At 51.0% G+C, this 57,671-nt stretch carries 54 protein-coding genes and 1 tRNA gene (1 of these 55 running past the window's edge); 30 read left to right on the top strand and 25 right to left on the bottom strand.

Annotated elements, in window-relative coordinates:
- From JNJ77_13835 to JNJ77_13820, 4 genes are all read left to right on the top strand, one after another.
- Positions 1-779, top strand: the end of a protein-coding gene (locus tag JNJ77_13835) for a serine/threonine protein kinase (protein MBL8823665.1). It extends 2,422 nt beyond the left edge of the window; the window shows 779 of its 3,201 coding nt (coding positions 2,423-3,201); the start codon falls outside the window, past its left edge; its stop codon occupies positions 777-779.
- Between the two features lie 138 nt (positions 780-917).
- Positions 918-1,397, top strand: a complete 480-nt coding sequence (locus tag JNJ77_13830) for a hypothetical protein (protein MBL8823664.1) — start codon at positions 918-920, stop codon at positions 1,395-1,397.
- A 67-nt stretch (positions 1,398-1,464) separates the two neighbouring features.
- A complete protein-coding gene (locus tag JNJ77_13825) occupies positions 1,465-1,647 on the top strand; it encodes a hypothetical protein (GenBank protein ID MBL8823663.1) in 183 nt (60 codons plus the stop codon).
- Positions 1,648-1,694: 47 nt separating this feature from the next.
- Positions 1,695-1,925 (top strand): hypothetical protein, encoded by a 231-nt coding sequence (locus JNJ77_13820; GenBank protein ID MBL8823662.1) that lies wholly within the window; start codon positions 1,695-1,697, stop codon positions 1,923-1,925.
- Between the two features lie 2 nt (positions 1,926-1,927).
- On the opposite strand, the gene JNJ77_13815 is transcribed toward JNJ77_13820, so the two are convergent.
- Positions 1,928-2,473, bottom strand: coding sequence for a hypothetical protein (locus tag JNJ77_13815; GenBank protein MBL8823661.1), 546 nt, complete (start codon positions 2,471-2,473; stop codon positions 1,928-1,930).
- A 281-nt stretch (positions 2,474-2,754) separates the two neighbouring features.
- On the opposite strand from JNJ77_13815, the gene JNJ77_13810 reads away from it, so the two are divergent.
- From JNJ77_13810 to JNJ77_13795, 4 genes are all read left to right on the top strand, one after another.
- A complete protein-coding gene (locus tag JNJ77_13810; GenBank protein ID MBL8823660.1) occupies positions 2,755-3,027 on the top strand; it encodes a DUF485 domain-containing protein in 273 nt (90 codons plus the stop codon).
- Positions 3,028-3,029: 2 nt separating this feature from the next.
- The gene (locus JNJ77_13805) at positions 3,030-4,772 is read left to right on the top strand and encodes a cation acetate symporter (protein ID MBL8823659.1); all 1,743 of its coding nucleotides are present in this window, start codon (positions 3,030-3,032) and stop codon (positions 4,770-4,772) included.
- A gap of 338 nt (positions 4,773-5,110) precedes the next feature.
- Positions 5,111-5,509: a hypothetical protein gene (locus JNJ77_13800; GenBank protein ID MBL8823658.1), complete on the top strand. Its 399-nt coding sequence runs from the start codon at positions 5,111-5,113 to the stop codon at positions 5,507-5,509.
- Positions 5,510-5,644: 135 nt separating this feature from the next.
- Complete coding sequence (locus tag JNJ77_13795; protein MBL8823657.1) at positions 5,645-5,845, top strand: hypothetical protein; 201 nt, start codon at positions 5,645-5,647, stop codon at positions 5,843-5,845.
- Positions 5,846-6,165: 320 nt separating this feature from the next.
- Here the strand turns inward: JNJ77_13795 and JNJ77_13790 are convergent, their stop codons facing one another.
- From JNJ77_13790 to pdxH, 5 genes are all read right to left on the bottom strand, one after another.
- A complete protein-coding gene (locus tag JNJ77_13790) occupies positions 6,166-6,783 on the bottom strand; it encodes a hypothetical protein (GenBank protein ID MBL8823656.1) in 618 nt (205 codons plus the stop codon).
- 9 nt (positions 6,784-6,792) lie between these two features.
- The gene (locus JNJ77_13785; GenBank protein ID MBL8823655.1) at positions 6,793-8,271 is read right to left on the bottom strand and encodes a hypothetical protein; all 1,479 of its coding nucleotides are present in this window, start codon (positions 8,269-8,271) and stop codon (positions 6,793-6,795) included.
- Positions 8,272-8,336: 65 nt separating this feature from the next.
- Complete coding sequence (gene hisC / locus JNJ77_13780) at positions 8,337-9,353, bottom strand: histidinol-phosphate transaminase (GenBank protein MBL8823654.1); 1,017 nt, start codon at positions 9,351-9,353, stop codon at positions 8,337-8,339.
- 53 nt (positions 9,354-9,406) lie between these two features.
- The gene (locus tag JNJ77_13775; GenBank protein MBL8823653.1) at positions 9,407-9,922 is read right to left on the bottom strand and encodes a zinc-ribbon domain-containing protein; all 516 of its coding nucleotides are present in this window, start codon (positions 9,920-9,922) and stop codon (positions 9,407-9,409) included.
- Positions 9,923-9,962: 40 nt separating this feature from the next.
- Complete coding sequence (gene pdxH / locus JNJ77_13770; GenBank protein MBL8823652.1) at positions 9,963-10,601, bottom strand: pyridoxamine 5'-phosphate oxidase; 639 nt, start codon at positions 10,599-10,601, stop codon at positions 9,963-9,965.
- Positions 10,602-10,690: 89 nt separating this feature from the next.
- On the opposite strand from pdxH, the gene JNJ77_13765 reads away from it, so the two are divergent.
- On the top strand, positions 10,691-11,716 hold the full coding sequence (locus JNJ77_13765; protein ID MBL8823651.1) for a threonylcarbamoyl-AMP synthase: 1,026 nt from the start codon (positions 10,691-10,693) through the stop codon (positions 11,714-11,716).
- Between the two features lie 365 nt (positions 11,717-12,081).
- On the opposite strand, the gene JNJ77_13760 is transcribed toward JNJ77_13765, so the two are convergent.
- The 4 genes from JNJ77_13760 to JNJ77_13745 form a co-directional block, all read right to left on the bottom strand.
- Complete coding sequence (locus JNJ77_13760; GenBank protein MBL8823650.1) at positions 12,082-12,666, bottom strand: hypothetical protein; 585 nt, start codon at positions 12,664-12,666, stop codon at positions 12,082-12,084.
- A 35-nt stretch (positions 12,667-12,701) separates the two neighbouring features.
- Complete coding sequence (locus JNJ77_13755) at positions 12,702-13,232, bottom strand: hypothetical protein (protein MBL8823649.1); 531 nt, start codon at positions 13,230-13,232, stop codon at positions 12,702-12,704.
- Positions 13,233-13,445: 213 nt separating this feature from the next.
- The gene (locus tag JNJ77_13750; protein ID MBL8823648.1) at positions 13,446-13,694 is read right to left on the bottom strand and encodes a hypothetical protein; all 249 of its coding nucleotides are present in this window, start codon (positions 13,692-13,694) and stop codon (positions 13,446-13,448) included.
- A 200-nt stretch (positions 13,695-13,894) separates the two neighbouring features.
- Complete coding sequence (locus JNJ77_13745; GenBank protein ID MBL8823647.1) at positions 13,895-14,356, bottom strand: tRNA (cytidine(34)-2'-O)-methyltransferase; 462 nt, start codon at positions 14,354-14,356, stop codon at positions 13,895-13,897.
- 163 nt (positions 14,357-14,519) lie between these two features.
- Between JNJ77_13745 and JNJ77_13740 the strand changes: the two genes are divergently transcribed.
- Positions 14,520-16,925, top strand: coding sequence for a DNA translocase FtsK (locus JNJ77_13740; GenBank protein MBL8823646.1), 2,406 nt, complete (start codon positions 14,520-14,522; stop codon positions 16,923-16,925).
- A gap of 56 nt (positions 16,926-16,981) precedes the next feature.
- Here the strand turns inward: JNJ77_13740 and JNJ77_13735 are convergent, their stop codons facing one another.
- Positions 16,982-17,716 (bottom strand): hypothetical protein, encoded by a 735-nt coding sequence (locus JNJ77_13735; GenBank protein MBL8823645.1) that lies wholly within the window; start codon positions 17,714-17,716, stop codon positions 16,982-16,984.
- Positions 17,717-17,885: 169 nt separating this feature from the next.
- Between JNJ77_13735 and JNJ77_13730 the strand changes: the two genes are divergently transcribed.
- Positions 17,886-20,231, top strand: a complete 2,346-nt coding sequence (locus tag JNJ77_13730) for a DEAD/DEAH box helicase (GenBank protein MBL8823644.1) — start codon at positions 17,886-17,888, stop codon at positions 20,229-20,231.
- Between the two features lie 405 nt (positions 20,232-20,636).
- On the top strand, positions 20,637-22,019 hold the full coding sequence (locus tag JNJ77_13725) for a PQQ-dependent sugar dehydrogenase (protein ID MBL8823643.1): 1,383 nt from the start codon (positions 20,637-20,639) through the stop codon (positions 22,017-22,019).
- Here JNJ77_13725 and queC read toward each other — a convergent pair.
- Positions 21,994-22,689: a 7-cyano-7-deazaguanine synthase QueC gene (gene queC, locus JNJ77_13720; GenBank protein ID MBL8823642.1), complete on the bottom strand. Its 696-nt coding sequence runs from the start codon at positions 22,687-22,689 to the stop codon at positions 21,994-21,996. The genes JNJ77_13725 and queC overlap by 26 nt on opposite strands.
- A gap of 163 nt (positions 22,690-22,852) precedes the next feature.
- Here queC and JNJ77_13715 point away from each other — a divergent pair, with 163 nt between their 5' ends.
- A complete protein-coding gene (locus tag JNJ77_13715) occupies positions 22,853-23,719 on the top strand; it encodes a site-specific DNA-methyltransferase (protein MBL8823641.1) in 867 nt (288 codons plus the stop codon).
- Between the two features lie 4 nt (positions 23,720-23,723).
- On the opposite strand, the gene JNJ77_13710 is transcribed toward JNJ77_13715, so the two are convergent.
- Positions 23,724-24,470: a polyprenol monophosphomannose synthase gene (locus tag JNJ77_13710; GenBank protein MBL8823640.1), complete on the bottom strand. Its 747-nt coding sequence runs from the start codon at positions 24,468-24,470 to the stop codon at positions 23,724-23,726.
- A 125-nt stretch (positions 24,471-24,595) separates the two neighbouring features.
- Here JNJ77_13710 and JNJ77_13705 point away from each other — a divergent pair, with 125 nt between their 5' ends.
- Positions 24,596-25,210 (top strand): hypothetical protein, encoded by a 615-nt coding sequence (locus tag JNJ77_13705; protein MBL8823639.1) that lies wholly within the window; start codon positions 24,596-24,598, stop codon positions 25,208-25,210.
- An 11-nt stretch (positions 25,211-25,221) separates the two neighbouring features.
- On the opposite strand, the gene trpE is transcribed toward JNJ77_13705, so the two are convergent.
- Positions 25,222-26,715: an anthranilate synthase component I gene (trpE, locus tag JNJ77_13700; GenBank protein ID MBL8823638.1), complete on the bottom strand. Its 1,494-nt coding sequence runs from the start codon at positions 26,713-26,715 to the stop codon at positions 25,222-25,224.
- Positions 26,716-26,830: 115 nt separating this feature from the next.
- On the opposite strand from trpE, the gene JNJ77_13695 reads away from it, so the two are divergent.
- Positions 26,831-28,201 carry a c-type cytochrome gene (locus JNJ77_13695; protein ID MBL8823637.1) on the top strand — a complete coding sequence of 457 codons (1,371 nt, stop codon included), beginning with the start codon at positions 26,831-26,833 and terminating at the stop codon, positions 28,199-28,201.
- A 3-nt stretch (positions 28,202-28,204) separates the two neighbouring features.
- Here the strand turns inward: JNJ77_13695 and JNJ77_13690 are convergent, their stop codons facing one another.
- The 4 genes from JNJ77_13690 to JNJ77_13675 form a co-directional block, all read right to left on the bottom strand.
- Positions 28,205-29,524, bottom strand: coding sequence for a BBP7 family outer membrane beta-barrel protein (locus tag JNJ77_13690; GenBank protein ID MBL8823636.1), 1,320 nt, complete (start codon positions 29,522-29,524; stop codon positions 28,205-28,207).
- 350 nt (positions 29,525-29,874) lie between these two features.
- The gene (locus JNJ77_13685; protein MBL8823635.1) at positions 29,875-31,020 is read right to left on the bottom strand and encodes a DUF1559 domain-containing protein; all 1,146 of its coding nucleotides are present in this window, start codon (positions 31,018-31,020) and stop codon (positions 29,875-29,877) included.
- A 167-nt stretch (positions 31,021-31,187) separates the two neighbouring features.
- On the bottom strand, positions 31,188-32,672 hold the full coding sequence (gene glpK, locus JNJ77_13680) for a glycerol kinase GlpK (protein ID MBL8823634.1): 1,485 nt from the start codon (positions 32,670-32,672) through the stop codon (positions 31,188-31,190).
- Between the two features lie 36 nt (positions 32,673-32,708).
- The gene (locus tag JNJ77_13675; GenBank protein MBL8823633.1) at positions 32,709-33,443 is read right to left on the bottom strand and encodes an aquaporin family protein; all 735 of its coding nucleotides are present in this window, start codon (positions 33,441-33,443) and stop codon (positions 32,709-32,711) included.
- A 139-nt stretch (positions 33,444-33,582) separates the two neighbouring features.
- Between JNJ77_13675 and JNJ77_13670 the strand changes: the two genes are divergently transcribed.
- Positions 33,583-34,428 (top strand): hypothetical protein, encoded by an 846-nt coding sequence (locus JNJ77_13670; protein ID MBL8823632.1) that lies wholly within the window; start codon positions 33,583-33,585, stop codon positions 34,426-34,428.
- Here JNJ77_13670 and JNJ77_13665 read toward each other — a convergent pair.
- Positions 34,425-35,459 (bottom strand): zinc-binding dehydrogenase, encoded by a 1,035-nt coding sequence (locus tag JNJ77_13665; GenBank protein ID MBL8823631.1) that lies wholly within the window; start codon positions 35,457-35,459, stop codon positions 34,425-34,427. The genes JNJ77_13670 and JNJ77_13665 overlap by 4 nt on opposite strands.
- A gap of 329 nt (positions 35,460-35,788) precedes the next feature.
- The gene (locus tag JNJ77_13660) at positions 35,789-36,103 is read right to left on the bottom strand and encodes a hypothetical protein (GenBank protein MBL8823630.1); all 315 of its coding nucleotides are present in this window, start codon (positions 36,101-36,103) and stop codon (positions 35,789-35,791) included.
- Positions 36,104-36,305: 202 nt separating this feature from the next.
- Here JNJ77_13660 and JNJ77_13655 point away from each other — a divergent pair.
- Positions 36,306-36,379 (top strand) — tRNA-Arg (locus JNJ77_13655).
- Positions 36,380-36,397: 18 nt separating this feature from the next.
- On the opposite strand, the gene mnmA is transcribed toward JNJ77_13655, so the two are convergent.
- Positions 36,398-37,498 (bottom strand): tRNA 2-thiouridine(34) synthase MnmA, encoded by a 1,101-nt coding sequence (mnmA, locus tag JNJ77_13650; GenBank protein MBL8823629.1) that lies wholly within the window; start codon positions 37,496-37,498, stop codon positions 36,398-36,400.
- Positions 37,499-37,558: 60 nt separating this feature from the next.
- On the opposite strand from mnmA, the gene rlmN reads away from it, so the two are divergent.
- Positions 37,559-38,647 (top strand): 23S rRNA (adenine(2503)-C(2))-methyltransferase RlmN, encoded by a 1,089-nt coding sequence (rlmN, locus tag JNJ77_13645; protein ID MBL8823628.1) that lies wholly within the window; start codon positions 37,559-37,561, stop codon positions 38,645-38,647.
- Here the strand turns inward: rlmN and JNJ77_13640 are convergent.
- Positions 38,644-39,345, bottom strand: coding sequence for a class I SAM-dependent methyltransferase (locus JNJ77_13640; protein ID MBL8823627.1), 702 nt, complete (start codon positions 39,343-39,345; stop codon positions 38,644-38,646). The two genes, rlmN and JNJ77_13640, sit on opposite strands and share 4 nt — an antisense overlap.
- Positions 39,346-39,551: 206 nt before the next feature.
- Between JNJ77_13640 and JNJ77_13635 the strand changes: the two genes are divergently transcribed.
- The 5 genes from JNJ77_13635 to JNJ77_13615 all read left to right on the top strand — a co-directional run bounded on the left by JNJ77_13635 (position 39,552) and on the right by JNJ77_13615 (position 45,650).
- Positions 39,552-42,635 carry a BamA/TamA family outer membrane protein gene (locus JNJ77_13635; protein MBL8823626.1) on the top strand — a complete coding sequence of 1,028 codons (3,084 nt, stop codon included), beginning with the start codon at positions 39,552-39,554 and terminating at the stop codon, positions 42,633-42,635.
- A 162-nt stretch (positions 42,636-42,797) separates the two neighbouring features.
- The gene (locus JNJ77_13630; GenBank protein ID MBL8823625.1) at positions 42,798-43,691 is read left to right on the top strand and encodes a hypothetical protein; all 894 of its coding nucleotides are present in this window, start codon (positions 42,798-42,800) and stop codon (positions 43,689-43,691) included.
- 30 nt (positions 43,692-43,721) lie between these two features.
- Positions 43,722-44,354: a hypothetical protein gene (locus JNJ77_13625; protein ID MBL8823624.1), complete on the top strand. Its 633-nt coding sequence runs from the start codon at positions 43,722-43,724 to the stop codon at positions 44,352-44,354.
- Positions 44,355-44,561: 207 nt separating this feature from the next.
- Entirely contained in the window at positions 44,562-45,461 is a 900-nt protein-coding gene (locus JNJ77_13620) for a hypothetical protein (protein ID MBL8823623.1), read from the top strand.
- A gap of 36 nt (positions 45,462-45,497) precedes the next feature.
- Positions 45,498-45,650 carry a hypothetical protein gene (locus JNJ77_13615; GenBank protein MBL8823622.1) on the top strand — a complete coding sequence of 51 codons (153 nt, stop codon included), beginning with the start codon at positions 45,498-45,500 and terminating at the stop codon, positions 45,648-45,650.
- A 74-nt stretch (positions 45,651-45,724) separates the two neighbouring features.
- Here the strand turns inward: JNJ77_13615 and JNJ77_13610 are convergent, their stop codons facing one another.
- Both JNJ77_13610 and JNJ77_13605 read right to left on the bottom strand, forming a co-directional pair.
- The gene (locus JNJ77_13610; GenBank protein MBL8823621.1) at positions 45,725-46,021 is read right to left on the bottom strand and encodes a hypothetical protein; all 297 of its coding nucleotides are present in this window, start codon (positions 46,019-46,021) and stop codon (positions 45,725-45,727) included.
- A 192-nt stretch (positions 46,022-46,213) separates the two neighbouring features.
- A complete protein-coding gene (locus JNJ77_13605; GenBank protein MBL8823620.1) occupies positions 46,214-47,314 on the bottom strand; it encodes a DUF1559 domain-containing protein in 1,101 nt (366 codons plus the stop codon).
- Positions 47,315-47,620: 306 nt separating this feature from the next.
- On the opposite strand from JNJ77_13605, the gene JNJ77_13600 reads away from it, so the two are divergent.
- On the top strand, positions 47,621-48,829 hold the full coding sequence (locus JNJ77_13600; GenBank protein MBL8823619.1) for a PilT/PilU family type 4a pilus ATPase: 1,209 nt from the start codon (positions 47,621-47,623) through the stop codon (positions 48,827-48,829).
- A gap of 1 nt (position 48,830) precedes the next feature.
- A complete protein-coding gene (locus JNJ77_13595) occupies positions 48,831-49,316 on the top strand; it encodes a YfcE family phosphodiesterase (protein ID MBL8823618.1) in 486 nt (161 codons plus the stop codon).
- Here the strand turns inward: JNJ77_13595 and JNJ77_13590 are convergent.
- Positions 49,279-50,877, bottom strand: coding sequence for a HAMP domain-containing protein (locus JNJ77_13590; GenBank protein MBL8823617.1), 1,599 nt, complete (start codon positions 50,875-50,877; stop codon positions 49,279-49,281). The two genes, JNJ77_13595 and JNJ77_13590, sit on opposite strands and share 38 nt — an antisense overlap.
- Before the next feature lie 134 nt (positions 50,878-51,011).
- On the opposite strand from JNJ77_13590, the gene JNJ77_13585 reads away from it, so the two are divergent.
- The 5 genes from JNJ77_13585 to JNJ77_13565 all read left to right on the top strand — a co-directional run bounded on the left by JNJ77_13585 (position 51,012) and on the right by JNJ77_13565 (position 57,530).
- The gene (locus JNJ77_13585) at positions 51,012-51,767 is read left to right on the top strand and encodes an SDR family oxidoreductase (GenBank protein MBL8823616.1); all 756 of its coding nucleotides are present in this window, start codon (positions 51,012-51,014) and stop codon (positions 51,765-51,767) included.
- Positions 51,768-51,780: 13 nt separating this feature from the next.
- Entirely contained in the window at positions 51,781-53,010 is a 1,230-nt protein-coding gene (locus JNJ77_13580; protein MBL8823615.1) for a tetratricopeptide repeat protein, read from the top strand.
- Positions 53,010-54,353 carry an MFS transporter gene (locus JNJ77_13575; GenBank protein MBL8823614.1) on the top strand — a complete coding sequence of 448 codons (1,344 nt, stop codon included), beginning with the start codon at positions 53,010-53,012 and terminating at the stop codon, positions 54,351-54,353. Before JNJ77_13580 ends, JNJ77_13575 begins: the two co-directional genes overlap by 1 nt.
- 91 nt (positions 54,354-54,444) lie before the next feature.
- Positions 54,445-56,190, top strand: a complete 1,746-nt coding sequence (locus JNJ77_13570) for a DUF1549 domain-containing protein (protein ID MBL8823613.1) — start codon at positions 54,445-54,447, stop codon at positions 56,188-56,190.
- A 29-nt stretch (positions 56,191-56,219) separates the two neighbouring features.
- The gene (locus JNJ77_13565; GenBank protein ID MBL8823612.1) at positions 56,220-57,530 is read left to right on the top strand and encodes a DUF1501 domain-containing protein; all 1,311 of its coding nucleotides are present in this window, start codon (positions 56,220-56,222) and stop codon (positions 57,528-57,530) included.
- The last annotated feature ends 141 nt before the right edge of the window (positions 57,531-57,671 follow it).

Here is a 57,671-nt window from a genome sequence, read left to right as displayed (position 1 = left end):
TGAATAACCTGGCTGTTGCATACTATGAGCAAGGCAAATTCGCGAAAGCTGAACAACTTCATCAACAGACGTTGGAACGCAAGCAGCGAGTCCTGGGCAAAGAACATCCCAGCACCCTTGTCACCATGAACATTCTGGCAACCATTGACCGAGATCAGGGCCAGTATGCGAAGGCGGAAACAGAGTTCCTCAAGGTACTCGAAATCCGCAAACGTGTTCTGGGTGAAGAGCATCCTCAAACACTCATCACCCTGAACGATTTGTCTGCGCTCTACCTGGCTCAGAATGACTTCGTCAAGAGCGAACAATATGCTCGGATGGCTCTCGACAAAGCTCGGAAACGGCATCCCGGCACATCGCAGTTAGCGGATGCAATAACTTCCATTGTCGAGTGCTTGCTCAAACAACAGAAATACGCAGAAGCCGAGCCATTATTACGCGAGTGTCTGAACATTCGGGAACAGAAACATCCCGACAACTGGAGAACATTTCATACCAGGTCAATGCTGGGTGGGAGCCTGCTCGAACAGAAGAAATACGCCGAAGCTGAACCTCTCCTGATTGCAGCATACGCGGGATTGCATGAACGTGAATCCAGAATACCAGTGCCAAACCAGGCCAAAATGCTGGCTGCACTGGAACGGATGGTGCAACTCTACGATGCAACAGGAAACAAAGAGAAGACAGAGGTCTATCGAAATAAACTGGAAATCAAGAAGAAAGAAACCGGAAACAGAATTCCGGAGCTAGAAAAGAAGCCCGTACCCAACAAAAAGTAGTCGCTGAGTTCCAACAAAAAAAGCCGGTGAGTCCCAACCACAAAGAAGGAAACTCACCAGCCCTGCACCATCCCTGCGTACAGTCTGCGCGCCGGGATAGTGTTTACATGATACCTGCAGACCATGAGGAAAGATACGATGAAACGTTTCCATTTCGCAGCCAACCTGTTGTTGGCATTGGTATCCATGACCATGCTGGGGCTTGCCAGTCCCGTTGCAGCCGGAGAGCAAGTACCTTTCAAGGGCAGCCTTGAAGGGACCGTGACCAGGAGTTTACCGCCTCCACCTATTTCCGTAAATGTCGATGCTGAAGGGCAAGCGACGCATCTAGGGAATTTCTCTCTCCAAATCCCACATCTAGTAACCCCTCCGAATGCAGTGGGAAACTATCACTTCGTGGCAGCCAACGGAGACACCGTTAACGCCGAATTTACTGGTCTCTCGACGGTAGTCGCACCAGGGTTCCTTTACATCGTGGAAACAGCGACCATCACGGGAGGCACTGGCCGGTTTGCCGGTGCTAGTGGCAGTTTTGTCACCGAGCGATTATACGACGTTGCTGCAGGAACAACCATCGGCAACTTTAAAGGAACCATCTCGCGTCCCGGCCAACACTAGCAAACCATTTCAAAAGCAGTGAAGGCTGCTGTACTGCGGCCTTCATCTGCCTGGAAGGATATGGATTATGACATTTCCATGGAGATATTTCCTGCTGGCTTGTCTAGGCATTTTGTTGTTAGCCGGTCTTTCAGCTTACTACATTCTCGGCGAGGACGAGAGCAGGAACCTGGCCAGACATCCCATTCGATTTCTCCGGTATCTGCTGGAAGATCTGACTGGCTCGAACAGTCGCGATGAATGGAAATAACCTTCAATCTGTAAATCCACAAATCATTCAATTAAAAGGGAAAATCAGTGAAAACCTCCAAAGGCTCATTCCTCAAGACAGCACTGTGCTGCTTCTTGCTTGTACTACTGATCGCCATTCCCGTCAGTGTGACCTGGGCAGCCACGCTCACCAAAGAAGAGCTATCCACGTGGAGAATGTGGATAAGGTTAGCCATCAACGGCTATGCTGAACCGCTCAAAGTCGAAAAAAGAACAACAGAAAGCTGGATGAAATATTTGCCATTTACACCCAAGTGATCTCAGTGTATCACCCGTCGCACATTACCTTCTTCGTCAATGACTGTCATGCCAGAAGATGCAAATTCTTTGCGTACCTGGTTGAGGCCAAAGGCGCAAAGTTCATAGTCTTCACTCAAGCGGCGCAAAACCGGATCGTCATGGTCTTCATCGACCTGGCTGGCGATGGCATACGAACGCTTGCCCTGAGAGCAATAATCAATGAAACTATCTATTCGAGAATGATGGCGTAGTTTTTTCAGGGCTTCAGGATACACGCCAGTCCAGAAGAGAGTGTAATCGCCAATGTGGCGGAATATTTCGCGGCGGGTGCGACCTTCGGGGGGCATTCCTTCCGCTTCAATGAGCATGTTGGCCACTTCGGTGAGTTTCTCACCGTTGGCATTATGAATGACAAAGAGCCGATCCATGTGGATGAACCGGGCAAGCATCTCGGCCAGGTATTCAGTCAATGGGGCGTCGCCGATGCCGAGATGTTCCATGAAAGCATGCTCGGTAACGCCAGCAAAGTAACGCTGGAGCAAAGTCCGACTGGGAGCAATTGACATGGGTAAGGCCCTCCTGAACTCCATGGAGTAGCAGCAACGGCCGGGAGAGGCAGGCTCGTCTGCTGCCAGACTATTCGATGGGCTTCTATTTGCCTTTAGATCGACATCTTGTCTAGAGGAATATTACCTTAATCCACGCTGGCCTGGAAAGAATTGTTGATGTGATGATAAGAGTTGATGCTACAGACCATGGCTCCGGGTGTACCCAGTTTGTCGAGATGTCTCTGTACAAGCAGCCTGTGTTGCGCTACACTTTTCACTTTAGACTCTTGAGAAGCATCATGCCTGACCTGCATGCACCGCCTGTACCGGAAGAAGTATCAGACCCCATCGTGGAACGCTACAACGCCGGGCTCGGGCTATTCCTTTTTGCGGTTTACCTGCTGGCCTATGGTGCATTTGTGATTATCAATGCATTCTGGCCAGCGCTGATGGATCGCGTGGTAGCCGCAGGCCTTAATCTTGCCGTGGTTTATGGTCTGGGATTGATCGTCGGTGCCCTGGTTCTCGCCCTGATTTATGCCGGTTTGTGCCGCACACCACGGAAGGGTTAAGCGTGATTCACGAAACCTCAACCTCGGCTATCCTGATATTTCTTGCGTTTGTCGCCTTCACTCTGGGGCTCAGTTTTTATTTTGCACGGCGCACTCGAACCTCGGCAGCGTTCTATGCTGCGGGTGGCGGCATACACTGGTTTGTCAATGGAATCGCTTTCGCAGGAGATTACCTCTCCGCAGCTTCGTTCCTGGGCATCTGCGGCATGATTGCCTTCTATGGTTACGACGGGTTTCTCTATTCCATCGGTTACCTGGCGGGCTGGATTGTTGCTTTGTTTGTGATTGCAGAACCGCTCAAACGACTGGGGAAATATACTTTTGCAGATGCACTCGATAAACAATTCGGTTCACCAGGAATCAAACTGGTAGCAGCCATCAGCACGCTGGTGGTCAGTTTGTTCTACCTCATCCCGCAAATGGTGGGGGCTGGTGTTCTGATTCAACCCCTTTTAGGATTACCGCACTGGGCAGGCGTCGTCATTGTTGGAGCCGTTGTAGTTCTCATCGTGGCAACTGCAGGCATGGCTTCCACCACCTATGTGCAATTCTTCAAGGGCTTGTTATTACTGCTTTTCAGCCTGTTTCTGACCATATTAATCCTGAACCGCGGCCTGAGTGTTGATACTTCGATTGAAGCAAACATTCCGCAGACGGTGACCATGACCATACAAGGTCAGCAACTGATCAACGGAAAACGACAGGGAAAGAACGAAGGGGAAGCTGATTTGCGGGGTGCAGGCCACATCACGCAACTTCCTGGTGGCGTTAACCATACCGGTCCACTGGGGCCATTGGAGTTCCTGGCAACCATCAGAGAAAGCGTGGTGGTTCTCTGGAAATCGAAAAAAATCAGCGATGAAAATGGCAGCATCACGACGTATACCCCGCTGCCAACTGATGGAGCGAAAATCCTTCGGCCCGGCAACAGCCCGACTTTTCAGGGAATACAGGGAGAATCGGTTGCTGCCAAGTGGAACTTCATCTCGCTGATGCTGGCGCTCTTCTGCGGTACTGCATCGTTGCCTCACATTCTGATTCGATATTACACGGTGAAAGATGCTGCTGCTGCCCGCAAGAGCACCGTAGTTGGCATCGGCGCCATTGGTGGTTTTTACGTGCTGACTCTGTTCATGGGGTTGGGTGCCATGACCGGTGGTGCACTCGATTTGACCAATAGCAACATGGCTGCACCTTTGCTGGCCAAGAGCTTTGGCCCCATACTTTTTGCCTTCATTTCCGCAGTGGCGTTTACGACTGTGCTGGGAACCGTAAGCGGCTTGATCGTAGCAGCCAGCGGCGCAGTGGTGCATGATCTGCTGGGTGGAACGATGAAATGGTCACTGAGTGACTATTCCAAAGTTCGAATCGGCAAACTTACTGCCATCGCGGTTGGCGCTGTCGCTGTCGTCCTGGGCATAATCTTTGAAAAAATGAATGTTAACTTCCTGGTGGGCTGGGCGTTCAGTGTTGCTGCATCAGCCAACTTGCCTGCTCTTGTCATGCTGCTCTTCTGGAAAGGCACCACGCGGCAAGGCATCATCGCATCCGTCCTGGTGGGTATGATTTCGTCACTAGCCTGGATTCTGTTGAGTGGCGACACTTACAAGGATGTATACCGCTGGGATCCCGCTGACTCTATCGTGCCCTTCAGCCAGCCGGGCGTAGTGACGATACCGCTGAGTTTTCTGGTGCTGGTGTTCGTATCGGTGATGAGCAGAAATAAGAGTTCTATAGGTGCATGACTTCCAACACCAGTTGCTATTTCCTCAACCTCGCTTGCTATTTTCGCCGATGAGGGTATTATGTTAATCATGAAGCGATGCTATTACATTTACTGTTGTTCCATTAGCCAGCCCGGCTTGTCGGGAATGGGCAACGGAGGAAGTATCAGCTAAACTTCACTAACCGCTGCAAATTCTCGACAGGCCTGGGCGAACCTAACGCTCAGGCCTGTTGTCATTTACGCAACCACTTTTCAAGGAGTCTGTCATGTATTGTCTATGTTGCTGCACGAAACCGATTTGCTCAATTACCACATTCCCAGTCAGTCCATTTCACTCTAGATCGGAGAATCCATCACATGAAGACTCTTAATTCGTTTGCATTCGTTGGTCTATCCCTGGTTGCCGTCTCAGGCGTGCAAGCAGATGAACCGGTGAAACCGCAACAACAACCACAAGCTACAGCCCAGCAAGCCGAACCATGGCAATGGGTTAAAACCAGGCGACCAAGACACTGGCAACTGGTGAGAACTTCCCACCCTGCAGCATCTCCTGCCTCGAAACCATCTGAACAAGCTGCAACTGCTTCCACACCAGCGAAAACTGCTGAAAACCTGCCAGTTCTGTTAGAACCACCCCGGCGAAGTTATCGCCATCGACTGCGGTTGAAACACTCCTCCAACTCCAGCGTTCCGATTAGCCCGGCAACGGCGCCTGTCTCCAACAGCGTGACGCAGCCGTTGCCACAGGCAAAATAATCGCACGCAACTGAGCTAGCCCACAGCAGTAGCTATTCAGTGAATGGGCACGGTTAGCGTGAGTACACGCAAACCGTGGTACCCGAATAGCATTCTTTCCCTTACGTTTCTTACACCTTAACTTGAGGAGTTAACATGTCTTTCCATCGTGAAGTTGAAGTTGAAAGTCCTGCTCGTTTGAACCGTGTCCTGGCACAGGCTCGTCGAACGGAACAACGGCGACGGACACAATTGTCGTCGAAGGAACTGCTGGCAACATCGAGACTGGAACTGGGCCTCATCGGGCCTCGCGTGCTCAGCCAGTATCTGGGACGCACGGTTTCGCTGCAGCAGTAGCTTGACTGCGTGGTGAACGCTCTTGCATCTGTTGAACGCGTCATTCAATTACACTGCACAGCAGTGTTCATCACGTTGTCGTGTCGCAGGAATCTGAACCTTCATGGCGAGGGGTCGGTCTGCAAAACCGATGATAAGGGGTTCGACTCCCTCCTGTGACTTGGAGGCTGCCTGCCTGTTCTTCATGAGGACAGTCATGAAACTGGCAGGCAGTTTCTTCTTGCGTTATTTCGGGGCATTGCTCCACATGTCGGACTGTAAATCCGATGCCATTAATTGGTGTGGTGGAAGGCGAGAGGTTCGATTCCTCCAGTGCCCACTTACGATCGTGAACCAAAATAGAAAGTGACCACGCCCAGCAGCAGTGATTCCCACATTGGCCTGTTGCCGACTTTGATGCCTGCAGGATCAATAAAGCCTTTCCAGAGAGCTTCAGCCAGCATCATGAGTAGTGCAACCAGTGCTATCCATGCCAGAAAATCCTGAAAAACGGGAGATTTCCGCCAGGGCCCGTGAGCGATAAGCCAACCGAGGAAAAACCCTCCAACGGTAGCAGCAAACATGATACCCCAGGCATCCAACTCGCTTTCCTGTGGCCGCATACGCTGTACGACATCCTGGGGATCAAGCCAGCCTCGCCAAGCTACCACTCCGACAATGGCTGCCACAATGATGAATCGCAAAATACCGGCCGGTAAAAACAAAGGAGATGGGCCACCGGTTCCGATCGTTCTTCCATGACTGGCGAAAAAAAGGAAAAGGGCGAATGTCAGAAAGTGCAGATACAGCGGAACATGCGTCGCTTTGGGGTGGCAAAGATACAACAGGAATGCTCCCGCTATTCCCAATGAAAGCAACGCTCGAATGCTGCCGGCAGGCAGCCCCAGGGGATGGCGATCCATGGTAACTGGAGGAGCATTGGTGACTGCATTCGACATAACTCACTCCTAGGGTGCAGGATGATGTTTGCGGTAAGCATCAGCCATTTCTGTTGCAATTCGCTTGTAGACATCCTGAGTCATCAGGGAACCATGATCCTTGCCAGGCACGATTTCGATGACTGCATCGGAACCGAGATTAGCCAGGCTTTCCTTCAGGAGTTTCGTAGCGCCTTCGAGATAAAACGTATCCAGATCGCCCATGAAAACATGGATTTTCCCTTTGAGACGAGGCGCCAGTGAAGCCCAGTTTCGTTCCAGTTGCAGACGGATATCGTACCGTTCCCAGTATTTGGCAGTTTCGAGATCGATAGCTCCGGTGTTTCTATCCCAGAGTTGCCGTGGCTTGCCATTGCCATCCTTGGGACTGAATACTGCTTCAAAGGAATACAACTGCCCGCCTCGCCCCATGACCACTTCCATATCCGAAAATGGCTTGTAATAAAGCACTGCAGTATTACCTCGGCGGGCAATGGGCCTCGATGCTCCCGAAGCATCTACAAACATATTCGTACCCTGCCCATAAATATTGATCTGCTGGAAATCGCGGAAATCGACTGGATCAGGTGCGGTAGACCAGGTGCCGCCAAAATAATCGGGATATGTGACCTGCAGCCACAAGCTGCTCCACCCCCCGGATGAATGCCCAGTGAGGAAACGAGCTGTCGGTTTACCAACGCCACGATATCGCTTTTCAATTTCGGGAATCAATTCGGTAATTAATGCCTGCCCATACGGGCCATTGTTGGCAGAGTTTGCAAAGACATGATGTCCTGTGCTGCAATCAGGATCGAGCACCACATGAATCATGTCGATGGGGAACACCGAAGATAATCGCGTTGACTGTATAGCGCGATGATCGCCGCCAAACCCCGGTATTTCGTAAACTACTGGATACTTTTTCTGGCTGTTCTCAAAGTCCTTAGGCAACTTGACACCTGCTCGAAGGCGAACTGGTTTGCCGTGAAAATCACTCAACAGTTTACTTTGAATCTCAACCAGCTTGATCTGAGCGGTTTCCTTAAATGGTGCTTCTTTCACCACCTGATCAATGACTAGTTTCACATTAAATCCCTTTTGGGGATCGAGTGTGACTTTTTCTGCATTGCTGTAACCGTTGCCTGGGCTGCTGCCTATTCGATGGGTGTTGGCAACATCCAGATCGAGCACTGCCTGAACGGTATATTCCTTGGCTGGCAACTGGTTCAGATTGGTGGGGAAACTGATTGCTTCCTGGCCAATTTCCAATGGCGTTTCTGGAGCCCAGTCTTTGACATCGCGAGCGAAGAAAGGCATGGGCCTAAACCAGTTCGGCCCATGACGAGGTTCGCCTCCCTGCCCCAACATGACCAATACCCTGCCGCTGACAGGCGTTTCACTGATGGTTTTCGAAAAGGTTACTGTAAATCGAGGAGCGTTCTGTTTTTCCTGTGCATCAAGATGTGATGCAGTTAGGAACAGAAACAACACAGGCCAGCACTTCAGCATTCGAGAACTCCCTGGTGGCAAGGCTGTTTTATCAAACGTGGGGAACAGCGTTCAGGAATTATTATCTAAGTTGCCCCCTTAAGGATGGATGATAACTCTTCCAGCAAACGATCTATCTGTGCATCTGTCCCCACACTGATGCGTATTCCCTGTTCCCAGTTGGGATACTGGAAGTAACGAATGAGGATGCCCTTGAGCTTGAGTTGTTCATAAATGAACTTCTCGAAACGCTGTGAATGCTGACACCAGATAAAGTTCGCCTGCGATGGTAGTGTCTGAAATCCAAACTCATTCAATGCGGACTGCAATCTAGCCCGTGTCGCAAGAATCTTCGAACGAGTATGTGCCAGGTACTCCTGATCTTCGATGGCAGCAGTAGCTGCCACCTGCGATAATGCATCACAGTTATAGGAATCCTTAACCTTGTAGAGTTGCTCGGCAACGCCTTGATCTGCGACAGCGAATCCAAAGCGGATGCCCGCCAGTGAATAAGCCTTGCTGAATGTTCGACTGACAATCACATGGGGATTCTCTTTCACTAAAGCAATGCCATTGTCTTCAGCGAACTCCACATAAGCCTCATCTAATACCAAAGGCGTTGGCCAGTTCTTGAATGCCCCAGGCTGAATGAACGTACCCGTGGGTGAATTAGGATTGGGGAGAAACGTCAGATGCCCCACCCCATTGAGCTTTCGTGGATCAAGGGTCCAGTTCGGCTCAAAGGGTATGCAAGTAAACGATGCTCCCTGTATTTGTGCCAGGGTTTGATACAGGATGTAACTCGGCGTGGGGGCAACTACTACACCGCCTTCCGGAACCATGGCACGTACTGCCATCGTGAGTATTTCATCAGAACCATTGCCAATCACAATGTTCTCTGCTGCAACCCCCAGCACTTTGGCTGCTGCATGTCGGAATTTCCAGCCAAGTGGATCGGGGTACTTGCGGAGGATGTCGCCTTGTAATGCCCGCTGAATGGCTTCGATTACCCTGGGCGAAGGTGGATAAGGATTTTCATTGGTATTCAGTTTGATTACGTCGTTCTTACCCTGTGGCTGTTCTCCAGGCTGATAGCCTTGCATGGAACGAATCGCCGGACGAATAAACTCTGGAGTTGAAGACAACTGATACACCCTTATTGAGGCAACATCTTGTTAACCTGGTTGACAGAATCAAAAATCTGCTTGAAATCTCCCAGGCCACCGGCGCCACCCCGTCCTGAAATCAGAGTGTAGAGCGTCAATACCACCGAGAGCCCAAGTAGACCAATCAAAATGGCATTCACCAGAAATGCTGTTCTGGCCAAACTCAACGGCTCTGTTGCCGGAGTTAATTTGATTGCGATTCTCAATCCACGTACTGTCATCCAGATGGCTGCTGTTTCGATTGCTATGGCAAAAATCAGACTCAACACCATGCCACCCTGTTGCCCACGAAACAGCAACATTAATACCGCCAAGGCAGCGAGATACAAACTGTGCCAGGCTTGTTGCGTAGCACTTGCTGGGGCGACAGTTGATGCATCAGCCGGTACCTGTGTTGATTCAGGTATGACAAAAACGTGGCTGCACTGCCCGCACTTGGCTTTTTTGCCGACCATTTCGGCGCTGATGGAAAATCGCTCAGCGCAGTGCGGACAGGTAGCTTTCATGAAAGCTCCATCTGAGATAGAAGAGACAGCAGAATGACAATCATGGACTGAGCCTTTCCATCAACCAACGGTTGTTGACTTTTCGATATCGCAGCCGATCATGCAGTCTGCTCGGTCTTCCCTGCCAGAATTCAATCGATTCCGGGATCAGAATATAGCCGCCCCAATGTTCCGGCCTGGGAACTGGCTTGCCATCTAATTCTGCAGAGAGTTTGGTCATTCTGTCTTCCAGTACCTTGCGCGATTCAACGACCTTGCTTTGAGCAGAAATTACTGCTGCCAATTGGCTGTCGCGGGGACGTTTGGAGAAATATTCATCTGAAGTTGAGCTATCGGTCTTAACAATATGCCCTTCGACGCGAACTTGCCGTTCGAGTTGTCCCCAGAAAAATAATAAAGATGCAGCATGGTTCTGATTTAGTTCAACACCCTTTCGGCTCAGGTAATTGGTGAAAAACGTAAATCCTTCGTGTGAAACGTGGCGAAGCAGAACTACCCGGGACGAAGGCTTACTTTCCGGTGATACCGTTGACAGCACCATGGCATGGGGTTCGACCAGGTTATCAGCAACTGCTTCGTGAAACCAGTTCTGAAACTGCTCGATGGGATCTGTGTTCGCATCTGCTTCCGACAAACCAAGTTTGCCATATTCCTGTCGCAACTGAGATAGATCTACCATGTGCACGCTCCTGCTTCTGGAGCTATGATATGCATAAGAACTCTGCTGGCATTTGCTTGCACCTGCTTCCAATTCCTACAATGAACGCTATGCAGACCCAAGTCCTTGCAGTTAATCCCGATCATCCTGAACCTGAGATCATTCAGAAAGCAGTAGAAATCCTGCGCAAAGGCGGGCTGGTTGCTTTCCCCACTGAAACCGTGTATGGCATCGGTGCCAACGCCCTCGATGCTGAAGCAGCTCAAGGCATTTTCAATGCCAAAGGCAGGCCTGCCAAGAATCCACTGATCGTACACGTTTCCCATGCGGAGGCAGTTCATCAAGTGGCACAAACCTGGCCCGAAGATGCTGCCCGATTAGCTGACCGTTTCTGGCCCGGCCCCATGACGCTGGTACTTCCAAAAAAATCATGTGTGCCTGCAACAGTAACTGGCGGAGGCCCCACGGTTGCGGTTCGTGTGCCTGCACACCCTGTCGCACAAGCCCTGCTACATGCGGTTGAACTTCCCATTGCTGCCCCGAGTGCCAATCGCTCCAGCCGGTTATCTCCCACTGAAGCGAAACACGTGCTTCGTGATCTGGAGGGACGATTGCCACTGGTTCTCGATGGCGGGCCAACCACCCGTGGAATTGAATCGACAGTCATCGACCTGACAGAAGCGAAACCGCGACTTCTTCGACCAGGCTTTATTGGCGTTCAGGTAATTGAACAGATCTTAGGCAAACCAGTTGATCGTTACCAACCCCTTGTCGTTTCGCCTGAACAGCCTCAACTTTCACCAGGACTGCTTGAAAAGCATTATTCCCCCTACACACCCTTGGAACTGACAGAGAATAACGATGAAGGTAGAATTCGTGTAGAAGAATTGATCCGGGAAGGTCACCGTATCGGCTGGGTACCATTGGGTAACCGAGATGCCTTTGCACCTTCAACTAAGGTGATTGTGATGCCTTTACCCCCAGAACCGATCACTTATTCTCATAAGTTTTATGCAACCCTGCACACGCTGGACCTGCTCAGTCCACACCGCATCATTGTTACTTTGCCCCCGGACAGTGTGGAATGGATGGCAATTCGCGACAGGCTTTTACGGGCATCTCAGCAGAATCAGTAACGTCTGTTTTCACTCGCAGCATTCGCTGGAAGATTTGAACCTGCCAGATGTTTTTTCTACCTGATTTGAAGCTTTATTGCTTGCTTTTCGATTGATCTTCCTGTAACAAATAGGCGTGGCATGAAAGATCATGCTTGGCCTATTACCTGTCTGCCTCGTTACGAGGTTACTTCACCAGGAGCTTACGAAGATGGATTGGATTCAGGACAATTTTTGGATCTACATGGGAATCCTTGTACTGGTGCTGGTCGGCCTCGTAGCCGTACTGTTTGTCGTTCGCAAAAACCAGGACAACTAACTCTCATAACCGCAAATGAAACAACCCACTGGAACACCAGTGGGTTGTTGTGTTTCGGAAATGCTCGTTAGCGATTGGTGCCGCCATTGAGTGGGGAAGTCCATGAACGGTCCAGATTCGGAGTTCCACCGAAGCCAAATCCCTTGGGAACCATGCCAGTAAAGCCACCACCAGTCAGACCAACTCCGCTCCGCGCAGGATCAAAACCTCCCTGATTGTACCCAACCCCACCAGTGATGTTTTGAAATCCGCCAAAAAGATTACCCAGCACGGTACTACCATTCATGCCGATATTATTGCCCGTGTTTCCCTGGAAACCGCTGGAATTACCTTGCGATGCATTACCCCCACCCACACCAGCATTGGATGCACCGCCAGCACCGCCAGCTTGCCCCTGTGCATTGCCTTGTTCAACAGCATCACCAAGAACCTTAGGGTAACCGTTTTTCGGATAGAAATCGGTTGATTCCAATCCTATCTGGCTCGGAGCAGTTCGAACTCGCGAATTGGCTGGAGGGAAATTATTGGGTGGAGTAGAAGGTAGAAATGGTCGAGTGCCAGGCATCTGTCTTGCTGGCTGTGCCTGCGTTTGATCAGGTAGCAGCCATGCAACACCCAATGCCAGAATGATCAGATTGCGATAACGATTCATGTTACACCTCGTAAGGCTCAGCTTGTCGTGTTCTATTATGGTACCGTCACACCATGCATGGGTGCAAACCAAGATTGATTAAAATGTGCAGGTGCACCACCAAACCCAAAGCCCTTGGGAACTACCCCCGAAAATCCTCCACCAGTCAAACCACTGGGAGATAGTGTGGTATTGGTTTGGAACGAACGAAAACCAATGGCACCTCCGCCACCGCCGCCAGCTAATCCGCCACCAACACCGCCGCCTAATCCGCCGCCAGCTAATCCGCCACCACCGCCGGCAAGACCACCACCCGCTGCACCACCAGCTTGGCCCTGTGCATTGCCTTGCTCAACTGCATCTCCAAGAACCTTGGGATACCCATTCTTGGTATAGAAATCGGTAGATTCCTGACCCGTTGCACTGGGAGCTGCACGAACGCGAGAATTCGCTGGAGGAAAATTATTTGGTGGAGTGCTAGGCAAGAAGGGACGTGTACCCGGCATTTGACGTGCAGGCTGCGCCCAGGTCATTTCCGGAGTTATCATCAGTGCAACGAATGCACCCAGGATCCAGTAATACCGCATTATTAACACCCATTCAGAAGGGCTTGGTTATTACAACGGCATCCTGCCACGCTGTTCACGTAATCTATACGTGGACGAATGGATTTTTTCCACCTGATGCAATTGTGAACACCTAACCTTATCTGGTCAAGCGAACTTTATCCATCTTACCAGAAAATCAGCAACCGCTGTCGTACCAGATGTTACTCTGAGATTCATCGTAACAACTATTGTTCAGACAATAATGTTTGAAACCAGGTCGGGCATCTCGGCCAGTCTTACTATTGCAAAACGATGACCTGCCGAATCATAGAAGAGAATACGGCTTTCACGCTCAGCCCAAATTGCGTGTGAGCGCATTAGACGTGGCCCCTGCAATCGCACCACCAGGCCTACGGGCGAACTGCCTGTCCGGATCAGACTTCGCTTGACCATGGCTTGCTGTACATCCAGCTTTTCGTGGTTGCACAACGTTTCAACCATGAAACTTTCGAGTTCAGAGATCGAGGTTGTTGAAAAAACTGCGGGTGGCATGAATGGTGGTCATCGAACCAGGGTATCCCTGAAAGCTATCGTCCATTCCACGAACCTGCTCTAGCCTTCTCAACTTCACTCAAGTTTGCAGTTCCTGCAAATTACCGAGAAATACCTCAACTCTTCGTAATCATCACAACCGGAAAAATCTACCTATCTTGACGTATTTGTCGCAATGCTTCGAAGAGTACGATTCCAACACTGACTGCTACATTCAAACATCGCACTTTTCCACTGGGCATTGGTATGGTGCAACTGGGAATCGATTGTTCACCTGACAGCAGCCTCTCTGGCAAACCCTGTGATTCACTGCCAAAAACCAGACAGTCTGCAGGCTGATACTGAACATCGGTGTACCTACTGCTGGCATGAGCACTCAGTGCAAAGCAGCGAAGCGATGCATAGCGATCTCTGAATGAATCCCAATCAACATGTTGCTCCAGATCAACATGCTGCCAGTAATCCAGACCGGCTCGGCGGAGTGCCTTATCTGTTAATCTGAACCCGAGTCTGCCAATCAGGTGAAGTCTGACATCCGTAGCGGCGCAGAGTCTTGCAATGGTTCCGACATTGGGTGCAATATCCGGTTCTACCAGTGCTACATGCAGGATCGGTCTTGTCGGCTTCATCATCGAATAACTTGAACAAAAACAGGTGCCCTAGCCTCTCATTGTGCCGGGAACATGGTCGAATACAAGAGTGGGAAATTCTCGGACATTCCTGGTGGTCTGTTATTTACTCAGCACAAGTAAATGACAGGGGGAACGACCAAGCATGAAAGTTACTCGTCGCTATCTGATGGAACTGGCAGGAGCCTTGCTGCTCATCGTATGGATGGGAGCTGTGCTCTCCATTGCCAGCTTCAATCCACAAGACCCGGTCCTTCCACTCGCCATACCTGTTCATCCGACTCCACACAATCTGCTGTCCTATCCAGGAGCATGGTTCGCAGCTCAGGCTTACCATTACTTTGGATGGTCGGTATTGCCTCTGCTTGCAGCGTGGTATCTCGTTGCCATGTTCATGCTTTTGCGAAAAGTGAAGAGTTCCTGGCTGATTCGCATTACTGGCGCCCAGCTACTGATTCCGAGTACTGCGTTACTGGCACACCTGTTTCAGTGGCCATTAAGCCAGCAGTGGTATCCTCTGAGTGGTTCTGGAGGAATTCTGGGCGAGTCACTGTTCCAGATCATCCCCACTTCAACCTCCAGCAACCTTGTCTTATCTGCAACCATTGGAGTATTTGTTCTCGGAACGGCACTGATTTTCGACTGGTGCTGGCCTCTAACGTGGAGTTTCATGCGCAAATCCATTGCCTGGTTTGCGTCACGAAAACAGATTACCCCCATGAGCATCAGCACTCGTCCTATGAAGCCTGCATCACTGGCAGGCAAGGAAGCATTACCAGATACCATCCCCATCAGACACCCGGATCAGCCTCGAAAAACAGGCAAAGCCAAGGCAAACCCTGCATTGAAAATCGTGACCACTGATGAGGAAGAAACCGATGTCACTGAAACGAATGAGCAGGCAGCCCTACCAACGCTCCCACTGAAAGATATGCCCTTTATCAAGAAATTTAACTCCAGTCCGGAGACACCAGAAAACAAACCTCTTTCTGAACACGCATCCGATGAAGTCTGGAAGCAGGAAGGCGAATATCAACTGCCTCCTCTGAATGTACTGGAAGAACCCGAAGCACCACCCTATCACCAGCCGGAACATGAACAGAGACTGCGTGACCGGGCAGCCAAGCTGGAACAGGTGTTCTCTGATTTCGGTATCAACGTTCGCGTAGTAGGCATTAACACCGGCCCTGTCATTACCCAGTTTGAAATCGCATTGGAAACTGGCTTACGTCTGAGCCGAGTTACCAGCCTGGCTGATGATCTTGCACTCAAGCTCAAGGTGGCTTCCGTGCGTGTGGTAGCCCCGCTTCCCAACAAAGACACCGTTGGCATTGAAATTCCCAATGAAGTACGTTCCGTTGTCAAACTGCGTGAAGTGATCATGACAGCTGGCAACAAACTGAGCAAATACAAGATACCACTGTTCCTTGGTCGCGATACCGAAGGTCAACCGCTAGTCTACGACCTGGCTGAAATGCCTCACTTGCTGATTGCCGGCCGCACGGGTACCGGCAAAAGCGTGTGTATGAATACCATTGTGCTCAGCATGCTGATGACTCGTCGGCCTGATCAAGTCCGCATGATCATGATCGATCCGAAGATGCTTGAAATGAGCGAGTATGGCAAAGTGCCACACCTGATGCACCCGGTTGTCAACAACATGAAGAAGGCAGAAGCCATTCTTTCCTGGGCCGTTGACAAGATGGATGAACGCTACGAAATTCTGATGCGGGCCAAGGTACGCAGCATTGCCGCTTACAACGAACTGACACCCGAAGAAATCTACAAGCGTGTCAAACCGGTCGATGATGATGAGAAGGCACGCATCCCTGAACGCATGCCTTACATTGTGTTGTTCATCGATGAATTTGCTGATCTGATGATGCAGAACCGCAAGGAAGTGGAAGGGCACATCATCCGACTGGCACAAAAGTCGCGTGCCGCAGGTATTCACCTGGTAATCGCAACGCAGAAGCCGACAGTAGACGTGGTCACAGGCCTGATCAAATCGAACTTGCCTGCCCGTATCTGTTTCCAGGTAGCCAGCCGAACGGATAGCCGTGTGGTACTCGATGAAATGGGCGCTGAAAAACTGCTGGGCAAGGGGGACATGCTTTTCCTGCAGCCAGGCACCAGCACTATTGTCCGAGGCCAGGGAACCTATGCCAGCGACAGGGACATTGCCCATGTTGTCAGTTACCTTGAGACTGACCAGCCTGCTTACGCTCGTGAACTGATTCAACTCAGCACTGCAGGCAAGAAACGAATGGGCAGCGGCGAAGGTGGTTCCAGCGATCTGATGGAACAACTCCGAGAACGCGACGAACTCTATCCCGAAGCTGTTGAACTGGTGATTCGTGAACAGCGAGGCTCAGTATCGCTGTTGCAACGCGCTCTGGGCATTGGCTATGGGCGTGGTGCCAGGCTGATTGACTTCATGGCGGAAGATGGATTCGTTGGCCCCTATAACGGCTCCAATGCCCGTGAAGTTCTGGTGAAACACGAACAATGGGAAGCCATGAAATCAGGCCAGATGGCAGAAGCCTCGTAAATGCAAAACACTCCTCGCAATCGCAAGGAGTGTTCGCTTCAACTCGTTGATTCCAATTACACTGTGATCGCTGCCTTGTGTTTTCTTTGGAATCGGCGTGCCAGATAGATGCCGCAAATCAACCCGATGCCAATGACAATCGTTCCGGGTTCGGGCACATTGGCAACACCACCAGTGAGATTTTGCAGATTGATGTTTGCCAGCATGGGGCCAAGATTATCGTTCAATGTCGAAGGATCATCACTTTCGTTAGCAAAGCTGATTTCAGTTGTCGTTGGAGTAGTAACAGTAAAGTCAATTTCGTGCGTGGTGAAGTCCTGATTCCAGGGCAACTCATAGTGTTGAGAAATGCCCAGACCATCGAGCCTGACTGTCACGCCATCGCTGTTATTGGGTCCACGCCCCATGTTGCCTGCCAGATCGAACGACAGTTTGTAGTTGCCTGGAGCCAGGTTGAATGGCGTCTTGCTGGTAATCTGCCCAGATTGATTAGTGGTGCCATCCAGATCGATAAAGCTGAATGATGGGCTGAAGGGAGCGCTGGGGTTGTTGTACCATAAGCTCGGAAAAACACCGTTCACGTTTTTGAAGTCAACCGAACCGCGCGTCACATTCCAGTTCTGGAAGCTGTTGAAATTCAGCGTGCCCCAGGGATTGCCGCCTGGATTGTAATTGGTTGTTTCATGGGTGAATGAATCGGTGAAGACGATGGCAGGAATTGTATCGGCGTAAATGTGTCCCAAGGTAAAAGTGATGCCTGCAACCAACGATGCCAATGCCTTGAATCGCATGACTGACTCCTTTCAGCAGATACCCGGAACCATCCTGATTCCTGATGAAATCGCCTTGCATTGAACTCCAAGACTATTCCATGACACTATTTATGACGCAAGCCTCTAGGGCTGTCAAGCTGAGTTTCGCACGTGAACTGCTATCATAAGAAAGTTGATCTTCCCCACGGTGTGTAACTTGCTAACACGCGACGAACTGGCTTCAAAGTATCTGGAACAACTCCCCTACACGCCGTATCCGGTCCAAGAGGAAGCACTGCTGGCCTGGTTCACTGCTGAACAAGGCGTACTCGTTTGCGCACCCACCGGTACCGGCAAAACACTGATTGCCCAGGCAGCACTATTTGAAGCACTGCATGCTGGCACACGGGCTTACTACACCACGCCGCTCATTGCATTGACCGAACAGAAATTCAGCGAGATGCAGACTGCTGCCATTAAGTGGGGTTTCCAAGCCGAAGATGTCGGATTGGTTACTGGCAACAGGCAAATCAATCCCCAGGCACGCATCCTCATTGTGGTTGCGGAAATCCTGCTCAATCGATTGTTGGCCCCAGATCAATTCGAGTTCAGCCAGGTCTCTGCCGTTGTCATGGATGAATTCCACAGCTTTGCTGATCCGGAGCGAGGCATTGTCTGGGAAATCTCGCTATCGCTTCTACCAGCCCATGTCAGGCTGCTCTTACTCTCCGCAACGGTTGGCAATGCTCGGGAATTCATCAACTGGCTTGATCTGCATCATCACCGGAAAGTAGAACTGGTGGAAGGTCGAGAGCGCAAAGTCCCCCTCTCCTATCACTGGGTGCCTGATGAACTCCTCGGCGAACAACTGACACTGATGGCTGAGGGAGACACCACGCAACGCAAGATGCCTGCATTGGTTTTCTGCTTCAACCGTGATGAATGCTGGAGTGTGGCAGAGCAACTCAAGGGCCTGCCACTGGTCGATTCTGCAGTCAGACAGGAACTGCTGGCCAAATGCAATAAACTCGAGTGGAAAGAAGGCATAGGCCCCAAACTGAAACAGATGCTGGGCAGGGGAGTTGGCGTCCATCATGCGGGTCTGTTGCCCAAATACCGACGCGTTGTCGAAGATCTCTTTGTCAAGAAGCTGCTCGCTGTAGTAGTCTGCACTGAAACACTGGGCGCGGGCATCAATTTACCTGCCCGTTCAGTAGTTTTATCTTCCCTTGTCAAAGGGCCGTTTGGCAAGCAGAAGCTCATCGACCCATCCACTGCTCACCAGATTTTTGGTAGGGCTGGCCGTCCGCAGTTCGATACCGAGGGACATGTCTATGCCCTGGCCCATGAAGATGATGTCAAACTGCTGCGTTGGAAACGAAAATATGATTCCATTCCCGAAGACACCCGTGACCCTGGATTGATCAAAGCGAGGAAAGATCTGAAACGGAAGAAACCCGACAGGCGTGCCAATCAAACTTACTGGTCAGAAGCACAATTCAAGCAGTTACAGGAAGCACCGCCGGGTAAGCTCTACAGTAAAGGCCCCCTGCCCTGGCGAGTGCTGGCCTATCTGCTGAAAGCTTCGCCCGAAATCAGCCGACTGAGAACCGTCATTCGCAAACGTCTGCTCGATGAGCCTCGCATCGTCGCTGGCGAAAAAACACTGATCCGCATGTTGATCACCCTGCACCGAGGCAACTTTATCAAACTGGAGCCTCCGCCTCCTGAACCGAAACCCGAACAGAAAGAAGGCGAATCAGTACAGATCAGTGAGGCATCCATTATCGATACGAGCAGTACCTATCAGCCTGAGCTGGCTCATCCCACGGAATTGCTCGATAAACTACTAGCCTTCCGTGCCATCCATCCGCTCTACGGCGTGTACCTGATGGATTTCCTTGGCATGGCAGATCGTGCTGAACGCATTCAACTGCTCGAAAGTGTTCTGGAATTACCCCGACCCATGTTACGCTATGTCAGAGTTCCCTGGCCTGACAAGATGCCTCCCGGCCCACTGGCTCATCACGTTGATCCGCAACTGGTGGAACGGGGACTGATGGCTGCACCTAAAGCGCCCAGCGATGATGAGGAAGAAGACGACGAGGATGAAGAATTCCCGTTGAGTCTGGCGGAGAAGATGAAACTGTTGTTCGAAGTGAAATATCCAGAGATCGCTGACCTGGAAGTGCAGTCTGTCTGGGCAGCAGGCGAGTTGCTCGAGTTCAAAGGAAACTTTACTAAATATATTTCGAGTAAAGATCTGGCGAAGCAGGAAGGTATCCTGTTCCGTCATTTCCTCAGGCTGGTTCTCTTGTGTGGTGAATTCAGGCAACTTACCCCGACTGGATTCACCACTGAAGACTGGCAAAAGGAAATGGATGAAATCAGTGACCAGTTAACTGCTGCCTGCCGATCTGTCGATCCTGACAGTACAGATGATGCCATTCAGCAACTGAAACCTCAAGAAACAGTGAAATCCATCGAGAAAATAACAGATTTTGGTCAGCATGAGGTTTCCCAGGATTTTGGTTCAGGAATATTTGACGGCTAATAATCTTTACAGGATAACTGGATAATTTGCCTGTATTGCCCTTGACATGGATACTGCAGAGGTTATCTCACCAGCCACATTCGCCGGGGGGAGCGGCATCAGGCCGGGCCGGTGGATGTTCACCTTGCCTGGCCCACTGGTGTCAAGCGCTTTGCGGGAAGTGGCTTGGCAGCCTTTGCGGGCGAAGCATAGAGCGTAAACAGTGGTGGTGCTTGGGTCGGCCCTGTTTGACGCGCTTCACGGTTGGGCTTGTCTACAGTCGAAGGCCGAGTTGCTATGCAACTCGGCCTTTGCTGCTTGGTTGGACCCCTTTTTCATTTGATATGCCATCATCGCTGACATATCCTAGAAACATCAATTTGCTTTGCCAGCGCCCACCTCGTTGATTGGAAAGACGGGGACATCATGTACATATCCCGTTGCCAGCGTTTCCTGCTGGCGGCTAGCCTGTTCCTCTTCCCGTTATCGCTGCTGGCTCAATCGGTAACTGATCCGAATATCAATATTCAAACTTTCGCTACCGGTTTCTCGCAGCCTACGGGAATGGCGTTTCTCGGCAACAGCCCCAGTGACTTCTTTGTCATTGAAAAAGCGAGCGGGCTGGTTCGACGCTGGCAATCAGGAGTCACCTCCACCGTACTTACCTTGCCGGTCAACTCCAGCAGTGAGCGGGGCATCATCGGCATAACGCTTGATCCACAATTCAACAGCGGGCGGCCTTATGGCTACATCCAGTACAGCCGACAGGCTTCAGGCGATTGGAGCGAAAACCGTGTCTCCCGCTTTACCTGGAATGGAACATCTTTCACCAATGAAGTGCCGTTGATGTCATTCCCGTCTGATGGAACACAAGCGAACGGCCCGAATCACAATGGCGGCCCGATGAAGTTCGGCCAGGATGGTTTTCTCTATGGCACCACCGGCGATCTAAATCGCAGCCGTGCGGAACAAAACCGAGGCGTTGGCAATACCTCATCTCAGGCGGGTGGTATTTTTCGGTACAACACCATTCTGGTTGATAGCAGTGGCAATCTTACTGGCGATCCCTTTGCCACCAATCCTTTTCGTAACAATGCACCAGCCAACGCCAACACCGGTTTTCATCCCTGGGTAGCTTATGGTGTCCGCAACAGTTTCGGTTTGACCGTTGATCCAGCCAATGGCAGTATTTGGTTCACCGACAATGGCCCTTCACAATACGACGAAATCAACCGGCTAACTGTTGGCATGAATGGCGGATGGAACCGCATCATGGGGCCTGGCAGCCGCACCGCTTCAGAACTGCCAAACTTAATCAACCTGCGTGATCCGCCCGGGCCAGGCAACGATGTTACCAATGCTGACAATTATGTTGATCCTCAATTCTCCTGGCTGTCCCCCGTCGGGATTACCTCGCTGACTTTTCTTCATGGATCACAGTGGGGAACGCCCTACGATAACATGGTGCTGGTGGGAGACAACAACACAGGCCGAATTTATCGTTTCCGATTGGATCCTCTACGATCTGCTTTTGATCTTACTGGTTTGACAGGAGTCAGCGATCTGGTCGCTGATAACGCTACAGAAGTAAATCAATTTGTGTTCGGAACAGGTTTCAGCGTCATCACCGATATCCAGCGTGGTCCGGATGGAGCCATGTATTTCATGAACCTGGGCACCGGCACGGTTCTTCGCCTGATTGCTGTGCCCGAACCGCATGTCTGGATTATGATTGGCATTACAGTGCTGGTACTTGGTATTGTCCTCTATCGACGATGGATACCTAAGCTTGATCCCGATATCGAGTAGCATCAGGCAAGCCAGCTTCCTCAAATCCTTTGCGCCGAAGCTGGCAACTGTCACAGTGACCACATGCCAGGCCGTATTCATCGGCCTGGTAGCAACTAATAGTGACTCGGTAATCCAACTTCAGTTCAGTTCCGGTTCTGATGATGTCAGCTTTCGACATCTTGACCAGCGGTGCATGAATCTGGAATCGTCCACGATTTTCGACGCCTGCCTTGGTTGCCAGATTCGCCAGATGCTGAAAAGCATTCAGGTATTCCTGACGGCAATCGGGGTAGCCACTGTAATCGACAGCATTGACCCCAACAAAGATATCAAACGCAATAACTACTTCTGCCAGGCCAAGTGCCAGCGACAGAAAGATGGTGTTTCGTGCTGGTACATAGGTGATCGGGATAGAATGCGACATGGCTGCATCATCGCGGTCAACTGGCACTGCGATATCATCCGTTAATGCCGAGCCACCAATGGCCCGCATATTGACTTCAATGATGCGATGACTGGCCACCTTCAAAGATTGTGCAATACGGCTGGCAGCCTGCAGTTCCACACGGTGTCTTTGCCCATAATCAAAACTGATGGCATGGCATACATAACCCTGGCTTTTGGCAATCGCCAGCACCGTGGCGCTATCCAGTCCGCCACTCAATAAGACCACCGCAGGTTTTGACATGGATTTTCTGTTCCTCAGTTTACATTGGTGGTATCTTATGCAGGAGAATCAACGCATGCCGCGTTTTATAGAATGCAGAAATCACCATCGTCATGGATGAGCCTGTATGCCCGCATCAACTTTGGAATGGAACACGATTCATCAACTCGATTGCATCGAAGGCATGCAGAAATTGCAGGCCGGCAGCGTAGATCTGGTCTTCGCCGATCCACCCTTTAACATTGGTTATGATTACGATATTTACCACGATCAGCAGGAAGATGACGAGTACCTGAATTGGTCACGGCAATGGATCAGCAATGTTCATCGAGTTCTCAAGCCAACGGGAACGTTCTGGCTGGCCATTGGTGACGAGTATGCCGCTGAATTGAAAATTCTGAGCCAGAAAATCGGTTTTCATTGTCGAAGCTGGGTGATCTGGTACTACACGTTTGGCGTCAACTGTAAGAACAAATTCAGCCGCTCCCATGCACATCTGTTTCACCTGGTGAAGGATCCCAAGTCATTTACCTTTCGTGCAGACGCACTGGAAAACCGTGTACCTTCTGCCAGGCAACTGGTCTACAACGATGCCCGTGCGAATCCGCAGGGCAGATTACCCGATGATACGTGGATACTCAGGCCACAGGATTTACAGGACTGCTTTACACCTCTGGAAGATACCTGTTATTTCCCGCGAGTTGCCGGGACATTTACCGAACGTGCAGGATTTCATGGCTGCCAGATGCCTGAACAATTGCTGGGACGAATCATCCGACTCTGTTCAGAAGAGAACGAGGTAGTCCTCGATCCATTCTCAGGAAGTGCCACCACGCTGGCCGTTGCCAAAAAACTCAAGCGACGATATATCGGGTTTGAAATCTCGCCTGAGTATGTCAAACAGGGAATTAAGCGTTTATCGCTGGCTAAACCTGGAAGCCCACTCGAAGGCGCACCGGAACCCACCATGAGCGCCCCTGCTACTCCACACACTGCAAGAAAGCGTTCACCACGCAAAAGAAAAGAGTCTGCAAGTTTATGGAAGGATTGATCCGTTAACGCAACAGGTCTGGTGTCAGGTTAGCCGCTGCACTCAACTGAAAGAGTACACCCAACGAGCGTGCCATTTCTTTCACATTGGCTTTCGAAGCTCCGACTCGGCGATCTGCAAAGACGATAGGTGTCTCCTTGACTCGCCCGCCGGCATGAATGCAGCGAAACAACATCTCTTCCTGGAAGGAATAGCCTTTCGACCACATGCCATTCAAATTTATCTTTCGCAGCAAGGCTGTGCGATAGCAGCGAAATCCGCCACTGGCATCACGGGCAGGAATGCTCAACAACACCCGGGTCAGCACATTGACCGAACGGCTGATAACCCAACGCTGCATGGGCCAATTCTCTACTCCGCCGCCGGGGATGTAACGTGAACCAATCATGACATCACAACCAGCAGGCAGTGTTGTTAAAGCTGGCAGATACTTCGGATCATGACTTAAATCGGCATCCATGCTGACAAATCGTTCATAGCCATTATCAACTGCATATTGCATACCAGCCAGGATGGCTGAACCCAGGCCCAGCTTGCCAGTGCGATGTTTCACTTTCAGTCGTGATTCGGAACGAGCCAGTTTGTCCGCCAATTCACCTGTACCATCTGGTGAATGATCATCAACGATTAAGACATTTGCATGTGGAACATGGTTCCAGATTCCTGCCAGCAGCGTTTCCAGATTTTCCCGCTCGTTATACGTAGCAATACTGATCAGCAACCCGTCAGGCTTGGTATTATTCATTATCATTGAGTAGCATATTGAGGTTTAATGTGTCTGATCGATAGAATGATATTAGCTGTTGTGTCGGCTATGTTGTATCATTCATATTCCCTGTTTCACTATACCATAATTTCACCATTGCGAAGAGACACATGGCAGGAACTATCACCTTAACCTGTGGCCAATGTAAAAAAGTCATGCAGGTGCCTGAAGTCCTGGCTGGTAAACGTATCCGTTGCCGGGGCTGTGAAGCGACCCTGACGGTTAAGAAACCTGTACCGCAAACTGCACCCGTGAAATCAGCGGCAGGTTCCAACGATGAATGGGCACCGGCCCAGGCTTACGGCATTGAACGACCCGACGACCAGCTTCGGTGTGCCTTTTGCGCGGTTGATATGGAAGATGGACAGATTGTCTGCCTGAATTGCGGGTACAACATGCAGACTCGTGAACGGCACGGCACGCGAGTAGTGCATCCTCAAACTGGTGTTGATTATACCCTTTGGCACCTGCCAACTTTTTTGTGCTTTCTGGTGATTCTTGGCTGCATCGCCTGTCTGGTGATCATCTGGACTGGTCGTCCCTATATGAGTGGCTTCATGGGCGAAACTTTTCAGGATTGGCGATGGGGCAGGGTGTACGCTTCTGCATTTCTGGCATTCATCATTTTCAGTGCAGGCCGCTTTGTTTACAAACGGCTCATCCACCAGTTGCACCCGCCTGAAATCGAAAAGCACGCACACGAGGAACACAAGGTAGACGATTAAGCGAACTGGCATTAATCCTTTTTCTGTTCAGCCATCTCAATTGCCCGGAGCAGGCCCATGGCTTTGTTCATGGTCTCCTGATATTCATCGGCAGGCACACTGTCATAAACGATGCCAGCTCCTGCCTGCACATAGGCAACATCTTGATGAAGGACAATGGTTCTTAATGCGATGCAGGTATCCAGATTTCCGCTGAAATCGAGATACCCGACTGCTCCGCCGTACGGCCCTCGTTTACAAGGTTCCAGTTCATCAATAATTTCCATGGCACGCACCTTTGGCGCTCCGGAAAGTGTACCTGCAGGTAGCGCAGCCCGAAGTGCTGCCAGTGGTGTCTGGTTGCTGTCCAGTTTCCCCTGTACCGTGCTGCTCAAATGCATCACATGACTGTAACGTTCTACCGTGAGCAATTCAGGCAAGGTTACCGAGCCGAACTCAGCCACGCGGCCAACGTCATTCCGACCCAGATCAACCAGCATGACATGTTCTGCACGTTCCTTGGGATCAGACAGCAGTTCTTCAGCCAAGGCTTTATCTTCCGCATCGGTTGCTCCCCTGCGACGGGTTCCAGCCAGGGGTCGCAGCGTCACGGTCTGATCTTCCACACGAACAAGAATTTCCGGCGAACTGCCCACCAGGATTACCTCTCCACATTGCAGGTAAAACATGAACGGACTGGGATTCACAACACGCAGCGTGCGATAGATGTCAAAAGCATTGGCACGGGTTGCTGCCTGCAAACGCTGACTCAACACTACTTGAAACACATCACCCGCCTTGATGTATTCCTGGCAACGCTTTACTGCGGATTCAAAAGCACCAGGAGCGAAATTGCTCGCCCACGTTTTTCTGACGATTCCCTGGGCTGCTACATCAGCCAAAGGCAGTACCAATCCTGGCTGCTGCAACCTCTGCACCAGGGCATCTACCTTTTTGCATGCCAGCTCGTACGAAAGTTCCAGACTGATATCGGGTGAAATGTGGGCATGTGCCACTGCTGCCAGCGTCTTGTTGATGTGATCGAAAATGATCATCTGATCGTACCAGGCGAACGACAAATCAGGCAAGGCCCTGTCATCCTTCGGCATGTTGGGCAAATGTTCGGTGTAGCGAACGGTATCGTAGCCAGCATAGCCAACTGCACCGCCTGTGAATCGAGGCAAACCGGGCACTCGTGGAGCACGAAACCGCATTGAAATATCTTCCAGGTATTTCAAAGGGTCTGCATGGTCCCCTGAGAAAAGAACCTGGTTTCCTTCCTTGACTACTACCTTGTTGCCCCAAGCCTCCATCGTCATGAACGGGTCGGACCCCAGAAAACTGAAGCGGCCAATCTTTTCGCCGCCCACCACGCTTTCAAATAAAAATGAACGCTCTTCGCCTTGCATCAGGTAGAAAGCTGTCACCGGTGTGAGCGTATCACCCAGGAGTTGCCGGTAGACAGGCACCATGGTCTGACCCTGGGCCAATCGCTCAAAAGATTTTCTGTCGGGGAAATACTGCATCCGCACTATCCTGAAAACGTATAAACTGATGAAATAATTGTACCAAGCATGAGTCTACTGGCAGTTCAACAAGCTGGAAGAAGGTGATTCCTTGTTTCGCATCTATCCAAGCCGAATCCAACTGGCAGTTGCTGCATTACTACTTCTGGCAAACACGGCGTTTGCGTCCGACAAAGAGCCTGGACCAAAGGCCAAGGCTGAACCTTCCGCCAAGCGCGGCTACGAACTCCTGACAACCAAGGCTTTTGTCCCGGCTATCTGGTCACGTTCAGCCTATGACAACGCATGGAAACGTTGGAATATAACGAGCAAACCAGACCAGTACGATGATACATTTCGCCAGCGTTATGGCCTGCACACGGCACCTTATGAGAACGATGGCCTACCGATGGGTCTGCGAAGCACTTCCATGCTGGGACTGACACGGGGCATCACTGCAGATTGCATGCTGTGCCATGGTGGCAGCATCATGGGGAAGAGTTACATCGGGTTGGGCAACAGTTCCCTCGAAATTGAAGGCCTCTTTACCGAACTCGCAGGCTTGCGTTCTGACAAAAACGACTTGCGTCCCATACTGTTTCCATTTACCCAGGTACGTGGCACCGTCGAAGCCGGAGCTATGGCTGTCTATCTCTTCAGCATTCGCAATCCCGATTTAAGTTTGCGTTCCTCACCACTCAACCTGGAACTGCGTGCCGATCTCTGTGAAGATACACCGCCCTGGTGGCACATCAAAAAGAAAACCAGGCTCTATTACAATGGCAGCCACGATGTTCGCAGTGTTCGCACCCTGATGCAGTTCACCCTTAGCCCGTTCTACCTCCCTTCGATGATCAAAGCAAATGAAACAGCTTTCCGTGACATTCAAGCGTTCCTCAAAACCATTACGCCTCCGCCCTACCCTGGTAAAATTGATCCCTCTCTGGCAGCGCAGGGTAAGCGCATCTTCACCACGAACTGCTCACAATGCCACGGCACGTATGGAGACAACTGGACCTATCCGAACAAGCTCATTGAACTGGACGACATCGGCACTGATCCAACGCGAGCTCTCGGCATCAGTGATAAAGCCAAGGAACATTATGACAAAACCTGGTTCGCAGATGAATACGACACGGAAGGCCACAAGCTATCCACCAGCAACCGTCGAGGTTACGTGGCTCCGCCTCTGGATGGTATCTGGGCTACAGCACCCTATCTACACAACGGCAGTATACCCACTTTAGAGCACCTGTTGAATTCACCAACCCGTCCCAATCGTTTTACACGCAGCTACCAGACTGAAGATGCCGACTATGATCATGTTCGCGTTGGCTGGAAAATAACACTTCTTGAAAAGGAGCCTGATGCCTCAACACATCCACTGGAAAAACGTAAAGTATACGACACCACGCAGCCTGGCCGAGGCAATCAGGGGCATACCTACGGTGATAAGCTCACTGATGAAGAACGTAAAGCACTGATTGAATATCTCAAGATGCTATAGCGGCTACCAGCGCCATTCGATGCCTGCAGCAGGCCCAAAGAAAAACAGGCTCCCGTTACGATCCAACTGGCGACTGGTGAGTTCGTTGTTCCACATATATTGGCGTGATGCTGTGGAAAGATCGCTCAGGAACAGACCCTGATAACCGACCATCAAAGATACGTTGGAAGACAGCTGATAGTTGGTGTGAATGCCAAATTCAAACAGGCTGGCAAACCCAACACCACTGGCTCCGCTGCTTTCATTCAGCGGCAAAGCAGTAGCGATCATAGCACCCGAGATGTTGCTGCGCTGCGATGCGGAATTCACCATCAAGCCGCCACGGCCGCGACCCATCAGGCTCCAACCTGAAGTGAGCCGATAACGTAAATCGCCACCGACCTGCAAGCCGATCAGGTCATTCTCGGTTCGTGTGCTGTACATGCCATAAGGAGATGCGCCAGCAAGGCCTGGCAGTGGCTGCCCTGTGTTACCTGCCATGTAATCGAGGTTTTCCTGCAGCTTCATGTAACGTACGCCGGCCAATACATCGACAGGCATACGTCGCCCGGCTGATGTAGTGTAACGCAGATTCAGTTCAGCCGAATCAAACCGGCTTCGATAGGTCAGCGTGTTCAGATTGGCATAGTCGAACGGCCAGACAACAGGATTGTAAATATCGCTGGCGCCGGTATTAATAAATTGCGAAGCGATGGCACTGCCTGGCTGGGCAGCGTAGCGTGCAGTTGTCTGCTGTTGTTGAAGCAGGCCCAGATAGCCGAGTTCAATACTCAAGCTGCGAAGGTGATCAGGCACCTCGCTGGGCTTGGATACACAACATCGATCATCACACGGATCAGCCCAAATGGTGCGCCCCACCAGGAAGCGCAAGCCAGCTTTGGGTTCCATATTCAAATCATTCGTGGTAATGGGGCGGTTGTCGCGGGGGTTTATATCAAAGAAAGAATTGCCTGCTCCGGACATTTGAACAGGTCCCAGGTGCTGTCCGAAATTTGCTTCATTGATCGTACGATCAAAATAAACCATGCTCAGTTCGGCATACCAGTCGAACGGAGTTGGTACGATCCATTCACGCAAACCCACATCTGATGTTTCTGACGGCGCGAAACTGGCAGGCACCATACCGAGATGGAACGGAGCATCATCTGCCCGTACAACAGGTACGGCAGAATCTTGAAAGAGAATCAGCAATAATACGACCCACATGGCCGACATGAACCGGCATCCTGAAGCGAGTGGGGCGTTATCCAGCCAGGGAGCATGGACTGCAGAGCCCGGACAGCCATCCTCATCGGACAGGCCATCACGCGACGCACAACCCATCGTACAACACTCCCTAACCGCCCTTCTTTACCAGTTTTAACATTTCAGGCAGAAGGGATGTCCTGAATGCACACAGCTTTATTCGCATCGGCAACCAACCGGTCTGGATTCAGCCAAACTCGGTGCTTGCACCTTCACAATCACATGCTTTACCATCTTGCTGCAACAGGTCAATATCGTTAGTGAATTAGAATTTGACAGCACAGATAACCTGGATAACCAAGGCAATTTAATAACTTGGCTGGGCACCAATTTTCGGCTGACAGCAAAAACGTAACCATTATCTTAATAAATGAAAAACCGATGGCTCATCACCATCGGTTTCCATCATAACTGACTTTACAATCTGGTTAATCATCCAGCAGGTTGAAGTTAATCGTACCGCCATCGCTCCTATGGCATAACCTCTGGAACAGAGTTATTTCAATAGCGAACGGTGGATAGGGACCTGTCCAGGGAACTGTTGGTGCTGGTGGACCATCAGGCAATGGATTGATGTTGTGATAGAGTTTCAAAAACTTATGGTAGACCTGACATACCTGTTTGTTGTCGGGAATGTTGTAGCTGATGGTACGAACCGAGCCATCGCAGAATAACGCATTGATACCGTGGAGATGTGATGAACCAAAGCGATCACTCGCTGCATCGTACTCGATATCAAAATCCTTGGCGGGTCCCTCGGCTCCCGATCGTAATGTATCAGCAATGAAACCGGAACAGTATCCCACCGTGTCGCCAAACTGTGGCTGGTTGTAGAAGTTGGAATTCATGCGTTTGTCAGCAGCCAGTAACGTATTGGCCAATCCATCGCTGATGTCGCGAACGTGGATCGCTGGATCAATCGCATTGGAAAGTTCATCTTTGAAAAAACGACTCTTGATAAAGACACCATTGCGGTATGGATTCTTGGGTTTACCTTCGTCGTAGCCCATCGTGTTAGCGCAGGAGTTGTGATAGATACCGCCTTCCAGATACAGTGAAAATGCACCAATGTTTCCAGCGTAATCGTTCATTGCCCGGCGGCCGGCATCTGCTGTCTGGATGACTTGTGGACCACGACGGCTGGGACAGAAATATACATCGATCGGCGTGGAAGCAATCTGTGCATCGGCTGGTTTATCAACACCGTAGGGACTCATGTAGGAAGGTGTTGGTGGCCCTTTGCGGAGTTTCCACAAATCATCTTTTTCTATATAAGGAAGAAGCTGGTACATCCATCCCCAGTCCTGTTCCACGCGCTTGCCGGGCAAGCCGGTGTTCGTCAGCGTTCGTTGCATGTTATCATCGCCACCACCTGAGGGGAACGTCTGCCCATTGGAGGCAATGTACAATGCCATAGCCTGACCGATGGTACGCAGGTTATTGGCACAGGTTATTCGATTGGCTGCTTCACGAATTCGCTGCACAGCAGGCAAGAGTAATGCCAGCAGCAAGAGAATGATGGCAACTACTACCAGCAGTTCGATCAGGGTAAATCCCTTTCGGCGGCAAGACATGGAAAACTCCTTTAGGCCGTCTAAATGACTCAGAATGAGCCTACCAGACATGTGTACACAGTTTGGCTTTTTAATCTGGCAATGCAAGAGAATTTACACAGTTCTCATCATTGGCACACTTTTTTCATGGAACCAAATTCAATGCTGTGCGTTACCAGATGATTTTTCTATTCCTCTACCCAATGCTTTGCCCGCGACAAGGCCTTCTGCCAACCCTGCAGAAGTGATTTGCGTTGTGCGGTTTTCATATCGGGAGTGAACCGCTGATCTATTTGCCATTGTGCTGCCAGCTCAGTCTGGCTTTTCCAGAAGCCGACTGCCAGCCCAGCCAGGTAAGCAGCACCCAGTGCTGTGGTTTCAGCAACGCGAGGACGCACCACGGGAACACTCAGCACATCTGATTGAAACTGCATCAATAAATTGTCCTGGCTTGCTCCACCATCTACGCGCAGTTCTTTCAGTTTGATTCCAGCATCCGCTTCCATCGCATGCAGAATATCAGTTACCTGGTAGGCAATTCCTTCCAAGGCTGCCCTACAGACATGGGCTGCAGTGGTTCCGCGCGTCATGCCGATCATCAAGCCTCGGGCGTATTGATCCCAGTGCGGAGCACCAAGGCCCGCAAACGCAGGCACCATATAAACCCCACCGGTATCCTTGACCTGGCCAGCGAGTGTTTCCACTTCACTGGAGGTCTTGATGATTCCTAATCCATCACGCAGCCACTGCACCACCGCACCGGCAATGAACACACTGCCTTCCAGTGCATATTCGATCTTGTTGCCGATCTTCCATGCAATGGTCGTCAGCAGTTGATTCTTCGAAGGCACTATCTTCTCGCCGGTGTGCATCAGCATGAAGCAGCCAGTACCATAAGTATTCTTGACCATACCTGGCTTGGTACACATCTGGCCAAACAGTGCAGCCTGCTGATCGCCTGCGATTCCAGCTATGGGAATACTCGGCGAGAAAAACGTTGCCTGTCCATACACTTCACTGGATGATTTCACTTCAGGCAACATGCTGCGAGGTATGCTGAAGAGTTTCAGCAAATCTTTATCCCAGTCACCTGTTTTGAGATTCAGTAGCATCGTACGCGAAGCGTTGCTCACATCTGTCACATGACATCGACCACCCGTGAGATTCCAAACCAGCCAGCTATCGACGGTGCCAAACGCCAGTTCACCAGCCTTGGCTTTTGCCTTGGCTCCGGGTACGTTCTGCAGAATCCATTGCAGCTTGGTGGCACTGAAGTAGGCGTCTACCACCAGCCCTGTCTTCTTGCGAATAGTGTTTGCCAACCCCTTCTTTTTCAGTTGATCACACTGCTTGGCTGTTCGCCGGTCTTGCCAGACTATGGCGTTGCAAATCGGTTCACCGGTACGCCGATCCCAGACCACCGTGGTTTCACGCTGATTGGTGATGCCGATGGCTGCCACTTCATTGGGCATGATGCCCGCTCGCGAAATGGCTTCGAGTGCCACACTCGATTGTGTTTCCCAGATATCAATCGGGTTATGCTCCACCCAACCGGGCTGTGGATAAATCTGCGGAAACTCTTTCTGTGCCAGACTCACCAGGTTGCCCGCATGGTCAAACAGAATGGCACGCGAACTGGTGGTGCCCTGGTCCAGCGAAAGGATGTATGACATAGTAGTGCTCAGTGCTCCATTCTCAGTGCTTGGATTTTATGGTGTAGGCCATTGGGCAACATAGAAAATTGCACCCAGTACGCCGCCAATAACAGGTCCAACCACTGGAATCCATGCGTAGCCCCAATCGGAATGCGTTTTTCCTGGGATTGGCAGAATGAAGTGAGCAATGCGCGGCCCCAGATCGCGCGCGGGATTAATGGCATAGCCTGTTGGCCCACCCAGCGATAGCCCGATGGACCAGACGAGTAATCCCACCAGGAACGGTGCAAAAGCTTTCTCCCATCCATGCCCTGGCACGAGATTGGATGGACCGGTGATGGCCAATATCCCCAGAACCAGGACAAACGTGCCGATGATTTCCGTGATCAGATTGAACATCGGATAACGGATGGCAGGAGCAGTGCAGAATACCGCCCGCTTGGCTTCCGCATCATCGGTCACACCCCAGTGGGGCAAGTATGCCAGCCAGACGATGATACCGCCGGCAATTCCACCGAGCATCTGTGCTCCAAGATATTGTGGAATCAAATGGTATTGCAACTTTCCGATCGCTGCCATTCCCAAAGTGACAGCTGGGTTGAGATGTGCACCACTGATGGCGTTGACGCAGTAAGCAGCCACTGCCACAGCAAACGCCCAGCCTGCTGTGATAACGATCCACCCTGAGTTGTTACCCTTGGTTTTGCTGAGCACCACGTTGGCCACCACGCCATCACCCAATACCACCAGAATAGCGGTGCCGATAAACTCTGCAGCGAATACGGACATGATTGATATGCTCCCACCCTGTTGCAATGCGGGCAGCATACCATGAGCCTTCGGGTGGTGCCAGAAGATAGATGAAGGATTTTCTCTCGCCAAAACTGCACTAGGCACTTTGTCATATTTGCAGTACTTTTCCTGCTCCATGATGCATTTTCGACTACACCACCAATGGTACTGTTTTCTGTTCATCTGCCTTGTTTCGGGTTGCCTGATTCCACTGAAGGAACCTGTCGCAGTTGCAGTGCAATTACCACACGCCCACGATTTCCGCCGGGGCAACCTGATATTTCACAGCGATGCGGACATCAGTAAGAATCATCCGCTGTTTCTGGAACTGGCGAGTTTCCCGGAACAAGTCTGCCGGGCTTTGGAGCTTCCGGTCACTGACAAGCTCATTCATGTATACCTTTTCAAAGACCGCATCAGCTACGAACAGTACATTCATTTCGAATTCAAGGATTTACCGAGCCGACGAGCTTTGTTTGTCAAACGGCCTGGCAGTTCACGTTTGGATCAAGATCAACTGCAGGTGCTTTGCTTCTGGGGAGATCGCATTCAGGATGACCTCCGCCATGAGTTGACTCATGCCACGCTACACGCGATTCTACACGACTTGCCCCTCTGGCTCGATGAAGGGCTGGCTATGTATTTTGAACCAGGCATAGCTGCACAAGGCATCAACACCCGTGTGCTCAATGCCCTTGAACCATCCATTACCGCTGTCACCATGAAGTATGATTTTCCACGGCTGGAATCACTGAAAGAAGTCAGCCAGATGAGCATGGCGGACTATCAGGAAGTCTGGGCCTGGGTGCATTATCTGATGCACTCTTCGCCACTCCGTCGCAGTATGCTGACGGGTTACTTGAAGGAACGACTTAAAGCGGGAGCACCGTCAACCAGTTTCAATCTCTCCAACGAAACCACGCAATTGCAACTGCACCTCAAGCAATTGCTGGCGGAACGTTCCAACTGGCCGCACGGCTAGACCGTTACGACCACCTTCCCCACCACGCTCATCGTTTCCAGTCTTTCCTGCGCCGCTCGTGTCTCTTCGAGTGGGTACGTTTTGTCAACAACTGGAACCAGCAGCTTTCTTTCCACCAGGTCTAAACAGCGGAGCAAATCAGCCCGACTGCCCATGTGGCAACCCAATAATTGATACTGGCGTGAAAAGAAGAATCGCAGATCAATTTCCACCTTCGGCCCGGTGGTGGCACCACACGTCACCAATCGTCCGCCGATAGCCATGCTTCGCATGGCGTGCTGCCAGAGGGCAGCGCCTACGTGTTCAAAGACAACATCCACACCCTGCCCGCCGGTGATCTTCTTTACTTCCTTGGCGACATCCTGCTCTTTGTAATTTATCAGATGATCAGCACCCAGTTCTTTGGTTTTGGCCAGCTTGTCAGCACTGCCTGCCACCGCAATGATGCGTGCCTGAGCGAGCTTGGCAATTTGCACACCTGCCACGCCAACGCCGCTGGCTGCTCCCATAATCAGAACTGTTTCACCCGGCTGCAATTTGGCCAGAGTATGCAACATGTTCCAGGCAGTCAGCATGGTGAGAGGAACCGAAGCCCACTCGGCGAAGCTCCAGGTATCGCTGATGGGAAGGACATCGCAGGCACGAGCCACGCTGTACTCAGCAAAACCACCCTGGGTCTGCATTCCATGTTTGACATAGGTGGGATCAATGTTGTCATCACCACGTGCTGTCCAGACAGAAGGCTTCACGGGTAATAGGCCCGGAGCAATCATCACTTTCTGCCCTACAGTTAAGCCACTGTCCTTCGCCAGCGGCCCCAGTTCTGCAACAATACCGGTCACCTCACAGCCACCAATGTGGGGCATGGGAATCGTGACGCCCAGCCCGCGCCGTACCCAGATATCCAGATGATTGAGTGCACAAGCTTTCACTTGCACCAGCACTTCATCGCCATGCGGTTTTGGAGTAGGCAAATCCATCAACTTAAGCACTTCCAACCCGCCATGAGTTTCAAAAGCCACTGCCCGCATGGTGTACTACTCCAATGAACAAACCGAGCCCAATGATGTTATCCATGATATGATGTACATGAACTGAGGTAACTCCACCTCGATACAGTACTGTTGAGGGGCCAAGCATGCTGGTCTTAAACTTGATAGTATCTGCTGTGCTGTTGATCACCACGGTAACGATGTTCGCGAAATATATTCAGAGCCGAAAAGGTGCCTTTCTTATCTGGGCCGTTTACTGGCTGATTATCTTTGCTTGCTTCTTTCCATTTCGACCCGTCTTTAAGCTCTAAACCAGTATTAAATTTTGAACAACATTTTCGCCACTTGGAAAAACTTACCAAATCAATTCAATGCGGCCTCAACTCAGGCAGCTTGCCTCGTTCTTCACTACATAATGGGCAAGTGGTTCCGGCCCGCTTCTGGCATCGCAAGATGGCGTCTGCCAGTTCCTGACGGTCGCCTTTGAAACAGGCAACTGGTTTAGCGAAATGGGAGATGAGATAGTTGCCCAGGCGGAACGCATGTTCCAGCGCGTCTTTGTCCTGGGTGTCTACATAGTACCAATGATTCGGACAACGACGCAGCAACCCCGTCTTCACCGCAATCTGCAAAGCGGCCCTCGCTGGCGTCTGACGTTTTCCTGCCTGTTGTAGTTTCCTCATAAGTCACCATTGCATTTTATCTGCAGCCCAGGTGCCAGACTGTCATGGCAGCAACAAATTGCTTGTGTCTCGTAAAGAAAGACAGAACCAGCGATAACGTCGAGTGTCTATTATTGGTGAGTGATTGTGCTGTTGAACGCAATAATGTCGTTGACGAAAACCGTTGACTACAATGGGAAAACCGCTATCCTACCAACCGCAAGCACCCGTAGCTCAACTGGATAGAGCATCGGTCTACGGAACCGAAGGTTACAGGTTCGAATCCTGTCGGGTGTACTGCCAGAATAAGACAATTCAACTCTTTGACAGTCGTTGCGTGCTCTTAATCCAACCCCCACCAACAACCGCACTCTCCCGATAAATTACCATTGCCTGGCCTGGGGCTACACCAAACTGCGGTTTATCAAATCGAATGACTGCTGAATTCCCTTGAACACTATCAACATAACCATCCTGCAATTCACCACGATGGCTCCATTTGATCAGGCAATGCTCCTTCTCTTTCACGGGCAAGAACCAGTTGCACTGTTCCACTTGTAGTGCAATCACCTGCCCTTCTGTTTCGGTGCCGATCACCACTTTGGCTTCTTCAGGAATCAGTTCGAGCACAAACCGCTTTTGACCTTTAAGGGTGCTGCGATCAAGACCTAACCCTTTCCGCTGGCCCACGGTGAACTGTGCCACTCCGGTATGGTGGCCGAGAACATTTCCTTGTACGTCCACCATGTCACCTTCTGCAACTGCTTCTGGCCTGGCTTTCTGTACAAACCCGGCTGCATCGCCATCAGGCACAAAGCAGATGTCCTGGCTTTCGGGTTTATCTGCAACGAGCAAACCTGCTTCGCGTGCCTTCTCCCGTACTTGTGCCTTGGTCAGTCCGCCAATGGGGAATTTCAAGCGAGGCAAAAGTTTCCCTTCGATACCGAAGAGCACATAGGTTTGATCTTTCTTCTCATCCACGGCTCGCTTCAACGTCGGCACACCATCAACCGCATCCACTCGACAATAGTGCCCGGTAGCCAGGAACTCAGCATCGAGTGACTGAGCCACCTGCCAGAGTTTGCCGAACTTGATTTCACTGTTGCACACCACACAGGGATTCGGCGTCCTTCCCCGCACATACTCATCAGCGAAGTAACTCATCACCTGGCGGAAATCATCGGCGAAATCCATGGAGTAACAGGGAATGCCCAGGCGATCCGCAACACCCAGTGCATCGCGTGCATCGAGTGCTGAACAACAACCACGATGTCGCTGATCGGCTCGCTGCGTTTCCGCCACGCCGGTGCGCAGAAAGATGCCGACCACGTCGTAGCCCTGCTCTTTCAAGAGCAAGGCTGCGACGGAGCTATCGACGCCACCAGACATAGCAACTACTACCCGTTTCGCAGACATAACTCTAATTTACAGAGACTGCCAGCAATGCTCCAGTTGGCACCTCATTACAATGCACTTATGAAAACACCGCTCCCGCAAACTACAGATGGCTCGGTAACACTACAGCCACTACTTCAACTCAGCGCAGCGGAACTCTCACGTTGGCTGAAGGATCGCGGGTTTCAGCCCTGGTATGCCAAGGCCATTCGCCGTTGGATTCTCTTCAAACGTGCTGAATCGTTTGAATCCATGTCGGATTTGCCCAAACAACTTCGCGAGCAATTAACAGCAGCTTTTCAGCCTTTAGCCTCCGAAGTAACTAAATCGCTTCTCGCCAGTGATGGCACCCGCAAACTGCTGCTCAAAATGTGGGACGGCGAAGACATCGAATGTGTGATGATCCCCGATCATGACCGACGAACTGCCTGCATCAGCACGCAAGTCGGTTGTGGGATGGCGTGTGTCTTCTGCGCCAGTGGTCTCAACGGTGTGATGCGAAACCTTGCACCTGGTGAAATACTTGAACAACTGGTCAGGTTGCGAAATCTACTTCCCGCGGGCGAACGTCTCAGCCACATCGTGGTGATGGGAATGGGTGAGCCACTCGCTAATCTCGACAACCTGCTTGCTGCACTCGAAGATGCCACAGCCAAAGATGGCTTGGGAATTGGTGCAAGGCATATCACCATTTCAACCGTTGGTTTGCCTATCAAGATTCGCAAGCTGGCTGAATCAGGCAAACAGTACAGTCTGGCAGTGTCTCTGCATGCCCCAACGGAAGAGTTACGTTCCAAGATTGTCCCCACCAGCGACAAAATGGGGCTGCATAACATCCTCCAAGCTGCTGATGATTATTTCAAACGCACCGGCAGGCAGGTTACTTTTGAATATGTCGTCCTGCGGGATATTAATGATCGACCCCTGGAAGCAAACCAACTGGCCACATTACTCAAGGGCCGCGGGGCTCACATCAATCTTATCCCGTTCAATGAAGTGGAAGGGTTGCCTTACCGCAGGCCTACCGATGAACGACTGAATCGTTTTGTTGAAATACTTCGCGAAGCGGGTCTGTTTGTGCATGTCCGCAAACGTAAAGGCAGTGATATCAATGCTGCTTGCGGCCAACTGCGAAGGCAATCACACATCGAGAAACAAGCTGTCACTTAGGCAGCTACTGTCTCCGACGTTATGCCACGACGTACCTCGAGCGAAATTCGATCCTGCTCCAAAAAACCTTCAAATGGTTTGCTGCCACTGATCAGGCTGGCCAGGCGATAGCGAAGCCATTTCATGCCCTTCCAGGGAGTGGATGCCAATCGATTAAGTGCTGATTGGTATTGTTCAATTTGATGAATCGAAACCGTTGGCTGCTCCGGACCAAAAGCTATTGCCCAGGTATTGCTAGGGCGCTTAGTCGGCCCTTGTTGACCGAGAATGCGTTGTGGGAAATGATCACACAAAAGCGAATCTAACGCTTCGGTAGTAAACCGCCAGTAATCGCTTGGATGCTGATGAATGCGGAAATAAAACGGCGTACACAGAATTAGAATGCCGTCAGGCCGCAAGATGCGTTTAATCTCGGCAATGCCTAGCCAGAACCGTTTGACATGTTCCAAGGTGCTAAGAGCCAACACGGTGCCTGCTGATTGATCTGGCAACGTCATCTTTTCAACATTTTCAATGCGATCGACACCCGGACCAGGGCGGACATCTACACCTAGATAGGAGTCTTTGACAAACAGCGACCGCAAATCAATGAGTTTGGATTGCCCCTCCACTTGATAGGAACCAATTTCCACCACAGGCGAGGGTAAAGTAAATGTTGAAATAGTGGCTTCCACCATGCCACGAAGAAAGGGAGTCATCCTGACACCTTGTTCATTTGATATTAGTTAATCGATAGTGTACTGGTTTGAACCGAAGCATGTCAACTGCTTATCAAATCTCGTCAAGTTCTCTGAATTAGCAGTTGTTCTCACCCTCATTTATCTGTCTTGCCAGTCTTATGCCAGTTTGGATTGACACTTTTTTTCATACTCGTTATCTCGCTCGACTGAAACTGGGGGAAAGTATGTCAATCTGGTTCAGTAACAGGAGCCATCCTGGCGGACATCGTTATGTCTTTGCCCTGATGTTGCTATGCCTGTTGCTGCCTGGATCTATCTTTGCCACCGATATTCCTTCCTGGCTGCCTCATTATCACATTGATCTGAAACTCGATCTCGCCCGCAAACGACTGTGGGGCGTTTCCAAAATCACTTTCTTCAATCGCCACGAACGGCCAGCTACCGAACTGGTCTTCAATGCCTATTCTCGTTTCAAAATTCCTGAAGAAGACAGTGTGTTGCTGGCCAAGACTCTGGAATTGCTCCGTTCTAATCCCAGCGATGGCATCGACTGGCAAGGAGAGCGGCTGCAAGTACAGGCGGTCAGCACCGCAGATGCTCGTGGAGTCATGCGTCCTACACCGTTTCAGTGGCGTAAGGACATGCATACTGCTCTGCAGGTATCCATCCCCACTTCGGTGAAAAAAGGGGAAAGCGTAACCGTTGAGATTCATTTTACGCTCGATCTGCCCGATAAAGAAGGCCGTTGGGGCCATCGCGATGGCGTAACTTATTTGACACATGCCTTGCCCGCATTGGCTTACTACGACGAACAAGGCTGGCAGCCTACGCCATTCGTTGCCTGGCATCAGCCCTTCTTTCAGGAAGCAGGCATTTACAATGTCAAACTGACACTGCCTGAAGACCAGAAAGTAGCCTGTACCGGCAGAATCCTGGCAGAAAGCCCGCTGGGCGATGGCACCAAGCTCGTGAACATTGCCAGTTGCTGTGCACGTGAATTTTCCTTCGTTTGCTCCAACCGGTTTAAGGAATGGTCGCAGCAGGTGGAACAAACCCGCGTGCGAGTACTCGCATTACCCGAACATGGCGAGATGGCGCAACGTTGTCTTGAAGTAGCGTGCCATGCCATCCCGCTTTACAATAAATGGTTCGGCCCCTACCCTTTTGGGGATTTCTGCATTGCTGAAAGCCACTTTGCCTGGAATGGCAACGAGTGCTCCGGCCTGGTCATGATCGACAGCCGGGTGATGAAGCTCTCACCGCTCATGTCACGCTATATCGATCACCTCATCAGCCATGAAACGCTGCATCAGTGGTGGTACAACATCGTCGGCACCAATGGCTACAAAGAAACGTTCATGGATGAAGCGGTAGCCTGCTATTACACCGCCAAAGTGATGCAGAAAAAGTTTGGACGTAACTCCAAGTTGCTGCAGTACCCCGTTGGCCAGGATTGGTTGCCTAACGTCAAACATGAAGATTACCGTTACTACGGCTTGTACGGTACCATAGCCCGTAAGGAAGAAACCGCCACGGTTCAGGAAATGGAGAAGTTTGGCAACGTCATCACCCTCTTCAGCATGACCTATGATCGCGGCGCCAAGATCTTCAACATGATTGAAGAGCGTATTGGCGAAGAGGCTCTCTTTGATTTCATGCGATTGCTTTATGCCAAATATCAATTCCGCATCCTCTTCGTTGCAGATTTTCAACGCGAACTGGAAACCTACACAGGCCGCAGCTGGAAAGAATTTTTTGATCGCTGGTTGTACGGCGTGGGCGGCAGCGACTGGTCAATGGGCACGGTGACACTCGAAAAACCGGCAGAAAAAGGTTCGTATCGAGCACGTATCAGCCTGAAGCAACTGGCCGAATTCACAGAACCAACCTATCTGGGAATCAGGTTCAAAGGGGACAAAGGCTATTCAGTCCGAATCCCAGTCAGGCCAGGCGAATCACTACCTGGACAATTACTGCCTGGTGATGTGAAGTCCAACACATCCTCAACACAATTTGCATCGTGGACTTTGCCTTCCCCACTCGATACTGCTGCCTTCGCCCAGGCTAACGGTCTGGTTCCTTTGCAGTATGAAACAGACAAAGATGGCAAGGGAATGACTATTGTAGTCGATCTGCCCAGCGAGCCTGAGCAGATAACGGTCGATCCTGATCAGGTTCAACTCGACAAGAACCCTGCCAACAATCACTGGAAACTGGAACCGGAAATCCGTCTCACACCATTGCTGACACCATTGGACGAAACGGATTTGACCACTTCCTACGACCGCTGGAATATTATGGCTGGCCCCTGGCTGGGGCTCAATCGTCCCCAGTTTGGTCAACGGGCTTATGCCGGTGTGCGAGGCGATCTCTACCGGCTGCAGACATTTCAGGGAGGCGGCTATGTCGCCTGGGACGCCTACGACATGGATTTGAAAGCGGGAGCTGATGCCATCTTCCAGCGATTTCCACTGCCGAACATGGAAGTAGGTGCCCAGTACGATCATAGTCTGACGCAGGACTGGGCCGATTTGACTCGCGATCGAGCACGCCTCTATGGTCGCTACATTATTCATGAAACACCCAGCCTCTATCTCAACCCGGTCGAATACATCGAAACTTACGCCCGCATGGAGTCGGTTGCATCAGGATCAGGTGAAGGTCGCTACGTCCCACCCGGTGTGGAAAGTTACAATAACCAGGCTGGAGTGGGCATTCGCTGGTATCGCAACTTCCTGACTCCCTACTGGGATCCTGAAGGCGGTTACCGCATCGACATCAACCTTGAACATGGCTTGCCTATTTATGGCACCTACACCTGGTATGAACGCATGCAGGGTGAGTTTGCGTTCGTCAAAGCCATGCCCGAAGGAATGGGGTATCTATCGGAAACCCGCTGGGCCTTTCGTGCCTGGGGCGCCAAGGGCTGGCCTGAGAATGGCTACCACTTCCAGTTGGGTGGCCCCAATCTGGTGCGCGGCTTGGCTCGCAATGACCGCGAAGGCGATACCGCCTGGGTAGGTAGCATAGAATGGCGACTGCCGCTCTGGCGCAATGCTGAGGCAGACTTCCTTTATCGCATCGGTGAACTGCAAAATCTCTATGCAGTAGCATTTTATGACGTCGGTGATATGTATCTGAACGGTTCTTCCAATGGCGGCGTGGTTCATTCTCTGGGTGCAGGCTTACGCTTTGACCTGGCCTGGCTAGGGTTCATCGAACGTACCACTATTCGTCTGGATGTTGCCAAGGCGGTTAATCAGGAACAACCGGTACAATTCTGGTTTGGCCTGCAGCATGCGTTCTGAGCCATCGTTTGTAATAGTATCTGTCCCCTATAAACGGCACACTCTTCCTTATTTTTCTTGCCCCCCCTGCCTATTTCCCCTTTGTTCAACAATTAGATAGGGTAAAATAGTTATCTAGTATTGTGGCAAGTTACCGCGCGCGGGGAGCGGAGACCGTCTACCATGACGATTACACAGATTGTGCTGGCAAGCTTGAACATCATCGTGGCAATCGCCATGTTCTACCTGGCTGGGCAGAGCGCCTATGCCCGGCAAGCCTGGACGGCACACGTTCGCGGGCTTGAGAGATTGCGTGATGGTGTTACCACTGCAGATTGGATGAAGGAACTCCGTCCGGAACAACTGGAAGTGTTGCGAAACCGGATATCAGTAAACGAAAATACTCTCAATACGCTTGAACCTGCAGATCGGCAGGCCATTCTAGCCCGCTTCCGCGGACAGGTTGATTCCGAACAATTCAAAAGCGATGAAGCCATCCGACAGGAAATTGCTTCGTTGTTCTGGAACACCGGACTGCGGACGGTGTCAAAAAAAGACGGGGAAAACAAAAGCTATACCGTCACCGAGCAGAAAAGCATCAGTCCCGGCAAACTACTCGACATCAACAATCCCGAGAATGCTGATATCCAGAACCTGGCTAAAAAACTGGGCCCTATTGGATTCAGCAAACTGGTTCGAGCTGCCGCACAACATCAGTATCCACAATTGGAACTCGATGTTCGCGAAGCAGCTGCCAAGCTTTATTTTGCCCGTGCCCGGCTGGCTGATGCCCAGAAACAGAAAGATCGCGTGAAATCTGAAGTCGATGAACTCTCCAAGCGACGCGACATCGAAAAAGAATTGCTCCGCCAGGCTGAATTTGAAAACCTGGAACGTCGTCGAGAAATCACCAAGCTGGAAGCAGACGTCGAAGAAGCCGCTGCTGCTCTTACCGTCGCTCTGGGCCGTGAAGCAGATCGCAAGCGACTCTTCGACGAAATCAAGCAGAAAACGACCAACACTGTTGACAACAGCGACAAGCTGGTCAATGCCATCAAAGGCAAAGAAGACAAGTAAGCAACCGATATCGCCTCAGGAAAGTTACTTATGCTTACCTCATTCGGCAAAATCATGGTCTACGTTTCGGTGATACTCAGTATCGCCGGCCTGGGTGTTTCACTCTGGGCAGTAGCAGATAAAACCGATTATAAGAACTATACCCAAGCTCTGAACAATGAGATTGGTAAGAATAACGCTGCCCGCCAGCTGGAAATGGATCAGCTCAAGCTGGTACTTGACAGGGTAGCCGCTCGCAACACCAACATACCCCGTGGCCCCGATGAAATGGCGGCCAACAAAGACAAAACCATTACCGAAGCACTGAAAGAAGCAGACGATATCGAACAGCAACTGAAGAAGATTTTTGATGAGCAGCAGGTAGATATCACCGCCCGTATTAATTTGATCAATGAAATGCAGTCGCTGCGGGAAAAACTCCGACTGGAAAAAGAAACCGGCAATGCACTTCGATTGATCATGTACCCTGATCAGGCTCAGATTCGTGAAGGCAAACGCAGTTTCCGCGATACCATCGCCTCGCTGCAGGTTGCCAGGGAAGAAGTAGAGAAACGAACGGAGGCCATGCAGCCTGACCTGTACAATGCTGCAATCCGATTGCAGAACCTCCAGCAACGACTGAAGGGATTGGAAGATCGCGCCAAGGAATTAGGCATTCAATAATCTGTAAAACACGATTGACGTAAATTTCCCGCATCGTGTAATGTGGGTAATCTGGGATACAGTGGGGGAATATTGCATCCCAGACATTTGAAGTAAAGCTGCAAGCTGGATGAACCTTTAAGCATAGGGCTTGACACAGTTTGACAAGCTTGGCATAGCAAGGCTGATTTTGTGTGAGGCCAATAGGCCACCAGGGGGACGATTGTCATGACGATTATTGGAAAGATTCTGACCTTCCTCATCTTCGTCTTCAGCTTGCTCTTCTTAGGCTTTGCCATCATCATTAACAACACGAATAAGGACCCTCGTACCAAGCAGAGCTGGTACGAACGCGTCAAGGTGATGGAAGTTGCAGAAAAGAATTTCCGCGAAGACCTTCTGGCCAAGGAACAGGAGTTGACCTCGCTCCGCTCCCAGATTGTGGCCGCCGCCAGGGAACTGGCTGAAACCAAAGCACGTATCGAAACAGAACGATCAGAATTGAATAGCAAAGTCAGCGTGGCTGAAAATGCCATGAACAATGCGATCACCAAGTTTCAGCAATCGCAGGTCGTCATTGCCACCATCCAGGCTGACATCGAGAAGAAAACCAAGGAAAACCTTGATTTGTCAGACCGCATCAAGCAGCTCGATATCAAGCTTGCGGATCTGAATCAGAAGAACACCACAGAAAAGAATCTTCGGATCGCTGCTCAGATTGAACGTGATACCACCAAAGCACGCCTGACCGAAAACGAAGCTGAAATCACACGACTGGCTCGTGAAATCGAAACTATCCGTGATCAAAGGAGCAATGTTCCTGGTCCCGGTAATCTGGCGAAGCCCCAGCCTCCACCAGTGGATGTTCAGGGTGTGGTCACAGCAGTTACTTCCGATGGCGCTTACATCAGCATCAACAAGGGTAGCGATCATGGCCTGGCCAAGAGCCAGACTCTGGAAGTCTATCGGCTGTCTCCCAAGCCTGAATGGGTAGCCCGCATTCGCATCATGCAGGTCAGCAATCACGAAGCTGTCGGAATGATCGTTGAACCACAAAATCGTAAACCTACTGTCCTTAAAGGCGATCAGGTCGGAAGCAGCATACTTCCCACCAGTCTGGGACGTTAATCCGAAACACTGGCTGGTAAACAGGGGAAAATTTCCATGGCAACGGCAAAACCCACCAACGATTCCTATACCGTACTTCTGACGATCTCACTGGTCGCCATGATCGTCTCGTGCGTATTGCTGTACTACGATATCAAGAGATATCCATCGGTCACTCCTCCTTCCAGTGGAGCGGGTATTGCACGATAATTGCTTATCGAACAAGCAAAAGCCCACGGACCTGAGTCCGTGGGCTTTTCTTTTCCTGATAATTTCAAACGATTTCATTTCTTGACAGTGAACATAAGCGGCTCCATTCCTTCCGATACTTCTGCAGTCAAAATTCCACCATTGTCAAAGTAACTTCGAGGTACTTTTTTGTAGAAATCTGCTCCCTGACCATCTGGTGCTACAACTTGCACGGTATATTTCCCCACCCCTGCACCGTTCCTGCCGGTGTGATGAATAACTTTGAAACCACCTGATTCGTCAGTGATTCCAGTTGCGGTACCCATGTTGCCAACTGCTGGATTGAAGATGAGTCGCGTTCCACCAGGCAGTGGCTTTCCATCCTGAAACACAATCTTCCCCTCTACGGGAACAATTCTGGCCTGATTCGCTGACCCGCAACCCGACAAGCAGCAAGCCAGGATAAGCAGTATTAGTATATGGAAGTTTCTCATTGACCTATCTCGTCTTTCGATGAATGAAGAATGTCTCCCGCAAACGCGAGAGACACCAAGTAGTTGAATTGAACGTTGATACTGATTCAGTTATTCCATGTCGTAGTTTTCACCACCGTTGCGAGTTCCCATGGAATAAACAACACGCAAAGACGTGGTTTCACTAACGAATGCAACGTGACCATCAAGGAACACTGCATTGGCGCCACCTGGATGGAAGCTGAACCATTCATTGTTGGGACCGTTATCGTGGTAAACCCATGGATTGCTGGGCGGGCCACCTATCGGAGTACGGTTGTTGTTGATTACTTTGGAACAGCCTGAGGTATTGTCAGGTTCACCCCAGCGCCAGTGACGTCGTCCAAGGTTGTCAACTGGATCAAGATAGCTGTTGGGTGGAAAGGCCAAGGCCAAAGGATCCTGCCACATGCGCTGGTTACGGCCAGCATCTTCGTACAGAATAATGGAATTACTGCTGCCGTCAGCATTCACCGTGTCAGTAATCCTGGCAGCTCCATGGAAGAGGTTGATGGTAGCGCCGATTACACTGGATGGCTTCAGTTGATAACTTTTGGCGGGCGATACATCAGGAGCGCCTGGCGAGTACATCTGATAGTGATCTGCCGGGTACGCTGATGAAGTAATGGCTGAGTTATAACGACCAGCTGGCAAGCCCGTGATCGTTGCATTGGCAGCACTGATTTCAACATAAGGCAGGAACGCATAGTCGGAATGTCCATACCCTTGCGCATCACGCACTTCATCACGATATCCCTGGGAAGGGCACAGAAAGGTCTTGATCACAGCGCCAAATCCGCCACCTTGTGCTGCGATGCTGGCATTGACTCCTTCATTGTGTCGTAATTTCAGGTCGATTTGCTTATAAATGTTATCTGCTTCAATATATGGCAGCAGCATGGTCTGTGGGCTGTGGAAACACTGTGTTTTGTAAGTGGTTCCACCAAAAGTCGCAAGATGTTCTCCACTACGGGGCAATTTGTTGTAATCATTGTGGAAATTGTGTGCACCAATAACAATCTGGCGCATCTGTGACTGACAAATCATTTTGTTGGCTGCTTCACGCACTTTCTGGATAGCTGGCAGCAGGAGCGCCATCAACAACGAAATAATCGCAATAACTACCAGCAGTTCAATCAAGGTGAACGCTGTTCTTCGAGATGCTTGTCGCATCGGTACTCCTCCCGAAGTGGTTTCCAACCTGGCGACAGACCTTCCATCGCCTTTGTCTGGGGAAACGTCCCTGGATGTGAGGCATAGATTAAACATGGAAAAAGTGGACGGCGCGAAAGCATCGCAAAGAATTCGTGAATGTCGTGAACACACTGGCTCGATTGCTGCAAATCACAACCTATACTTCACTTACAACCAGAATGACTTTGTCTTCATCTCCAGCTTTCATGGCCTTGACTGTAGCATTTGCAGCAATTCGCCATTAGAATGCACTATTCAACCGGAATTAATCCCTTGGCAGATACCATGTCCAAAGATCCGAACAACATCGTTAGTCCCGCTGGCGAAGCACTGACACCCAACGTTGAAGTAAAAAAGGAAGAACCAGAAGTCAACAAACTCTTCCGGATGGTCATGAAGTACCAGGGGTCTGACTTGCACCTGAAGGTGGGCCTGCCCCCGATGATGCGTCTCCATGGCGTGATCCGCCGCATGGAAATGCGTCCTTTGACCCAAGAAGACATGGAACGGTTGTTTTTCCCAGTGATGAAGGAACACTATATACAGACGCTGAAAGAGACTGGTGGAGCTGATTTTGCCTACATTGTGGGTGATGATGAATGCCGTTTTCGTGTTAATTTGTTCTATCAGCGAGGAAAACTATCCCTGGTCGCACGACGTGTTTCCGGCAATGTGCCCTCGTTTGAAAAACTGGGGCTTGTCATACCCGATCACGACAAGATTCGCAAGGAAGGCGAACCTTCTGTTTTTGAAAAACTCTGTATGCTGGATCAGGGCCTCGTTCTGCTGGCAGGTGTGACGGGCTCCGGAAAGTCGACCACGATTGCTGCGATGTTGAACTTCATCAATCGTCGTGAACCCGTAAACATTGTCACCCTGGAAGATCCCATTGAATATGTCTTCACCGACGATAAAGCCATTATCCACCAGCGTGAAGTTTACCTCGATGTGAAGGATTGGCCAACCGGTTTGAAACATGCGGTGCGACAGGATCCTGATATCATCCTGGTGGGTGAAATGCGTGACCGGGAAACCTTTGAAGCAGCCATCAATGCTGCTGAAACAGGCCACCTGGTCTTTGGTACCATCCACGCCTCTTCGGGCCCTTCCACTCTTGGTCGTATTCTCGACTTGTTCCCCGCCGATATGCACCATGCGATTCGCCAGGCGCTGGCATTTAATCTGAAAGCGGTTATCTGTCAGAAACTGCTGCCTTGCATCAAAGAGGGCAAAGGCCGCGTACCGACGGTGGAAGTCATGCTTGTCAACCCGATCATCCGCGAACTGATCATCAAAGAGAAGGACAAGCAGATTGCCGATGCCATCCGCATTTGTGCCAATGAAGGCATGTGTGATTTCAACGATCATCTACGTCAATTGGTGCTGGCTGGCGAAATCGATAAGTCGGTTGCCCTGGAAGTGGCCCCCAATGCCGAAGCCCTCAAGATGGCGCTCAAGGGTATCAAGGTCATGCAGGCAGGCTTCGTGAGTTAACATGCTTCTGGGCATCATTTCCGATACGCACAATCGCCTGGAACGGACGGCAAAGGCAGTACATCAACTGCAGGATGCAGGTATCGAAACATTGATCCATTGCGGGGATATCAGTCATCCTGATATCCTCGCGCTTTTTACAGGCTGGCCTACTTATTTCGTAATGGGCAACAACGATGATGATGCCGAGCTCAGGCATGCCTTAACACTGATGAACCATCTCAACTATCTGCACCGAGGCGACATCATCGAGCTGGCCGGCAAACGCATCGCAATCACACACGGCCATCTATATCGGGAAATGCAGGCGCTGATGATGCAAGAGCCCGATTATATGCTTTCCGGGCATACTCACGTTGCTCACGATGAACTAACGCGGAATATACGCTGTATTAATCCGGGGGCATTGCATCGTGCTTCGGAATACAGCGTTGCAACCCTAAATCTGCTTACGAACCAGTTGCAATTTCTGCCAGTTCGCGGGTAGTGCCTTGCTGCAATGCATCGACTTCAGACTCTTCGGGCATGCCAGGTCCATCGTCCAATTGCAATGGTATCCGCAGGGTGAAAGTAGTCCCCTGCCCCAGGGTACTTTGCAGCGTCAGATCTCCACCCAGCAGCTTGGCAAGTTCTTTCGAAATAGATAACCCCAGACCGCTGCCCCCCTGCTCCCTGGTCAACACCTGGCTCGTCTGTCTGAACTTCTCGAACACTGCTTCCTGATCTTCTGGTGCAATGCCAACACCCGTGTCAATAACTTTGACTATCAGGTCATTCTCCTCGTCGGTTACCACCATCTGGATACGGCCACCTTCGGGCGTAAATTTAACAGCATTGGATAACAGGTTCCACAGAATCTGACGCAGCTTTTGTGAATCCTGCTTGACATGGGGCAATGTTTCCTGCACATCACAGTCGAGTACCAGTCTTTTGCTTTCAGCCTGCTGCCGGAAAATGGTCGCTACACTCTCACACAAATCCCTGACATTGAATTCCTGTACATTTACCTGCATCTTGCCTGCTTCAATCTTCGCCAGTTCCAGAACATCGTTGAGAAGATTCAACAGATGCTTGCCGCTGCTGTGAATATTCTCGATCCATTTGCGCTGCTTGTCTGTCAGTGCAGCATTGTTAAGTAGTTCACTGAACCCGATGATGACGGAAAGTGGCGTGCGAAGTTCATGACTCATGGTCGCCAGAAAGTCGCCCTTGAGCTGATTAGCTGTATGCAGCGCCAGATTCGCTTGAGCAAGATCATCTACTGATCGATTGAGATCGGTATTCAGCTTACGCAGTTCATCTTCCTTATCCATCAGGCTGCGCAACATGCGGTTGTAGGCATGGGAGAGATCTTCAAATTCATCGCCTGTCAGAATCTCGCTGCGGATATTCAGCTTGCCCGAAGCAATGGCATCACTGACATCTTTCAGATGCTTCACCGGCTTGACAATCACATAGCGAATAATCAGCCAGCTTCCTGCAGACAGCAGTAATGCTGAAATCAACGCTGTCGTTATCAGAATGGCAATATTGATATGAACCCGGTCAGTAAATTCCCTGGCAGGAATACTGACTCGCACCACCCCCATCAAGGCTCCCATTTGCTCGACCTTGGGATCGACCGTACGATGACACGACATGCATGCCGTTTCAGCACGGAGTGCCAGTCGGTATTCGTATCTATCATTCACAAATGCCGAAGTGTGCCTTAAGGCGGATGCTTCCTGAGCCTGAAAGTATGAAAATATTTTTGTTTCATCTTCCTGTGTAGATTTCCTGGTAATGATTGCTGTGTTGAGCAGCGAATCGGGTGGAATGTAAATATCAGGAATCTGCTCAATTAACCCGATGAGTTCATTGGGAATTCCTTTTTTGAGATGTGCCTGCATGAGTGCCTGGGTTGCAGCCAGCCGACTTGCGGTTTCAGCCTGCTCATAAGCCAACCCTGCCGTGCTCCAGCCATACCAGAGAAAGCTGCCGGTGATGAGCAGCAGCGTCGCCAACCCGAACAGCAAGCGGCACTTGCGTTCGAGATTGGTTTCACCCATCAATCGTTTGAGCGTACGATATGACATCTTCTCAGGATAACAGAGACAGGCCACTCACGGCAATGCCCATCATCAGAGGTGCCAGTGAACTGCGAGAATTACTACACTACTAAAGTTATCAAAAGGAAGGTGTTATGAGTCATTCCCTGTCTGGTCATGTCGCCCTCATCACCGGTGCCTCGCGTGGTCTTGGCGCATCCATTGCCAGCAAATTGGCAGCAGCCGGCGCCAGGGTAGTTGTCAACTACTTTGCCAGCCCCGAAAAAGCAGAAAAGCTGGTTGCCAGCATTAAGCAGGTGGGTGGACAGGCCATCGCTCTTGGCGGTGATGCACGTTCCGAGAAGGACATTCAGCGAATCGTCGCAGAAACTGAAAAGGCCTTTGGCCCCATTGATATTCTGGTCCCCAACGGTACTGGCCCTCAGCCCTTTATCAAAATTGAAGACCTCACCTGGCAGGCGTGCCTCGATCAACTGGAATTCTTTGTCAAAAGCCCCCTGCTCCTGCTGCAGGCAACCCTACCCGCCATGAAGAAGAAACGCTGGGGTCGTGTTATCAACATCGGTTCGGAAGTCTTCGAAAAAGGAGTACCTGAGTTTTCACAATATGTTGCGGCCAAGGGTGCTCAACTTGGTTTGACCCGCTCCTGGGCAATGGAACTCGCCAAATTCAATATCACGGTCAACCTGGTTGCACCCGGCTGGATTCCCACCGAACGACATGCCAACGAACCGCAGGAATTGAAAGACCAGTATGCCAAAGCTGTTCCCATGGGACATATGGGCGTGCCGGATGATATTGGCGATGCAGTGACTTTCCTGGCCAGTGATGCAGCCAAGTTCATCACCGGACAGAAACTCTCGGTCAATGGTGGCAACACACTCGAGTAATCCTCATTCCACGATGAATCGATTTGCTATTCTATTTCAGTTTCCAGACCGTTGCATCATCAGTGCAGTCATGGTGCTGATGACAATCACGCCTGCTGACGCAGGTATACATGTCCGTGGTGAAAATCTTGCTCCGGTTGTTTCGCCTGCCGATTTCGCAAAGCAGCTACGGCACCTGCGGGGATATGGCCCTCCTGATGTCACCATGAAAGGCGTCCCCACGCCACATCGCACTCAATTTCTTGAAAAGGTCCGCCTACTGCGAGCCAATCCGCAACTGACACCTGATGAACAGGCTGACCTGGGTGGGTATTTGCTTTACTTGAAACAGGTTAATCCACGCATCCCGGCATTTGAAGAAGCTGTTCAGGTGCTGGAACCCGCAGCTCGAGCCAACCCGCGCCACTTTGCTCTCGCTGCCAACCTGGGAACTGCATATCAGCTGACCGGTAAACTCGATGCTGCTGAACGACTATTGCAATCCGCGGTTGATCTGGCTCCTGAAGATAAACGTGAAATGGAAGAACTTCACCTTCGCCTGGTGCAACGTCGATTGCGGGAAAACCTGCCCCGAGGCGCCCAGCCCGATCTCGATTTGCTCTTTGGCAGAGCGGCTGCTCCATTTCGGTTTGTCGACCAGTCGGGACAATGGCACTACGGCAAACTGGCTCCGGTTGAAGTGCAGAAACTTCCACAACAATCGCCACAGACTGCCACGAAGCAGATCGAACAATTGCTGGTCTGGCTGCCTGATGATGGCAGACTGCATTGGCAACTGGCAGAATGGTTCATGGTTATACAGCAACAGCCTTTTGCCCTGGAGTTGTACAAGGATTCGGTTGACACTTTTCGACTGTCGCATCCTCAATTGAAACAGCGTCGTGCCCTGGTGCAGGAAGCCATGTACTGGAAGTCGCTAAAAGACCGCTGGGGAACTTCCAAACCTCCTGAAGCCTGGCTGGCTCAATCGCTGGGGCAATCCATAGCTGCAGCCATCAATAGTAACAGTGAACCTCTTCAGTTGATGAATATCGCGTCAGCTCTTCCGCCCCGCAAACAGGCCAGTGACCTTTTTGCTGGTGGTGACAACATTGGCGATGTGCCTGAAAAGCCGGCAAAACCATTCGAGATTCAGCCCTGGCATTGGGCTCTGATTGCCTTGGGCGTTATTCTCGCCATTGCCATGCTGTATTGGCAATTTTCGGAATGGTATCGCACTCTCTCCAAACCACGGCGTACCTGATGCAACCTACCTTTGTTCGCTATCGTGTGCTTGGCCTCATGTGCAGCCTGGCCATGATTACGTATCTCGACCGGGCTCTCAATGGCAACGCCAAGAAGCCAGTGATGGAGGCAGTCGGGTACGAAGAGAAGGATTACTTTCTCCTGCTTGTTGCATTCCAGGTTGCCTATGCCTTGTTCGAAATTCCCGGAGGCTGGCTGGGGGATACCTACGGCCCGCGCAAGACACTGCTCCGCATCGTAGTGTTCTGGTCGTTCTTTCTGGGATTGATGGCACTCGCAGGGCTACCTCTTTTAGGAACCGGCATCAGCATCGGTTTCTGGGCCTTGGTAGTCATCCAGTTTCTCTTTGGTGCTGGCGAAGCCGGTGCGTTTCCGAACATTTCCAAAGCGCTATACCACTGGTTTCCTGCTTCGCAAAGAGCATTCGTTCAGGGTATGGTCTGGTTCTCTTCGCGCCTGATGGGTGGCTTGACTCCATTTATCTGGATCTTCATGACCGTTGCCCTGGGCCTCGATTGGCGACTCACCATTGCCATCTTTGCTGCTCTAGGCGTACTCTGGGTGGGTATCTTTTATGCTACTTTCAAGAACAAACCTGCTGAGCATCTCGGTACCAATGCAGCAGAACAAGAACTGATTCAGCAAGGCAAGAAGCAATCCTCAGGAGGACATACTGCCGTTCCGTGGAAGCATCTGTTCAGTCAGCCAAATTTGTGGTTTCTCTGTGGCATGTACTTCTGTACCAACTTCGGCTGGTATTTCTTGATGTACTTCCTGCCCACCCTGATGAAGCAGAGTTTCGGTGTGCAGGCCAGCACCAGTGTAGGCTACCAGCTGGGCGTGGCACTCATGACGGGTGGTCCATTCCTGCTGGGTGGCATCGCCTGTATCTGGGGTGGTTCTCTTTCGGATAAATACATTCGACGAACTGGTAACAGGGCATGGGGCCGCAAGCTGTTTGGTATGCTCGGCTTTGCTGGGTGCAGCCTGGCCTATGTAGCTGCTATCCTCAATCAATCCAATCCCTACATTCTGATAGGTTGCCTGACATTGGTCGGTTTCAGCAATGATCTGACGATGGGGCCAGCCTGGGCTACCACTCAAGACATTGGCAAACGCTATGCAGCCATCGTCGCGGGTTGCATGAACATGATCGGCAACCTGGGCGGTGCATTGAGTAATTTCCTCACCGGTTTGATCATCAGTCACTACACGCTGGCGGGTGGCAAGGTGGAAGCACAAGGCTATACCTGGTGCATGACCATGTATGCAGTGATCTTCGGGATAGGTGTTATTTTCTGGTATCTGGTCGATGCCGAAAAGCCCCTGGCCGATGACTAACTGCAAGTGGGTTTTTCTCAGAACTTCCCGCAGTATTTGGGGTTACAATGTCCATAGAGAAAACCCTGGCCTCGCCTGCTTCGAGGTAATCATGAAGAACTATTTCATACGCTCACTGAGCTTGACCTGCCTGCTGGCACTTTCCTCCAGCATGCTGTTTGCCGACGACAGTGCAAAAACCAGCAAATCTGCGTCGACCGATAAGAACTACGGCAAGAAACTCGAAAAAGTCGATGTTATTCCTCAAGAATGGAAGGATTCCAAAGCCAGCAAGCTCATCCCTTCCGATATCGATTCAATTCTCAATAAACTTCAGTCGCAGGAAGGACTGAAGTTGGCAGCACGTACCACAGATGAACAATTCATCCGCCGGGTGTATCTTGATCTGGCTGGCAAACTTCCCGAACCTTCCCAGATCAAGCAGTTTGTCAATGACAAAAATAAGAGCAAACGCAGCGAGCTGATCGATCAGTTGCTCGCCAGTGATGATTTCAACAAGCACTGGGCCAGATACTGGCGTGACGTTGTTTCCATGCGTTCCACCGAAATCCGTACCAAAGCCAATGAACCCAAGTTCGAAGCCTGGCTGGCGGACTCCATGCGGAAGAATACTTCCTGGATCGACATGACCAAGGAAATGATCACTGCTTCCGGGGAAATCCGCTACGGCCCCGGAAGCGACACTGCTTCCAAGAAAGATTCTGGCGCTGGCTACTTCCTTTTGACCCACCTGGGGGCTGAAGCCAATGTCGAGCGTGCCTCGGATACGGCTCGCGTCTTCATGGGCATTCAGATTCAATGTGCCCAATGCCACGATCATCCCAACGATATCTGGAAACGGGAACAGTTCCATGAATTGACAGCTTTCTTCGCTCGCACCAAGGACCGCCCGGTACGCGAAGAAAACCGCATTGTCGGGTTCACTATCTTCGCCTCCATCGTAGGTGAATATCGCATGCCCGATAAGGATGATCCCAAGAAAACTCACCTGACACAGCCAAAGTTTCTGACTGGTGAAAAGCCACCTCGCGGACTGGATGATGCTGAACGTCGTGGCATGTTGGCCAAGTACGTCACTTCAGAAAACAACTACTGGTTCTATGCCAACATGGTGAATCGCCTGTGGGGCGATTTGATGGGTCAGTCTTTCTACAACCCCGTTGATAACATGGGGCCACTGATGGAAGCAACTTATCCGGAAGTACTGCTCAAGTTATCACAACATTTCAAACTGACAGGTACCGACATTCGTGATCTCTATCGCCTGATCATGAATTCCGAAACCTATCAGCGCCAGGTCAGGCTGGGCGATACTGCCGACCAGCACATTCATTTTGCAGGCAACTACCCTTCCCGCCTGTCAGCCGATGAAATATGGAATGCACTCAATGGTGCCTTGGGAAATCTGCAACAGCCCTTGCAGCGTCCCGGGTTCGGCAAGAATCCGCCCGCCAAGGCAGTTGGCCCGGCTGAACGACTCGCCAGACGCTTTGGCTTCGAAGGAGTTTTCAAGGGTATCTTTGCCTATGATCCCAACAGCAAGCAGGATGAAATCGAATCAAGCATCGCCCAGGCATTGATGCTGATGAATAATCCCACTATTCAGGGACGTGTTCGAGCAACACCTGAAAGCACCCTCGGCAAGATTCTCAAAACGCACACCAGCGATAAGGATGCTGTTCAAGCTCTCTACCTGAGAGTTCTCGCTCGCACACCCACCGCACGCGAAGAACGAATTAGTCTCGATTACATCAAACGGCTCGGCAAACACCAGGATGCTTACGAAGATCTCTTCTGGGCACTCCTCAACTCGGCTGAATTCCAGACCAAACGCTAAATCTTCATTCCGATCACAGGATGAATTCCATGCTGACGCATAACCTAAATCTTCGTGTATCTCGACATGGTGATCTGACACACCGCAGACACTTCATCAAGCAGGTTGCACTGGGCACCACCGCACTCGGCGGGCTCTCCTGGATGGATCAGGTACGGGCTGCTGCTCCCGAATTGCGGAAAAAAGGTATGTCCTGCATTCTGCTGTTTATGCGTGGCGGCCCTTCACAGTTTGAAACGTTTGATCCCAAGCCCAACACCAAAACGGGTGGCCCCACGGAAGCCATTTCCACTGCGGTTTCCGGCATACAGATTGCCAAGGGTTGGGAACGCACCGCTAAGCTGATGAATGAGCTGGCTATTATCCGATCCATGACCAGTAAGGAGGGCAACCATCCCCGAGCCGTGTACCAGATGCACACCAGCTATGTTCCTTCAGGTAGCATCAAGTATCCGAGCCTGGGTAGCATGGTGGCCAGCGAAATTGCTGACCCCACGTTTGATCTCCCTCACTATGTCAATATCGGTGGTGGAGGCGGGCAGGATGTTGCAGGCCTGGGTTCAGGTTTCCTCGGTATGAGCTACGCCCCGTTTATGGTGCCCGATCCCAACCGGCTGCCCCAAAACGTGGAACTCCCCACCGGTGTCGATGGCAAACGTCTCAATCGCCGACTGGGTTTGATGGATGCACTCAGTAAAGACTTTGCCAGCCAAGGCGGTCAGGCCCGTGTGGTTGATCAGAAAGCCATTTATCAATCCGCTTCCAACATGATTCTTTCTCCCAAGCTGGCTTCATTTGATCTCAGCAAGGAAAAAGACACGGTTCGCGAACGGTACGGTAAAACCAACTTCGGCCAGGGATGCCTGCTTGCTCGCAAGCTCGTGGAAACCGGTGTCACGTTTGTTGAAGTCAGTCATGGCAACTGGGATACCCACGATGACAACTTCACCAAAACCAGTCGCCTGTCGGCAGAAGTGGATCAGGGCATGTCGGCTCTGATCAGCGATCTGAAAGATCGAGGTATGCTGGAGAAAACTCTGGTCATCTGGATGGGTGAATTCGGCCGTACCCCCAACATTAATGCCCGAACCGGCCGCGATCATTATCCCCGCGCCTTCAACGTGATGCTGGGTGGTGGCGGCATCAAAGGTGGACAGGTGATCGGCAGCACGAGTGCCGATGGCCGCGATGTCAAAGATCGCCCTGTTTCGGTGACTGATCTTTTCTGCTCGTTCTACCAGGCCTTGCAGATCAACCCACGCAAGGAAAACATGAGCGGCGTGGGCCGGCCCATCAAGATTGTCGATGGCGGCACCGTGGTCAAAGAACTGTTTGCTTAAGTATTGGCGGAGTGGCACCGACATTTCTGCCGGTCTACACAGACACACTAATATTCCTAAAACGACACAACCCCCGAAGATTCCGGGGGTTGCATCGAGTGGACAGAGCCGGGCTTGAACCGGCGACCTAAGGATTTTCAG

It is taken from the genome of Planctomycetia bacterium (genome assembly GCA_016795155.1).
Classification (GTDB): Bacteria; Planctomycetota; Planctomycetia; order Gemmatales; family HRBIN36; genus JAEUIE01.
The sequence above is the reverse complement of the archived record's forward strand: the minus strand, read 5'-3'. Positions and strand labels throughout refer to the sequence as shown.

What these genes read in the sequence shown, in the direction of transcription:
- JNJ77_13825 (MBL8823663.1), top strand. Translation starts at nt 1,465, where the DNA reads ATGACATTTCCATGGAGATATTTCCTGCTGGCTTGTCTAGGCATTTTG.
- JNJ77_13715 (MBL8823641.1), top strand. Translation starts at nt 22,853, where the DNA reads ATGCAGAAATTGCAGGCCGGCAGCGTAGATCTGGTCTTCGCCGATCCA.
- hisC (MBL8823654.1), bottom strand. Translation starts at nt 9,353, where the DNA reads ATGCAAGGCTATCAGCCTGGAGAACAGCCACAGGGTAAGAACGACGTA.
- JNJ77_13690 (MBL8823636.1), bottom strand. Translation starts at nt 29,524, where the DNA reads ATGGGTTGTGCGTCGCGTGATGGCCTGTCCGATGAGGATGGCTGTCCG.
- JNJ77_13580 (MBL8823615.1), top strand. Translation starts at nt 51,781, where the DNA reads ATGAATCGATTTGCTATTCTATTTCAGTTTCCAGACCGTTGCATCATC.
- glpK (MBL8823634.1), bottom strand. Translation starts at nt 32,672, where the DNA reads ATGTCATACATCCTTTCGCTGGACCAGGGCACCACCAGTTCGCGTGCC.
- queC (MBL8823642.1), bottom strand. Translation starts at nt 22,689, where the DNA reads ATGTCAAAACCTGCGGTGGTCTTATTGAGTGGCGGACTGGATAGCGCC.
- JNJ77_13675 (MBL8823633.1), bottom strand. Translation starts at nt 33,443, where the DNA reads ATGTCCGTATTCGCTGCAGAGTTTATCGGCACCGCTATTCTGGTGGTA.
- JNJ77_13815 (MBL8823661.1), bottom strand. Translation starts at nt 2,473, where the DNA reads ATGTCAATTGCTCCCAGTCGGACTTTGCTCCAGCGTTACTTTGCTGGC.
- JNJ77_13660 (MBL8823630.1), bottom strand. Translation starts at nt 36,103, where the DNA reads ATGAGGAAACTACAACAGGCAGGAAAACGTCAGACGCCAGCGAGGGCC.
- JNJ77_13785 (MBL8823655.1), bottom strand. Translation starts at nt 8,271, where the DNA reads ATGCTGAAGTGCTGGCCTGTGTTGTTTCTGTTCCTAACTGCATCACAT.
- JNJ77_13575 (MBL8823614.1), top strand. Translation starts at nt 53,010, where the DNA reads ATGCAACCTACCTTTGTTCGCTATCGTGTGCTTGGCCTCATGTGCAGC.
- JNJ77_13670 (MBL8823632.1), top strand. Translation starts at nt 33,583, where the DNA reads ATGATGCATTTTCGACTACACCACCAATGGTACTGTTTTCTGTTCATC.
- JNJ77_13620 (MBL8823623.1), top strand. Translation starts at nt 44,562, where the DNA reads ATGACGATTATTGGAAAGATTCTGACCTTCCTCATCTTCGTCTTCAGC.
- JNJ77_13615 (MBL8823622.1), top strand. Translation starts at nt 45,498, where the DNA reads ATGGCAACGGCAAAACCCACCAACGATTCCTATACCGTACTTCTGACG.
- rlmN (MBL8823628.1), top strand. Translation starts at nt 37,559, where the DNA reads ATGAAAACACCGCTCCCGCAAACTACAGATGGCTCGGTAACACTACAG.
- JNJ77_13795 (MBL8823657.1), top strand. Translation starts at nt 5,645, where the DNA reads ATGTCTTTCCATCGTGAAGTTGAAGTTGAAAGTCCTGCTCGTTTGAAC.
- JNJ77_13830 (MBL8823664.1), top strand. Translation starts at nt 918, where the DNA reads ATGAAACGTTTCCATTTCGCAGCCAACCTGTTGTTGGCATTGGTATCC.
- JNJ77_13710 (MBL8823640.1), bottom strand. Translation starts at nt 24,470, where the DNA reads ATGATAATGAATAATACCAAGCCTGACGGGTTGCTGATCAGTATTGCT.
- JNJ77_13755 (MBL8823649.1), bottom strand. Translation starts at nt 13,232, where the DNA reads ATGCGGTATTACTGGATCCTGGGTGCATTCGTTGCACTGATGATAACT.
- JNJ77_13605 (MBL8823620.1), bottom strand. Translation starts at nt 47,314, where the DNA reads ATGCGACAAGCATCTCGAAGAACAGCGTTCACCTTGATTGAACTGCTG.
- JNJ77_13640 (MBL8823627.1), bottom strand. Translation starts at nt 39,345, where the DNA reads ATGACTCCCTTTCTTCGTGGCATGGTGGAAGCCACTATTTCAACATTT.
- JNJ77_13810 (MBL8823660.1), top strand. Translation starts at nt 2,755, where the DNA reads ATGCCTGACCTGCATGCACCGCCTGTACCGGAAGAAGTATCAGACCCC.
- JNJ77_13665 (MBL8823631.1), bottom strand. Translation starts at nt 35,459, where the DNA reads ATGCGGGCAGTGGCTTTTGAAACTCATGGCGGGTTGGAAGTGCTTAAG.
- JNJ77_13790 (MBL8823656.1), bottom strand. Translation starts at nt 6,783, where the DNA reads ATGTCGAATGCAGTCACCAATGCTCCTCCAGTTACCATGGATCGCCAT.
- JNJ77_13630 (MBL8823625.1), top strand. Translation starts at nt 42,798, where the DNA reads ATGACGATTACACAGATTGTGCTGGCAAGCTTGAACATCATCGTGGCA.
- JNJ77_13750 (MBL8823648.1), bottom strand. Translation starts at nt 13,694, where the DNA reads ATGGTTGAAACGTTGTGCAACCACGAAAAGCTGGATGTACAGCAAGCC.
- mnmA (MBL8823629.1), bottom strand. Translation starts at nt 37,498, where the DNA reads ATGTCTGCGAAACGGGTAGTAGTTGCTATGTCTGGTGGCGTCGATAGC.
- JNJ77_13600 (MBL8823619.1), top strand. Translation starts at nt 47,621, where the DNA reads ATGTCCAAAGATCCGAACAACATCGTTAGTCCCGCTGGCGAAGCACTG.
- JNJ77_13740 (MBL8823646.1), top strand. Translation starts at nt 14,520, where the DNA reads ATGAAAGTTACTCGTCGCTATCTGATGGAACTGGCAGGAGCCTTGCTG.
- JNJ77_13685 (MBL8823635.1), bottom strand. Translation starts at nt 31,020, where the DNA reads ATGTCTTGCCGCCGAAAGGGATTTACCCTGATCGAACTGCTGGTAGTA.
- JNJ77_13735 (MBL8823645.1), bottom strand. Translation starts at nt 17,716, where the DNA reads ATGCGATTCAAGGCATTGGCATCGTTGGTTGCAGGCATCACTTTTACC.
- JNJ77_13590 (MBL8823617.1), bottom strand. Translation starts at nt 50,877, where the DNA reads ATGGGTGAAACCAATCTCGAACGCAAGTGCCGCTTGCTGTTCGGGTTG.
- JNJ77_13800 (MBL8823658.1), top strand. Translation starts at nt 5,111, where the DNA reads ATGAAGACTCTTAATTCGTTTGCATTCGTTGGTCTATCCCTGGTTGCC.
- pdxH (MBL8823652.1), bottom strand. Translation starts at nt 10,601, where the DNA reads ATGGTAGATCTATCTCAGTTGCGACAGGAATATGGCAAACTTGGTTTG.
- trpE (MBL8823638.1), bottom strand. Translation starts at nt 26,715, where the DNA reads ATGCAGTATTTCCCCGACAGAAAATCTTTTGAGCGATTGGCCCAGGGT.
- JNJ77_13765 (MBL8823651.1), top strand. Translation starts at nt 10,691, where the DNA reads ATGCAGACCCAAGTCCTTGCAGTTAATCCCGATCATCCTGAACCTGAG.
- JNJ77_13625 (MBL8823624.1), top strand. Translation starts at nt 43,722, where the DNA reads ATGCTTACCTCATTCGGCAAAATCATGGTCTACGTTTCGGTGATACTC.
- JNJ77_13705 (MBL8823639.1), top strand. Translation starts at nt 24,596, where the DNA reads ATGGCAGGAACTATCACCTTAACCTGTGGCCAATGTAAAAAAGTCATG.
- JNJ77_13565 (MBL8823612.1), top strand. Translation starts at nt 56,220, where the DNA reads ATGCTGACGCATAACCTAAATCTTCGTGTATCTCGACATGGTGATCTG.
- JNJ77_13570 (MBL8823613.1), top strand. Translation starts at nt 54,445, where the DNA reads ATGAAGAACTATTTCATACGCTCACTGAGCTTGACCTGCCTGCTGGCA.
- JNJ77_13635 (MBL8823626.1), top strand. Translation starts at nt 39,552, where the DNA reads ATGTCAATCTGGTTCAGTAACAGGAGCCATCCTGGCGGACATCGTTAT.
- JNJ77_13760 (MBL8823650.1), bottom strand. Translation starts at nt 12,666, where the DNA reads ATGAATCGTTATCGCAATCTGATCATTCTGGCATTGGGTGTTGCATGG.
- JNJ77_13585 (MBL8823616.1), top strand. Translation starts at nt 51,012, where the DNA reads ATGAGTCATTCCCTGTCTGGTCATGTCGCCCTCATCACCGGTGCCTCG.
- JNJ77_13775 (MBL8823653.1), bottom strand. Translation starts at nt 9,922, where the DNA reads ATGAAAGCTACCTGTCCGCACTGCGCTGAGCGATTTTCCATCAGCGCC.
- JNJ77_13595 (MBL8823618.1), top strand. Translation starts at nt 48,831, where the DNA reads ATGCTTCTGGGCATCATTTCCGATACGCACAATCGCCTGGAACGGACG.
- JNJ77_13725 (MBL8823643.1), top strand. Translation starts at nt 20,637, where the DNA reads ATGTACATATCCCGTTGCCAGCGTTTCCTGCTGGCGGCTAGCCTGTTC.